53 protein-coding genes and 1 tRNA gene (2 of these 54 cut by a window edge) are annotated in these 57671 nt (G+C 41.1%); 9 read left to right on the forward strand and 45 right to left on the reverse strand.

The features are described from left to right. The 12 genes from CLV48_RS14485 to CLV48_RS14540 form a co-directional block, all read right to left on the reverse strand. A protein-coding gene (locus CLV48_RS14485) for a hypothetical protein (protein ID WP_106568011.1) crosses the window boundary here: on the reverse strand, positions 1 to 110 show its 5' portion. Its footprint begins 181 nt before the window's first position; 110 of the gene's 291 nt are visible here — the first part of the coding sequence; its start codon is at positions 108 to 110; its stop codon lies off the left edge, out of view. After that, entirely contained in the window at positions 103 to 1440 is a 1338-nt protein-coding gene (locus CLV48_RS14490; protein ID WP_106568012.1) for a hypothetical protein, read from the reverse strand. The genes CLV48_RS14485 and CLV48_RS14490 overlap by 8 nt, the downstream gene beginning before the upstream one ends. A gap of 289 nt (positions 1441 to 1729) precedes the next feature. Then, complete coding sequence (locus CLV48_RS14495; protein ID WP_106568093.1) at positions 1730 to 2800, reverse strand: DUF3810 domain-containing protein; 1071 nt, start codon at positions 2798 to 2800, stop codon at positions 1730 to 1732. 85 nt (positions 2801 to 2885) lie between these two features. Continuing rightward, entirely contained in the window at positions 2886 to 3467 is a 582-nt protein-coding gene (locus CLV48_RS14500) for a NifU family protein (protein WP_106568013.1), read from the reverse strand. A gap of 54 nt (positions 3468 to 3521) precedes the next feature. After that, positions 3522 to 4184: an outer membrane beta-barrel protein gene (locus CLV48_RS14505; RefSeq protein WP_425430713.1), complete on the reverse strand. Its 663-nt coding sequence runs from the start codon at positions 4182 to 4184 to the stop codon at positions 3522 to 3524. 38 nt (positions 4185 to 4222) lie between these two features. Next, the gene (locus CLV48_RS14510; RefSeq protein WP_106568015.1) at positions 4223 to 6991 is read right to left on the reverse strand and encodes a TonB-dependent receptor; all 2769 of its coding nucleotides are present in this window, start codon (positions 6989 to 6991) and stop codon (positions 4223 to 4225) included. A gap of 113 nt (positions 6992 to 7104) precedes the next feature. Continuing rightward, positions 7105 to 7314 (reverse strand): hypothetical protein, encoded by a 210-nt coding sequence (locus tag CLV48_RS14515; protein WP_106568016.1) that lies wholly within the window; start codon positions 7312 to 7314, stop codon positions 7105 to 7107. Positions 7315 to 7333: 19 nt separating this feature from the next. Further along, the gene (gltX, locus tag CLV48_RS14520; RefSeq protein ID WP_106568094.1) at positions 7334 to 8872 is read right to left on the reverse strand and encodes a glutamate--tRNA ligase; all 1539 of its coding nucleotides are present in this window, start codon (positions 8870 to 8872) and stop codon (positions 7334 to 7336) included. A gap of 311 nt (positions 8873 to 9183) precedes the next feature. After that, the gene (gene rplS / locus CLV48_RS14525; protein ID WP_106568017.1) at positions 9184 to 9549 is read right to left on the reverse strand and encodes a 50S ribosomal protein L19; all 366 of its coding nucleotides are present in this window, start codon (positions 9547 to 9549) and stop codon (positions 9184 to 9186) included. Between the two features lie 87 nt (positions 9550 to 9636). After that, complete coding sequence (gene trmD, locus CLV48_RS14530; RefSeq protein WP_106568018.1) at positions 9637 to 10323, reverse strand: tRNA (guanosine(37)-N1)-methyltransferase TrmD; 687 nt, start codon at positions 10321 to 10323, stop codon at positions 9637 to 9639. Further along, positions 10323 to 10853 carry a ribosome maturation factor RimM gene (gene rimM, locus CLV48_RS14535; protein WP_106568019.1) on the reverse strand — a complete coding sequence of 177 codons (531 nt, stop codon included), beginning with the start codon at positions 10851 to 10853 and terminating at the stop codon, positions 10323 to 10325. Before rimM ends, trmD begins: the two co-directional genes overlap by 1 nt. A gap of 14 nt (positions 10854 to 10867) precedes the next feature. Beyond that, complete coding sequence (locus tag CLV48_RS14540) at positions 10868 to 11419, reverse strand: 30S ribosomal protein S16 (protein ID WP_106568095.1); 552 nt, start codon at positions 11417 to 11419, stop codon at positions 10868 to 10870. Between the two features lie 627 nt (positions 11420 to 12046). On the opposite strand from CLV48_RS14540, the gene CLV48_RS14545 reads away from it, so the two are divergent. Continuing rightward, positions 12047 to 12118, forward strand: a tRNA-Arg gene (locus tag CLV48_RS14545). Between the two features lie 173 nt (positions 12119 to 12291). On the opposite strand, the gene CLV48_RS14550 is transcribed toward CLV48_RS14545, so the two are convergent. From CLV48_RS14550 to CLV48_RS14615, 15 genes are all read right to left on the reverse strand, one after another. Then, positions 12292 to 12561: a hypothetical protein gene (locus CLV48_RS14550; protein WP_106568020.1), complete on the reverse strand. Its 270-nt coding sequence runs from the start codon at positions 12559 to 12561 to the stop codon at positions 12292 to 12294. Then, positions 12558 to 12803, reverse strand: coding sequence for a hypothetical protein (locus tag CLV48_RS14555; protein ID WP_106568021.1), 246 nt, complete (start codon positions 12801 to 12803; stop codon positions 12558 to 12560). Before CLV48_RS14555 ends, CLV48_RS14550 begins: the two co-directional genes overlap by 4 nt. Further along, positions 12781 to 13023 (reverse strand): hypothetical protein, encoded by a 243-nt coding sequence (locus CLV48_RS14560; protein WP_106568022.1) that lies wholly within the window; start codon positions 13021 to 13023, stop codon positions 12781 to 12783. Before CLV48_RS14560 ends, CLV48_RS14555 begins: the two co-directional genes overlap by 23 nt. Continuing rightward, positions 12992 to 13225, reverse strand: a complete 234-nt coding sequence (locus CLV48_RS14565) for a hypothetical protein (protein ID WP_106568023.1) — start codon at positions 13223 to 13225, stop codon at positions 12992 to 12994. The genes CLV48_RS14560 and CLV48_RS14565 overlap by 32 nt, the downstream gene beginning before the upstream one ends. Then, entirely contained in the window at positions 13218 to 13502 is a 285-nt protein-coding gene (locus CLV48_RS14570) for a hypothetical protein (RefSeq protein ID WP_106568024.1), read from the reverse strand. Before CLV48_RS14570 ends, CLV48_RS14565 begins: the two co-directional genes overlap by 8 nt. Positions 13503 to 13545: 43 nt before the next feature. Beyond that, on the reverse strand, positions 13546 to 14949 hold the full coding sequence (locus tag CLV48_RS14575) for a BT4734/BF3469 family protein (protein ID WP_106568025.1): 1404 nt from the start codon (positions 14947 to 14949) through the stop codon (positions 13546 to 13548). Between the two features lie 73 nt (positions 14950 to 15022). Continuing rightward, complete coding sequence (locus CLV48_RS14580; RefSeq protein WP_106568026.1) at positions 15023 to 15475, reverse strand: hypothetical protein; 453 nt, start codon at positions 15473 to 15475, stop codon at positions 15023 to 15025. Between the two features lie 83 nt (positions 15476 to 15558). After that, positions 15559 to 16710 carry an AAA family ATPase gene (locus CLV48_RS14585; RefSeq protein WP_106568027.1) on the reverse strand — a complete coding sequence of 384 codons (1152 nt, stop codon included), beginning with the start codon at positions 16708 to 16710 and terminating at the stop codon, positions 15559 to 15561. Beyond that, positions 16701 to 16952: a hypothetical protein gene (locus tag CLV48_RS14590; RefSeq protein WP_106568028.1), complete on the reverse strand. Its 252-nt coding sequence runs from the start codon at positions 16950 to 16952 to the stop codon at positions 16701 to 16703. The genes CLV48_RS14585 and CLV48_RS14590 overlap by 10 nt, the downstream gene beginning before the upstream one ends. Continuing rightward, entirely contained in the window at positions 16949 to 17119 is a 171-nt protein-coding gene (locus CLV48_RS20575; RefSeq protein WP_165389794.1) for a hypothetical protein, read from the reverse strand. Before CLV48_RS20575 ends, CLV48_RS14590 begins: the two co-directional genes overlap by 4 nt. Before the next feature lie 3 nt (positions 17120 to 17122). After that, positions 17123 to 17410: a helix-turn-helix transcriptional regulator gene (locus tag CLV48_RS14595; RefSeq protein WP_106568029.1), complete on the reverse strand. Its 288-nt coding sequence runs from the start codon at positions 17408 to 17410 to the stop codon at positions 17123 to 17125. A 55-nt stretch (positions 17411 to 17465) separates the two neighbouring features. After that, positions 17466 to 18062: a hypothetical protein gene (locus CLV48_RS14600; RefSeq protein WP_130274474.1), complete on the reverse strand. Its 597-nt coding sequence runs from the start codon at positions 18060 to 18062 to the stop codon at positions 17466 to 17468. Between the two features lies 1 nt (position 18063). Further along, entirely contained in the window at positions 18064 to 19395 is a 1332-nt protein-coding gene (locus CLV48_RS14605; protein ID WP_106568031.1) for a site-specific integrase, read from the reverse strand. Positions 19396 to 19690: 295 nt separating this feature from the next. Next, positions 19691 to 20089, reverse strand: coding sequence for a DUF4395 family protein (locus tag CLV48_RS14610; RefSeq protein ID WP_281261111.1), 399 nt, complete (start codon positions 20087 to 20089; stop codon positions 19691 to 19693). A gap of 1278 nt (positions 20090 to 21367) precedes the next feature. Further along, the gene (locus tag CLV48_RS14615; protein ID WP_106568033.1) at positions 21368 to 22813 is read right to left on the reverse strand and encodes a protein adenylyltransferase SelO; all 1446 of its coding nucleotides are present in this window, start codon (positions 22811 to 22813) and stop codon (positions 21368 to 21370) included. A gap of 895 nt (positions 22814 to 23708) precedes the next feature. Here CLV48_RS14615 and CLV48_RS14620 point away from each other — a divergent pair. Beyond that, the gene (locus tag CLV48_RS14620) at positions 23709 to 23948 is read left to right on the forward strand and encodes a hypothetical protein (RefSeq protein WP_106568034.1); all 240 of its coding nucleotides are present in this window, start codon (positions 23709 to 23711) and stop codon (positions 23946 to 23948) included. Positions 23949 to 24098: 150 nt separating this feature from the next. Here the strand turns inward: CLV48_RS14620 and CLV48_RS14625 are convergent, their stop codons facing one another. From CLV48_RS14625 to CLV48_RS14655, 7 genes are all read right to left on the reverse strand, one after another. Next, positions 24099 to 24566, reverse strand: a complete 468-nt coding sequence (locus tag CLV48_RS14625) for a hypothetical protein (RefSeq protein WP_106568035.1) — start codon at positions 24564 to 24566, stop codon at positions 24099 to 24101. A 553-nt stretch (positions 24567 to 25119) separates the two neighbouring features. Further along, positions 25120 to 25989, reverse strand: a complete 870-nt coding sequence (locus tag CLV48_RS14630; RefSeq protein ID WP_170069035.1) for an SMP-30/gluconolactonase/LRE family protein — start codon at positions 25987 to 25989, stop codon at positions 25120 to 25122. An 11-nt stretch (positions 25990 to 26000) separates the two neighbouring features. Beyond that, positions 26001 to 26888 carry a sugar phosphate isomerase/epimerase family protein gene (locus tag CLV48_RS14635; RefSeq protein ID WP_106568037.1) on the reverse strand — a complete coding sequence of 296 codons (888 nt, stop codon included), beginning with the start codon at positions 26886 to 26888 and terminating at the stop codon, positions 26001 to 26003. Between the two features lie 15 nt (positions 26889 to 26903). After that, positions 26904 to 27704, reverse strand: a complete 801-nt coding sequence (locus CLV48_RS14640) for an SDR family NAD(P)-dependent oxidoreductase (RefSeq protein WP_106568038.1) — start codon at positions 27702 to 27704, stop codon at positions 26904 to 26906. A gap of 1 nt (position 27705) precedes the next feature. Next, positions 27706 to 28740 (reverse strand): zinc-binding dehydrogenase, encoded by a 1035-nt coding sequence (locus CLV48_RS14645; RefSeq protein WP_106568039.1) that lies wholly within the window; start codon positions 28738 to 28740, stop codon positions 27706 to 27708. 26 nt (positions 28741 to 28766) lie between these two features. Continuing rightward, a complete protein-coding gene (locus tag CLV48_RS14650) occupies positions 28767 to 29450 on the reverse strand; it encodes an orotidine 5'-phosphate decarboxylase / HUMPS family protein (RefSeq protein WP_106568040.1) in 684 nt (227 codons plus the stop codon). Positions 29451 to 29491: 41 nt separating this feature from the next. Continuing rightward, a complete protein-coding gene (locus tag CLV48_RS14655; RefSeq protein WP_106568041.1) occupies positions 29492 to 30196 on the reverse strand; it encodes a 6-phosphogluconolactonase in 705 nt (234 codons plus the stop codon). Positions 30197 to 31057: 861 nt separating this feature from the next. On the opposite strand from CLV48_RS14655, the gene CLV48_RS14665 reads away from it, so the two are divergent. Continuing rightward, positions 31058 to 32389 carry a GntP family permease gene (locus tag CLV48_RS14665; protein ID WP_106568043.1) on the forward strand — a complete coding sequence of 444 codons (1332 nt, stop codon included), beginning with the start codon at positions 31058 to 31060 and terminating at the stop codon, positions 32387 to 32389. Here CLV48_RS14665 and CLV48_RS14670 read toward each other — a convergent pair whose 3' ends face one another. From CLV48_RS14670 to CLV48_RS20850, 4 genes are read right to left on the reverse strand one after another with little or no spacing between them, the layout of a single operon-like run. Beyond that, positions 32390 to 33169 (reverse strand): SDR family NAD(P)-dependent oxidoreductase, encoded by a 780-nt coding sequence (locus CLV48_RS14670; RefSeq protein WP_106568044.1) that lies wholly within the window; start codon positions 33167 to 33169, stop codon positions 32390 to 32392. It lies immediately after the preceding gene. Between the two features lie 33 nt (positions 33170 to 33202). Continuing rightward, positions 33203 to 34300: a sugar phosphate isomerase/epimerase family protein gene (locus CLV48_RS14675; RefSeq protein WP_106568045.1), complete on the reverse strand. Its 1098-nt coding sequence runs from the start codon at positions 34298 to 34300 to the stop codon at positions 33203 to 33205. Between the two features lie 2 nt (positions 34301 to 34302). After that, positions 34303 to 36858, reverse strand: coding sequence for a DUF7133 domain-containing protein (locus tag CLV48_RS14680; RefSeq protein ID WP_106568046.1), 2556 nt, complete (start codon positions 36856 to 36858; stop codon positions 34303 to 34305). A gap of 12 nt (positions 36859 to 36870) precedes the next feature. Next, positions 36871 to 36996: a hypothetical protein gene (locus CLV48_RS20850; RefSeq protein ID WP_281261112.1), complete on the reverse strand. Its 126-nt coding sequence runs from the start codon at positions 36994 to 36996 to the stop codon at positions 36871 to 36873. Positions 36997 to 37305: 309 nt separating this feature from the next. Here CLV48_RS20850 and CLV48_RS14685 point away from each other — a divergent pair, with 309 nt between their 5' ends. Next, entirely contained in the window at positions 37306 to 38976 is a 1671-nt protein-coding gene (locus tag CLV48_RS14685) for a carboxylesterase/lipase family protein (protein WP_106568047.1), read from the forward strand. Here CLV48_RS14685 and CLV48_RS14690 read toward each other — a convergent pair. From CLV48_RS14690 to CLV48_RS14705, 4 genes are all read right to left on the reverse strand, one after another. Beyond that, the gene (locus CLV48_RS14690) at positions 38959 to 40044 is read right to left on the reverse strand and encodes a dipeptidase (protein WP_106568048.1); all 1086 of its coding nucleotides are present in this window, start codon (positions 40042 to 40044) and stop codon (positions 38959 to 38961) included. The two genes, CLV48_RS14685 and CLV48_RS14690, sit on opposite strands and share 18 nt — an antisense overlap. Positions 40045 to 40241: 197 nt before the next feature. Then, on the reverse strand, positions 40242 to 40706 hold the full coding sequence (locus CLV48_RS14695; RefSeq protein ID WP_106568049.1) for a RidA family protein: 465 nt from the start codon (positions 40704 to 40706) through the stop codon (positions 40242 to 40244). Between the two features lie 160 nt (positions 40707 to 40866). Next, positions 40867 to 42180 (reverse strand): gluconate:H+ symporter, encoded by a 1314-nt coding sequence (locus CLV48_RS14700; protein WP_106568050.1) that lies wholly within the window; start codon positions 42178 to 42180, stop codon positions 40867 to 40869. A 90-nt stretch (positions 42181 to 42270) separates the two neighbouring features. Further along, complete coding sequence (locus CLV48_RS14705; RefSeq protein ID WP_106568051.1) at positions 42271 to 44577, reverse strand: hypothetical protein; 2307 nt, start codon at positions 44575 to 44577, stop codon at positions 42271 to 42273. 62 nt (positions 44578 to 44639) lie between these two features. Here CLV48_RS14705 and CLV48_RS14710 point away from each other — a divergent pair, with 62 nt between their 5' ends. The 3 genes from CLV48_RS14710 to CLV48_RS14720 are packed head-to-tail and all read left to right on the forward strand — an operon-like array spanning position 44640 to position 48625. Continuing rightward, positions 44640 to 45836 carry a lipoprotein N-acyltransferase Lnb domain-containing protein gene (locus CLV48_RS14710; protein ID WP_106568052.1) on the forward strand — a complete coding sequence of 399 codons (1197 nt, stop codon included), beginning with the start codon at positions 44640 to 44642 and terminating at the stop codon, positions 45834 to 45836. Positions 45837 to 45893: 57 nt separating this feature from the next. Beyond that, positions 45894 to 47939, forward strand: a complete 2046-nt coding sequence (uvrB, locus tag CLV48_RS14715) for an excinuclease ABC subunit UvrB (RefSeq protein ID WP_106568053.1) — start codon at positions 45894 to 45896, stop codon at positions 47937 to 47939. A 47-nt stretch (positions 47940 to 47986) separates the two neighbouring features. Continuing rightward, positions 47987 to 48625, forward strand: coding sequence for an AlbA family DNA-binding domain-containing protein (locus CLV48_RS14720; protein WP_106568054.1), 639 nt, complete (start codon positions 47987 to 47989; stop codon positions 48623 to 48625). On the opposite strand, the gene CLV48_RS14725 is transcribed toward CLV48_RS14720, so the two are convergent. After that, entirely contained in the window at positions 48620 to 49534 is a 915-nt protein-coding gene (locus tag CLV48_RS14725; RefSeq protein WP_106568055.1) for a 1-aminocyclopropane-1-carboxylate deaminase/D-cysteine desulfhydrase, read from the reverse strand. The genes CLV48_RS14720 and CLV48_RS14725 overlap by 6 nt on opposite strands. Before the next feature lie 60 nt (positions 49535 to 49594). On the opposite strand from CLV48_RS14725, the gene CLV48_RS14730 reads away from it, so the two are divergent. Both CLV48_RS14730 and CLV48_RS14735 read left to right on the forward strand, forming a co-directional pair. Beyond that, entirely contained in the window at positions 49595 to 50638 is a 1044-nt protein-coding gene (locus CLV48_RS14730; protein ID WP_106568056.1) for an RluA family pseudouridine synthase, read from the forward strand. Between the two features lie 1036 nt (positions 50639 to 51674). Further along, entirely contained in the window at positions 51675 to 56015 is a 4341-nt protein-coding gene (locus CLV48_RS14735) for a hypothetical protein (RefSeq protein WP_106568057.1), read from the forward strand. Position 56016: 1 nt separating this feature from the next. Here CLV48_RS14735 and CLV48_RS14740 read toward each other — a convergent pair whose 3' ends face one another. Together CLV48_RS14740 and dusB are read right to left on the reverse strand one after the other, a co-directional pair. Further along, complete coding sequence (locus CLV48_RS14740; protein WP_106568058.1) at positions 56017 to 56916, reverse strand: DMT family transporter; 900 nt, start codon at positions 56914 to 56916, stop codon at positions 56017 to 56019. Positions 56917 to 57042: 126 nt separating this feature from the next. Next, positions 57043 to 57671, reverse strand: the 3' portion of a protein-coding gene (gene dusB / locus CLV48_RS14745) for a tRNA dihydrouridine synthase DusB (protein ID WP_106568096.1). It continues 361 nt past the right edge of the window; the window shows 629 of its 990 coding nt (coding positions 362–990); the start codon falls outside the window, past its right edge — the gene reads right to left on this strand; the stop codon is at positions 57043 to 57045.

Genomic DNA, 57671 nt, shown 5'->3' on the forward strand with positions numbered 1-57671 from the left:
TTAAGTTTGGAGAAATTATTCTCATTTTTCAAGCCAATAATTTGTTTATTGGTGAATATCAAAATGAAACCCATAACTATTATAAAAATAATTAATTTTAACTTACCCATTGTTTGTTAAATTACATCTGTTTGGACTAGAAATCGAGTTGCGGTACTTTTCGTGGTAAAGAAAGTTTTCAAGCAATTCTACAAAGTTTGTCGGATTCCTTTGTACCAAATTTGAATAATTTGCCCAAAAACTGTATCCTAATTCATTGGAATAGTAATCTTGATCATCATATGCTGATTGGCTTCCACTTACCCATTGAATTACTTCAACAGAATTGCCAATAATTGGGCCTAACCTTCCAATGATTAACAAATGTCTGAGGTCTATAATAATATTTGGGTTTAGTGGATCTCTAATATATCTAATATTTGGCCCCCCTTTTTGGGAACCCAAAAAAGACCAACTCTTATCTTCTCTTTGATTTATAATATTTTCATAAGTTTTTCCTATGTTTTGAAGTTTAAATGAGTGGATATCATGGAATTCTTCGCCATGTGTATTCATTAAATCAGAACATTTCATTTTTTTTAGAATCAATGGTTCACTAATAGAAGGCGGTGTATAATTGATTTCTCCGGATACTCCACCCCATCCTCCCCCATAAGGATCGTAATCATAGCGCGGGATTGGGGTGCCGTTGGTGTCTAAATCATTATAAAGTGTCCCTCCGCTGCATACCATATGGACCTCGGTTTCATCATGGTAAGAGATTTCCGAGCCATTTCCGGCTGTTACGATTGTCACAACGGTATAAATACTGACCACGTGCCTACAGGTAGTATCTAAATTTTCCCCCTGTAGTGTGGATTTTCTTTTTCTTGAATCAGGCTGATATCCTTCAGGATGTTTGGTGGCGATGAGCTGGCCGTCCTCGATGATAAATCCTACAAAATAACGCTCATCATAAGTCCAGATATCTACGGTTCCTGACCAGCCCGCTCCGATATTATTGTAAGAAATCTCCTCAAACCTGGAAACGGAGTACTCATCAGCCGGGTAATATCTGGCTATAACAGGATCAAACCTGCCGTTTTGTTTGTTCTCTACAAATAAAATGTTTTGGATAACGGTTTTGGAAGGGTCGGCATCCGGCAGATTATCAGTAAACTGGCTATTGAGAACAATTTCTTTGTTGGACAGATTGACCTCAAACACCTGTCTTCCGTCTGGCCATTGATAGATGTGGAATTTGCTCCAGTCGGGCTCCTTCTCAAAAAAAGGAAGAATCAACTCTTTGCTGTCCTGCCTCTGGTTTAGGCCTGAATCTTTGATTCTCAGATCCTGTTTATTTGCTTCAAACCAATTTCTGATATGGACCAGTTGGTCATTTCTGCGGGCAGTGTTATCCTGAAGCTGATCTGACTCTTCCAGGCAGGAAAATAAAAGCATTGAAAAAAGTCCGATGATTGAAAAGCGACTAATGTTGTTAATTACCTTTAATGAATCTAATGAAAATTGGGGGGGGGGGTAAATTTAGGGTGTTGCATATTAAAATAGTTTATTGATGAAAGAATTAGGTTCAATATAAATAACTTAGGTGAAAAACAAAACTATTTTGTTGTTTTTTGTAAAAGCTTTACACATTAATAATGGAACTTAAAACCATATTTTTCTTATTTGAAACAGAAGATATTGAGTATGATTGGCTATTCTTTTTAAATTTAAATCTACTGGAAAATCACTCATTCAAACTATTCCTCCAAGCATAGGCCAGCATCGGCAACTGTTGGTAGCTGTTGATGCCTGCTTTTACGCCTTGTGTGCGTAGGAAGAGGTCATTGGACTTGCGGCTGATTTCGAGGTTGATGGGCTTGATCTGCTCGTTGATTTTTTGGATGGAGATGAGGTCATTTCGAATACCCTTAGGGATGGTTTTGTAAAATTCCCCATAAAGCTCCTTGGACATCCGATAGAGGTCATTGAGCTGATAGCGCATCAAGCGTAACTGGCCCGAATACTGTAGAAGTGGATCATCAGAATTGGAACAGATCACCCAAGCAATGAAATTGGCCTCTCCCTCATCAGTTACCCCATAACTATGGGCCATTTCATGGGCGATCGTAAAAGGTTTTTCCAATGGGTGCAAAGTGGGATCAATATAACTTTCCCCCGTAAATGGAAAATAAATACCCAAAATCCCCATCCTCCTCATAAATCCGGCAGGATAAAATTGCTTGGTTCTGGGTTCTCCCGTAAAATTCAGCCCTAAGAGATAGAGGTGCTCCCGCATATTGGCCCTGACCAATTTTTCCAGCTCGGGATAAGGCATGATTTCCTCAATGGCAATGGTGTCTTCTTCAATATTGAAACGGAGTTGATTCAGAATGTTCCTGGTCAGTTCCAGCTCATTTTGGAGTTGGTCCTGATTAAGAGGTACCGGCTTCATACCTATCTGCTGAAAAATCGGGATCCTTTGGTAATTGAATCCCCACAGTACCAAAAACAGGAAGACCAAAGCTCCCGCTCCATTAAAAAAGGAACGAATAGTGAATCCGAGTTTTTGTTTCCATCCTTCTTTTTGGACTAGAAAATAAAAGTAGGAAAACAATACCAAGACAAGCGTGAATACAAAAATATAGACTGTGGCGAAAGGTAATTTGGAAATGCTCAGGTCTATCAAATTCCTTACGGCAGGGAAAAAAGTCCTGGAGTAAAGTTGCTCAGTTTTCTCGGGATGTTGGACAGCAAAGTACCTGACCAATATACTGGTCAGACCTAACATACTCCATGTCCAATTTCCTTTTAGCACTTTGATCTGGATAAACTGATACAAAAAGGAAAGTGTCTTTAGAACACTTTCCCCATTCAAAATATATGTAAAATTTTCTGGAATCCTATACGCCTTCTGCCTGAACTTCCTTGACTTCAGGAAGCATTCGGGTAAGCAGATTTTGGATACCAGCTTTTAAGGTGATGGTACTGGAGGGGCAGCCTGAACAGCTACCTTGAAGTAAAACTTTTACGACACCATCGTGGAAGCTGTGGAATACGATCGCGCCACCATCCTGCTCGACTGCAGGGCGGATGTATTCATCCAAGATCCCTTTGATTTTTTTGACAGTTTCAGAATCATTTTCATCAAATAGAGGATCCTTGTTGAAAACCGCATTCACAGCCGCTTTTCCTGCTTCCAGGTATTTTTTGATATGATCTCTTACAAAATCTTGGATTTCAGGCCATTCTATGTCTTCTTTTTTGGTGACAGTCACAAAATTGGAAGCGATGAATACACGCTCCACTGCTGCAAAATTGAAGAGCTCCTTGGCCAATGGAGAATTTTCTGTACTCTCCTGATCCGGATAATCAAAGCTGATGCCTTCATCTGCCAACATGAAATTCACCACAAACTTCAGGGAGTTGGGGTTAGGGTTGGCCTCCATATAAATATGTACGGGTCTCTTTTGTGCTTGAAGCATAATGATCGGGATTGTATTTTTCTATTATACCACGAAAGGCCGAGAATAGTTCCTTTATTTCTGCCATTTTCCTTTTCTTATCTGGAAAAGATAAGTCAAAGTAATTTCCAATGTGGTGCTGTTGATGTCATAAATCCGGTCCTGGGATTCCGGTCCTCCAAATTCATAGGCAAAGCGGACATCGCCTGCCAGTGTACTTTTTCCAAATAATTTGGATAATCCTGCACCTAAGTTCAGCCCGTACATGAAAGGGTTAGGATCATCTCCCGCTTGTCCATAAGTCGGGAGAGAGGTTTCATTCCCTTCAAACTCCCTTTTAACATCTCTGGCATCTAGCAGATAACCAAAATGGGGACCTACTTTGATATGGAAACGCCCTTTATTTCCGAAATAAAAATTAGACAATAGGGGCATTTTCAAGTAATCCCATTCACTCTGGTTGATGGCTTCAGCTTCATCAGTCTGGGTATAGCCTAAGGTGATTTTTTGAAATTCCACCTGCAAACCGGCATTTTTTTGACCAAAATGCTCTAAAACAACAGCAAAGGTAGTGCCCTGAATGCCTGATGTAAGTACAGGAGGGCGGCCAAGTCTATAGCGGTAACTTACCTGCGAACTGCTCACCCCTCCCCGAAACCCAATGCTTGTCTGGGCCAATAATTCTGGTATGGAACAAAAGAATCCCAAGAATAAGGTAAAAACCAAACGGACTGCCATTTTATGCATGGAGCAAAATTAAGTATACTTTTTGGGAATTAATGACGTATTGGGATAGAATAAGTGGCTTGAATAGGTTTGCCATCAATACTTAAACCTATCACTTCAATGATTTTTTCCCCAGGACTGTCATTGGTAAAGAACTCAAAGCTGAATGTTCCGGTTTCATTGTCCGTTACCACATATGGATCCCAAAATAAGGTGACTCTTTGATCAATTTCGGGTTTTTCTTCCGCTTGCTCATAGTTGAAAGGAATAAAGCTTGGAGGGAATCCAAATCCATCAATGATCAAATTGTTCAATCCAGGTGTGTTGCTTCCTAATAGAGGAGCTTGGGAAGGTCCTTGTTTCAGGTAAACTGCGATGACGCCATTTCTTCCTAAGTCTCCCATCATGGAGCTCATCCTACTTACCACTTCAATTCTATCGATATCATTGGGGTTTACCGTAGCAATATTGTCAGCAGCCCTGATTCCAGCAGCAGAAGGCATCACTGCCCCATTGATCATTACCAAAGGTTCCATGGACAGGTTGGATGAAGTAGCACCTCCTCTGATCCTGATTTCTAATGTGGTGGTGACATTCATGCCCGGTACTTGTGATTTGAGGCTCATCAACAGGTCAGTGATAGTGCCATTCCGGTTTAGATTTTCCCCCTTGATCACATAGTCTGCTCTTCCATAAATCGCCCTGTTACCACTGTCCTCTTTTTGACTTTCCACCGTCACTTGCTCCAATGGAATGGCTTCATCGCTAGTCGGCAATTTTTCAAAAATGGATTCATTGACTTTTGAAATTTTGGGAAACCTGAGGGATGCGGGCACAAAGAAGGGTGGATGCAGTCTTTCAACCAGTTCAAAGGAACCAAATGTTTTTCCTTTTTTATCCAAAGCCATGAAGGTAAACTCTAAGGGGCCATAATAGTCCATAGCTTCCAAGGTGAATAGACCATCCTTATCGCTCTCCAAATCAAGCATGCCCTCGAAATTGTTGAAATAAACAGTGAATGGAGTAGCTGCTGGCCTTCCTTTTTCATTCAGAAATTTTCCTGAAACATTCCAATCTTTTTCAAGTGGGTATGTGAACTTCTCTGTAGTAATATTGGAAGGCACATCCTTGATTTGAAGTGTCTGGGCAATGGAATGACGCTCTATAAGTTCAGGAGCAAATTTCCCATCTCTTACGGCAACCGAAAGACTAGTAGCCACCGGTCTTCCCTCTTTGTCCTTGATGGTCAGGCTGACTTTGACTTTTTCCCTTTTGCCATAGCTGTTTTCCGGAGTACTGAATCCAACAATAATATCCTCGGATTTCGCTTGGCTGATTTCTGATGCAGTGATACGCTCATAAGGACTCAAAACCGGTAAAGCCTGGACAAAATAGGTGTCCGGCCCGTAATTTCTGTTCCAGTTGGTATAGGCCCTGAGGTAATACGTTCTTTGGCTCAGGGTATCGGGAAGGAAAAGCTCCCCAAAAGCTTGTCCGTTTTCGATCTTGAACTTTTTCTGCAAGATCATGTCCCTTTCACCCGAGATCAGCTCTACATATAGGATTTTGCTCAGCTCCCTTTTCAAATCCATAGTGGCATAGTTGAAATAAGCTTTGAAAAGTATCGGGTCACCTTGGTAATAAAACGCCCTGTCGGTATGCAAGAAAACCTTCTCCTGCATGCCATTGGCATCTCTGGCCACTTGGGTGTTGACACGCTCAGCTAAGTTGGGCTGATAATCCAAAGGGAGAAGGGTGGCTATTTTCCTTTTGTCCATGTCTCCCGAAAAAATCACATCTTTTTGGTTCAGAATCATCCCATTGGAATTGACCTGAACATAATTACCGTTCACTTCTACCCAAGAAATGGGATAGGGGGCATCTTTATAAGTATTGACTGTACTGTAGCCTTTTTCATAATGGATTTCAATCCTTCCTTTCATGTAAATGCGGTACTCTCCCGGTCTTCTTCCTGCCTGGACCAGATTATCCGGTTTATAAGGGACTACTGACTTGCCCAGTTCATTGGCGAAAACATCGGAGCGTAGGTTCCTGCTTTCTGATCCTCCGGCCTTGTCTCCATAGAGGTAAAAACCTTCCTGATTGTGCTGGTTGACAATCATAGCCCGGAACATATTGGCGGGGGATTTCAGATAGGTGTCCAGTCTTTTTCTTTCCCATTCCGCCCTGGTCTTTGCATCCGGTGCCTCCAAATCTGTAAACCTAGTAGCGCCGGAAATTATGTAATAATTGGGGGTGAATTGAAATGCTTTTAGGTCAAAAGTCAGTTTATAGCCTAAAGCCTTGTTCTCAATTTCAATAGGCTGTATGGCTTCTGCTCTGAAATTGTTGTTGCTGTTGTCAGTGGGAAAATCTATTACCCAGGGGTTAAGGATTTCGCATTGGGCAGCCATGTCGTCATTGCCCAAGAAATAATTTTTGAACCTTCTGAGTTCCCGTTCCCAATTCCTGTCCCTTGAGGCTTTGACTTCCACATCAGAAAGTTCCTGTTCCAGCGATACCAGGCTAATATTGAAGGTGAGTTGACTTCCAGGCCTGATGCTTGCAGGCTTCTGGACAGCCTGATAGCCAATAAAAGAATAGCCAAGTTCAAACTCTCCTTCAGGTACATTGTCCAAAATGTAATTGCCATCAAGGTCTGTGGTAGTGGCAATCGTGGTATTATTGATAAAAACATTACAAAAAGGAAGCGGCTCACCTGTCTGACTGTCTGTAACTTTTCCCCTGATGGTAGCAGTCTGAGAAAATACAGGTACGCAAAATAAAAATAGAAGTCCAAAAACGAAGAGGTTCCTCATATTATTACTAATTTTTAAGTCGAATATAAAGAATTTGGCAATTCCCTTTTAGGATTGTACCATTTTTTATCAGAAAAAAATAAAAAAACCGATCCAAATGGACCGGCTATAAACTATTTTTTCTTCTCTTTACCTTCTTTGATATCATCAATGTCCTCTCTGTCTTTCAGTTTTTTGTCATCCACATTCTTGTTGAGGAATTCATTGATTTTGTCAATAGGGAAGGTACTGGAGATTTCCCCAAAAGAATCAATATTCATTTTGAATCCTTCCAGGTCCTTGTGGACTTTAGGGGTTTCTTCTTTTTTCGGTTTTTTGGCCATCTCCTTAGATTTTAATGTTTTATCCTTGAACAGGTAATTTCGCAAGTGCCAAGGAAATCCTGCTGACCAGTTCATCTTTGCCGATAATACTGAATACAGCCATCAGATCGGGACCTGCACCTACACCGGTAGCCGCTAAGCGGACGGCCTGCATTACCTTTCCTAATTTAATGCCATTTGCTTCAGCAGCCTCTTCAAGGATGCTTTTGGCAACTTCCGGAGTAAACTCACCGGAGAATGCAGATAACTTTTCCTTGTAGGCGCTCAATACAATTACTGCTTCCTGATTCCACTTTTTGGACGCTACACTTTCATCGAATTCCATTGGAGCGATCAACATGAACTTACCTTCTTTCCAAAGATCGGCAGGAAAAGTGGCCCTTTCTTTCATGATATGGGCAATCTTTGCGGCTTTGTCAGCATCAATCTGAATGCCTTCCGTCTCAAGATCAGCTATCAAATAAGCAGCCAAATCCTCATCAGTTTTTGCTCTAAGGTACTGTTCATTGTACCATTTGGCCTTATTGATGTCAAATTTTGTCCCTGACTTACCGATTCTTTCGATAGAGAAAGCTTCCACAAGTTCGTCCAAGGTAAACATCTCCCTGTGGTCGCCAGGGTTCCAGCCCAAGAAGGCGAGGAAGTTGATCAAAGCTTCTTTTAGGTAGCCCTGTTCCTTGAAGCCCATTGCTTTTTCTCCTGAATTCGGATCAGTCCAATCCATAGGGAATACCGGGAAACCGTGCTTGTCTGCGTCCCTTTTTGACAGTTTTCCGTTGCCATCAGGCTTTAAAAGCAAAGGCAGGTGGGCAAACTGCGGCATGGTGTCTTCCCAACCAAAGTACTTGTATAACAAGACATGCAAGGGGGCGGATGGCAACCATTCTTCACCACGGATAACATGGGTGATGCCCATCAGGTGGTCATCTACTATATTAGCCAGGTGATAAGTAGGCATACCGTCTGATTTCATCAAGACCTTATCATCCAAAGTGGAGGAGTGTACCATTACCCATCCACGGATAAGGTCATTCAATCTTACTTCTTCTTTTCTTGGGATTTTGATACGGATCACATAAGGTTCACCGGAAGCCAGTCTCGCCTTTACCTCATCTTCAGGAAGGGTAAGGGAGTTTTTCATCTGTGTTCTCGTGATGGAATTATATTGAGGAGAAACTACCCTTGCTGCTGTTAGTCTTTCTCTCATGGCTTCAAGTTCCTCCGCAGTATCAAAAGCATAATAAGCATGGCCTTTTTCTACCAGGTCCATTGCATACTGCATGTACATTGGTTTGCGCTCTGACTGTCGGTAAGGGCCGCAATCACCCGGATTCCAGGGGCTTTCGTCGGGAGTTATTCCCAACCAGTCCAGGGCTTCTTTGATATATTCTTCCGCACCCGGCACAAAGCGGGTCTGGTCGGTATCTTCTATTCTCAATAAGAATTTGCCATTGGTTTTTCTGGCAAAAAGGTAATTGTACAGGGCTGTTCTTACCCCTCCTATATGCAGTGCCCCGGTAGGTGAGGGGGCAAAACGTACACGTACTTCTCTGTTCATGTTGGTTTTTTCTTCTGTAATCCAACCCTTTTTGATATACAATGGTTGGAAGTGTTACTGAAAATCAGGGTGCAAAGATAATAAATTTTAACCTGGATTCTAAGCTATTAGAAAAGTAAGGTAGCTAAGATATCTTGAAATTATGGGTAAGAAAAGAGCCAAGCCAAATGTTAAAATAAAAAAGGGAGATTTCGGCTGTCGGAAGTGGTTAATTGTAGGTTTTTAAACCGTTTAGTTGCATTAGGACAAATAACCAAAACCAAAAAAGGGAACCCCAACGGATTCCCTTTTTGCATAAGATGCGGTTGATCTTATTTGTTGTGTCTGATTCTTTCCTTGATCCTCGCAGACTTTCCTTGACGGCCTCTCAAGTAGAACAATCTAGCTCTTCTCACTTTACCTTCTCTCAACAATTCGATTTTTTCGATCGCAGGAGAAAGGATAGGGAAAATTCTTTCCACGCCCACACCATTGGATACTTTTCTTACTGTGAAGGTTTCACCGTTGGTATTGGGGTTTTTTCTTTGGATTACAGTTCCTTGGAATTGCTGGATACGCTCTTTGTTACCTTCTACGATTCTTACGTGAACGTTGATGGTATCTCCAGCTTTGAAAGAAGGGAATTTGGCTCTCACCTCATTGTATTCCGCTTCTACAAATTTAAGTAGTTCGCTCATAGCTTTATCTTTTATTTGCTTGTAGCAACCGCGCCTCGACGCAGTTTATGTTAGACTCTATTGAATGTTAGCTTTCTTATTATCGCCTTAGAAATCTTTGCCTTCCAGTAGGTCGGGCCTTTTTTCTTTGGTACGGCGAACCGATGCGTCAAATCTCCAGGTTTCTATTTTTGCCTGATGTCCGGACAGTAACACGTCAGGAACTTTCATTCCTTCATATTCAGCAGGCCTGGTATATACCGGCGGTGCCAATAGTCCGTCTTGGAAGGAGTCTGTCAGGGCTGAGGTCTCATCATTCAGTACCCCTGGGATCAACCGGATTACTGCATCTGCCACAACGGCTGCTGCCAGTTCCCCACCGGACAACACGAAGTCGCCGACACTGATTTCCCTGGTGATGAATTTTTCTCTGACACGTTCATCCACACCTTTATAATGTCCGCAAAGAATGATGAGGTTGCCTTTAAGAGAGAGTTCATTGGCCATTTTCTGGTTGAAGGTCTCTCCATCGGGGGTCATATAAATGACCTCATCATATTCCCTTTCACTTTTGAGTGCATCAATGCACTTGGCAATAGGTTCTATCATCATGACCATACCTGCTCCGCCTCCAAAAGCATAATCATCGACCTGCTTTTGTTTGCCGCTGGCATAATCCCTTAAGTTGTGTACCCTGACCATGGCCAGTCCTTTGTCCTCTGCTCTTTTCAGAATAGAATGGGAAAAGGGCCCTTCCAATAATCCTGGTACTACCGTGATGATATCAATGCGCATCAGTCTTCCAAGTATATGTCAAGCAATCCATCGGGCAGGTGGCAGTAAACTTTTTTAGCTGCCTTGTCGACATTAAGGACAATCTGGTCCTGAATAGGGATCAGTACCTCTTTTCCTTTGTGGTCAACGCCCAATAAATCCTGGGTTTCTAAGTCATAAATGACCTTGACTTCCCCGATCTTTCCGAGTTTTTCATCCATAACCTCGAAACCGATCAATTCATGGTAATAGTATTGGTCTTCATTTAACTTTGCCAGCTGGCTGAGCGGAAGATACAAGGCCGATCCGACCAGTTTTTCAGCATCTTCTACTGAGTCACAGTCCTCAAACTTGGCCAGCACTTTATTGCTATGGGAGACAACAAAATGCTCTAGGAAGTAAGGAACTAATCTGGATTTTTGCTCAAGGAAAACACTCTTTAGGTCTTCGTACTCTTCTGGATAATCCACATCCAGTACTATGCCCACTTCACCATGAAGTCCATGAACTTTGGCTATATAGCCCAATTGGAAACAATTGTCCTTGTTCATGGGATGGGGGAATATTAAGCTTGGGTTTCTTCTCCTTCAGCGGAAGCTTCAGGGGCTTCGCCCTCAGTGGTAGCTTCAGCAGATTCCGCAGCAGCGGTAGCTTTAGCTTCTTCTTCTTTTGCTTTGATAGCATCAAGACGGGCTTGGTTTTTAGCTGCTTCAGCTTCCAATGCCTTCTTACGGGCTTCTTCTTTAGCTTTAGTCAGTCTGTCCACTTTACCGCCAATAGTTGCTTCTTTGGAAGCTTTCCAAGCTTCAAATTTCTCTTCAGCCTGTTCTTGGGTGATGGCACCTTTCAATACACCGATCTGAAGGTGTTTTTTCAACAATACACCTCTGTAAGAAAGCATAGCCTTAACTGTATCAGTTGGCTGTGCACCGTTCAACAACCATTTAAGAGCACGCTCATTGTTGATGTTGATAGATGCTGGGTCAGTGTTTGGGTTATAAGTACCCAATTTCTCGATAAAGCGTCCATCACGTGGAGCTCTAGCATCAGCGACTACTACGTCATAGATGGCCATTTTCTTTCTGCCTCTACGCGCTAATCTGATTTTAACTGCCATATAATTTTGATATTTAGTGAATTGATGGATCCCGTCCATCATAATTTTTGGACTGCAAAGATAGCGTTTAATTATCGAAATGAACAAATGCCTTTAAATTTATTTGCTTGAATAGGGAAGAATGCTTTAAATTGCGGCACGAATTAGAAGCGAGAAACAAGAGACAAGACTCGAAACCAGTCTAACCTCTCGCTTCTCGCTTCTAAAAGTCTTTAGTAATAGAGACAAGAACCAAGAAACAAGAGACAAGACTCGAAACCAGTCTAACCTCTCGCTTCTCGCTTCTAAAAGTCTTTAGTAATAGAGACAAGAAACAAGAAACAAGAGACAAGACTCAAAACCAGTCTAACCTCTCGCTTCTCGCTTCTAAAAGTCTTTGTAATAGAGACAAGAAACAAGAAACAAGAGACAAGACTCGAAACCAGTCTAACCTCTCGCTTCTCGCTTCTAAAAGTCTTTAGTAATAGAGACAAGAACCAAGAAACAAGAGACAAGACTCGAAACCAGTCTAACCTCTCGCTTCTCGCTTCTAAAAGTCTTTAGTAATAGAGACAAGAACCAAGAAACAAGAGACAAGACTCAAAACCAGTCTAACCTCTCGTCTCTTGCTTCTAAAAGTCTCAAAATGGCCTCGTAGTTCAATGGATAGAATGGAAGTTTCCTAAACTTTAGATACAGGTTCGATTCCTGTCGAGGCTACAAAAAACCCCTTATACAGGCTGTATTTGGGGTTTTTCATTTTTGGGGGACAGTTTGGGGGACAGTTTGCAGGGAATAGGTCTGTTTTTTTGCAGTTTTTTATCATGTCGAAAAATGCAGACTTAACTTAGTTAGTTAGATATGTGCATAGGGGTTTAACCAAGTAACTAAGTTCAAGACTGCTTAACTTCTAAAAAATCCTTTCCAGTTCCATCCAAAATAATCCCCCCGAAATATCCCATCTTTTCAAGCCCTGATTTTAAAAGTAGGTCTGCATCTGTCAGGTCATCTTCAAACAGAAATATTCCTTTGTCTTTCTGTCCATCCCTGATAAGTACCTTTGCTTCATCTTTGGTTATGGTTCCGGAATGCAGGGATTTTAAAACCATCTTTCTAAACTCTGATGGCTTCAATTCAAATAGTAGTTTTTCCGTTCTTTTCATTGTTCAATATGCTTTGATTTCACCCATACAATTTTTGGGAATGTACGTCCCAAGACAATTTCCACCAAGTCCCTTTTTCTTTGGTGTCTTTTTTCGTCTGCCTCAGTTTTAAATTTCCATTGAATGGGTGGGACTGATATTCCAACTTCAAACAGAAATTTCATGTCATCCTTTGTGATGGCTTTTTTCAGATAGGCTTCCAATATCTTTTTTTTATCGTTAACAGATATTTCCATTTTCATCAACAAATATTAGCGGTGTAATGATCCCAAGTCTTTCCAGTAATTTTTTTGTTTTGGAATAGATTTCATCTTCATCATGTTCAGTTAAAAACATGTAGTTACTTGGGTCATCTGCATCCAGTACCATTTTTGCTTCATTTTTGGATATTATCCCTTTTTTCAATGCTTTTAGGACTGTCAGTTTGATATTAAATTTGCTCCATCTGTGGGTTTTCTCCATGTCCCAAGTCAATAATTCTAATAAAATACTGTTTCAAATCAGGCATCCTGTCAATGATGGGACAAACAGGATCAGGCATCCCATGGGTGGATAAATCCAGTTTAATGATCCCTTTAGAATTTATCAAAGTCTTTGCCTCCACCTTTGACAGTAGGCCGTTTTTTAAGGCTATCAGGATGCTTATTTTCAGTCCCTTATTCATTTGTGATCCGTTCTATCAATTTGTCCAAATCTTCTTCACTCATGCCATCCAAATCAATTTCTGTGGTGTGGGTGGTGCTTTGTAGTTTGGGCAACAAATAAGGCAACAAGTCAGAAAGAAATTTTAATCTGTCCTTAGGTTCCAATGCCTCCAAATCTTCTTGAATGGTGTCAAAATTGTCATCAAACAGCTTTTGGATCAGTTCCCGTAACTCAGTATTGACTTTGTTTTTCGCTCCCTTGGGTCTGCCCGGATTTCCTTTTTCAAACTTTCCCATATTATCCGTTTTTCATCCGTAATTTACGGAATATTGAATAAATCTATGTAGTATAATATTTCAATCGAAATAATCTATCTTTTCCCTGTGGTTCTTTAATGCATCCGGGTTCAATCCATTCCCATTTAACAAGCGTTGCAACCTGTATAAACAGACTTTCCATTCCCTGTGATTCCTGTTTGATTCTTTCAATATCGCTTCTAAGTCTTTGGTTTCTTTTCTCAGTTTCTCTAATTTCTGCCTCAGTGCTGTCAAACTCGGTTTGGTAGTCATCATGGATTAAAGTTTTTTTTTCAATGATCTGATGGATGGGGTCTGCATCAAAAGGAAATTCTTTCCATGCTGTGGACTGATAGGCGGGCGGTTTCCTGTCATCTTTTTTTCTTTCCTTTTTCAGATAATATTCCAATACATAAAAGCCAAAATCCAGTATTTCAAAGACTGTGGATTTGGGGATATAAAATTTGTCATCCCCCTGCCATATCTTGAATGCCTTATCTGAATAGTCTTTTATATCGGTGAATGCCACAAACAAACATCTGATGGGTGGAGGCGTGGCAGGTGCTTTTATTCCCTCAGCTATCCCATATTTGACGGCCTCTATTTCCCTGTCTTGGATTTCTTTGGTGTCTTCGTTCCCATATTGTGACAGATAACTGTCAATAATGCTTTGTTCCACTGATGCGGGCAAATATCCCCCTGCTATCAGTCCCCCTGCCAGTCTTGAATATTTCAGGCGGGCATTATGCCTGTCCCCGGGCATGGCTTCCGATATCTTGGATAAGATCCAATTTTCTATCCATTGATACTTTCCATCTGTGACAGGTGCAGGATTGATTTTAGGGGGTATTTTAGCCACTGTGACAGGCTTTTTTAAGACTGTGAATGTCTTTGCCTCATGATTAAAATAAGCGTCCAAATCGTATGAATAACCCCTAAGTGATGTAATATTTTTAGGCAATCCATCCAGTTCAATCCCCCATTGATGCAAGAAAATTCCATGTAGGGTGTCAAAATATCCACTGTGATTATCAGGATCAGGGGGGATGGGGATCAGTCCCCAATATCCTTTCCCTGATGCAGACAGTCCGAAATATGCTATCTGTGGCAGTTTGGATATTTCGTCTTTTAAATCATTCCAGTTTGATATTTCAATATTTCCCTTTGCCAAATCAATGTCTATTTGAATAAATCCAGTATGTTTTATTAGTTTTTCATTCAATGGGATTTCTGATATCCTATTTTTTAAAATTGCACTTGGGGTGATGGCAGGCAGTTTGGATTTTAATAACCCCCTTTCTTTCTTGTCATCCAGTGACCTGATAAGATCCACTTTGTCTTTGTACTTGGTGGACGTTAACCATGCTAACAAATTGACTGTCTTGGGGTGATTCACTTCATTGTAATAAGCAAAACAGCTTACTTCTATATCCAGTATTGATTTCATGTCTTTTATGGTGGTTTTAACTTGATTAAACTTGGTTAAACAAGTAGTCTAACCAAGTAACCAAGTCAGGTTTTCAGATTAATTCTATGCTTTTTATATTTATCCAATCCCGCAAAGGCATGATTTCTATTTTAGGATCTTTGCCCTCCACCTTGCAGACAGTTTGACTGATTTTTATATCAGTCCCATCTAAATCAATTCTTTCTTTGATTCCTTTTTCTTTGGTTTTAAGCCATTCAATCAGCTTGGTTTTATCCTTAAGAAGTTCTATTGGGTAATCTGTCCCATAAGCATAAATGAAAGATCCCCCATCAATAATAATTTGGGGTTTAAATAACTGCCTCAACTCTATGCTAATGGATTCCTCTAAAGTCATTTCACAATTGTAGTACCCAAACAGCTGTTGAATTAAGTCTATTAATTCATCCCTCTTAAAATTTCGCTGTGAATTATAAAAGGCATCAAATAGGTCATTGTCTATTTTAAAGCCTGTATTTAGTATGTATAGATTTTTTATTTCAGTCATCTTATTTCTGTTTTTAGTAGGTTTTGAACTTAGTTAGTTAGATAAAACCCTATATGGCTAACCAAGTAACTAAGTAAGTCAAGTCAAATATTTATGGTGTAGAATGCTTTTGGACTGTTTTGGTGACCATTCAGAATTATCCAGTTTTTTCTCTTATAATAAGTCCTGAATTGAATGGCTTTTGTCTCCCCAAAATCAAAAACTGTTTTTATACAGTCTTTTAATTCACCACCTTTAACCTGATCCCCAAGGTCTTTGAATATCCCTTTTAACTTTTCTTTGTGATAGTCATCTGATATGGCATCCGGGGACACTGCTTTTTTCGTGGTGGCCTCCACTTTCTCCCATCCATCCACCAAGACAGGCAGTCCATTTTCATCCACTGTGAATGCAAAAATTTCGGGTTCCCTGTCCCTGCAAAATTCAGGTTCCACCACTGATATTTTTCTGTCCTGTGGATCTATTGAAACGGACAAAACGGTTTCTGCTTTATTGACTAATTCAGTCCCCAAATGTCCCCGGGCGTTTTCATCCCTTTTATTCTGATGCAGGACTGTGACAATATGGATGGACTTGGTTTCTGTCCACTTCAATAAATGGGATGCAGTCTTTGTGGCTTCGTCTTCATCATTGATTGAGTTGACCAAATCCCTGATTCCATCAATGGCCACAAAACCTATGTCAGGATCTGAATTGATATAAAAGTCAATGATTTCCAGTCTTTCTATGGGTGTAAATTGTCTCAGGCAGTATGCTTCAAAGTTGACAGGGGTTTCAATCCCAAGAAGTCTGCAAACTCTGTGATAAAACTTTTGGACGTGGTATCTTGATTGCTCCGTATCAAAGAAAACCACCTTTGTTTTATTCTCAGGCAGACTGCCTTTGAACTTTCCAAATACTGTTTGATTTGCTACTAAGGCAGACAGGAACAAAGAAAGACTGAATGTCTTTTTTGACTTAGCTTTTCCGATTATCAAAGAAAAATTCCCCAAGGTTCCTATTATCCCCTCATGATCCCCATCAATGATGGACAGGCAGACAGGCGGTCTTTCTATCTTCTCGTTTGGATCAATTTTAGCCATTTTAAGCCATTCTTTGACCTGGGACTTATTGTCTATCGGTTTGGGTTCTTCGGGTTCCTGTGGTGCTGTATTTGGGGTGTTTTGGATTGCCTCTGCAAGTTGGTTCAAATCTGTGGAGGGGTCTATTTTCACCTCCCTTTTATTCAGTTCCATTTGCCTGCCTCCTTTCTGAATGCCTTGAATTCCTCAGACTTGAAATATTCATCTATCAAAATATCTGTGGCCTCAAATATTCCCATTTCACCAACTTCACAAAGGATGAATCCAATCAGGTTCTTTCCATGCCAGTAGTCAAATTTTACCACCTTAGGCAGGACTAAATTCGCCACTGCTTCTATATTGACAATCGTTCCACATGGGGACAGTCTTTGAATTGGTATCTTAAAAGTTTTCATCCGGTGCAGGCCTCCACCCCTGTAAAAAATAAGATTTCAATGTTTTGACTAAATAGGTGTCCGAAATAATAGGTATATTTGAATACTGCTTTTGATTCGATACCTAAGGCGGTGCGGGCATTGTTCGGATCTGATCCGGGCAGTGCCTTTTTTGTGATGGCTCCCATGGATCAGTATTTTACAGTTTGGGTTTTATACAGTGATGCTTCTATTTCGCTGTCCTTATACAGGACACGTCCACCAATAAGATAAGACTGTATTAGTCCCCTTTTAGTCCAGTCATTCAGGGTGACAAGACTGATTTTAAGTTTGTCTGCTGTTTCTTTTCGGGTTAACAGTTTTTCACTTGGTGGGGTGGAGGCTTGAATTTTGATATTTTTGACTGCCTCAGTCACTGCATTGTTAATGATCCCTGTAAGTTGCTCAGGGGTGTAGGTAGTTAAAATTAGATTGTCCATATCCTTTGAATTTGTTTTGTTTATTCAAAGGTGACAGGGGGATAAGGCAGGGGGATTAAAGAATATCCCCCTTTTTTATCTTATTTATTAATTCCTTTGCCCTGCTTTTATGGCCATCTGAAAAATACTTGGGTTCACCGTTTTTTATGCCTTTTGCAGTCCTTGGGATGGTGCCTAATATGTATGCTAAAATTTGCTCTTTCTGCTTTTCAGATAGGTTTTTGAATTGATCTGATTCATTAAAAAATTCATTCAGGATGGAATATCTAACTGCTATTGGTTCCCCTCTTTCGGTTTTCTCCACTTCTATTTTTTCGGGGATTAATTCTTTGGTATAACTTTCTGCCCATTCAAAAATGATGCTTTCATCTTTCATTTTTTCTGTCAGGTCATCCCAAGTCAGTTCATTAATTTCATCCCTATATTTTTCTACATACCATTCATAAAAGACTTTCTGCCAGTCCCTTGGTAATACCAATTTTCTGCTTTTCAGGATATGTTTGACTGTCTTAAATGTCTTTTTGAATTCCTTTTGGTTTTTATCATTGTAGGCAGTCATCCTGTCTCTTAATTTTTGGAATGATTCCTTTAATTCAGGGGTAATTTGATTTTTAAACTTTTCCCTGATTTCCTGTATTTCTTTGTCTTCCATATTATCCAACTTTTAAGGCTGTTTTTCTCCAGTGATCCAATAACTGCTTTGCGTTTTCCTCAGGGGTGACTTTGATGTATAGCAAAAAGGCTTTTTCTGTCCTGTGGCCTGTGATCTTCATCAAACTGATGGCAGGGAATCCACTTTTATAAACGTTGGTGGCAAAGGATCTGCGGGCGGTGTGTGTGGTGACAAGTTCCCATTTTTCCTGTCTTGTGATGGCTTTCAGGCCTCCTTTGATGCGTTCCACCTCCACCGGGGTTTTAAGGCAGTCCACCTGTTTTGCAATGTCTTTCAGATAGGCATTCATTTTTTGGTTGGATATGGCAGGGGGCAGACTGTTTGGATATACCCCATCATATTTGGCCATGATTTTCCTAACCATGGAATGAATGGGGATAATGACTTTTTCCCCTGTCTTGAATGTTTTTATTTCCAAATATTCATCTTTGATATTCTCAGGTCTGATGGCTGTAAAATCTGAAAACCTTAATCCAGTCCAACATCCTACTATAAACAAGTCCCGGACACGTTCCAAATGCGGGGTGGATCTTAAATCCAGTTCCATGATCTGATTAATTTCATCCTCATTCAGATAAATGGAAAATCCGGGTGTATTGTGTGCTTTGAATTTCTGAAAAGCCATATTTCTGTTATATCCATTCTCTGTGGCATAGGCTAAAAAAGTCTTAATAACTTGGATATACTTTCCTATGGTGTTGACTGTGTAACTTGGTTTGATAATTACCTTTTTACCATTGACAGTCTTGGAAATTTCTTTATTCAAGTAGGTGACAAACTTGGTATAAAAGTTTTTGTCAATGGTGTCAAATGTCAGGTGATAGGATTTCCCGAACTTTTCCAAGGTGTCATAAACAGTATTGTATTTTTGGATAGATCTTTTATCAAATCTTTTTCCTGATGCTGTCAGGCGGGTTCCCTCTTTGGCCTCTTGGATATATCTGTCAAACAGTTCCATGAAAGTTGGCATCCTGTCAGGATCTTCTTTTTCTGCCTCAGGGATTTCTTTTAAAACTTCATCCAGTTTGGTTTTTAATTCAATGGTGGAGGGGATGCGGTTTAAATCTGCCTCCATTCCCATCAAAGTTTTTTCTGCTTCACCTTTGATGAATTTCAATCTGTCATTGAATTTTTTAGCGTTGGGGAATTCCTTGACAAGTCTTGCAAGTTGGCTGTCTTCATTCCAAAACTTGGGATGGATGCTTTTCCCGGTGGAGTATTTCAGGCGGTGGCCATGATAACTGATAAACAATAAAACAGGGGTGTCCCCATCTTTGGATTTCTCCCTAAGGTAGTAATTAAAGTTTGCCATGATTTCTGTCTTTTGATTCGATACCTAAATATACGAAAAATAAAATCGGGGGACACTTTGGGGGACACTTTTCATTAATCTGATTTACTTTTTTCTAACCTTATTTAATTAGGTGAAAATGTAAATACTTGAAAATCAATGCACATAGATTAAATGCTATTTAATTAAAAAAGGGGGTATGTAGCCCTGTCGAGGCTACAAAATTGATTTTCAAATATTTAAGGGATGAAGATCACACCTTTTTGTAAAAATCTTTAATTGTTAGGTTGTCGTATATTACCTGTTCGTGGCTATGTCAGTTTTGGTCAACATTTCTGCTTTTGAATAAGGTGTTATAAATCATAGAGGGTATACAATAATCAATCGTACTCACTAGTAGGGCTACAAAAAATAAAACACCCCCTAATACATACCCCAAAATCATTTGATTGTTGGAGAAAAGAAAAATAATGACACCAAGCCAAATCGCAGCAGTACCACAGGCAAATTTCGCTTGAGCAGTCCGTTTTGGAAGTTTAGGGCGTTTAAGCAAATGACGTATTCCGTAATTGTACAAATAGTCAAAAGGATGGTAGGGCAAAACTACAGTTAAGAATGCAATCAGTGAAGCAGCGGTCAATATGAAAATATTAGTCAATAAAAGTCCGGTTAGAAATAGTATTGTGCACATTTGATAAGCAAACCTATTACCCACTGCGTGTTGGGAATTTCTTCATTGTTGAAGCCTTTATCATATCCTTGAGCCTTAATTCGACATATTCGTGCTGATGAAAGTATTTTCATGTTTCAATTGTTTATTGTTGTTCTGCCCTTTCAACTGATTTTCATTTATGCTTCGTTTTTAGTTCTCTTCCAGCATGGTCTGCCAATCTTTTAATTTGTCAACGTGTATGTATGTTTGCACATTCAATGTTGTTTTCCGCTGTTTTTTAGCATTGTCTGTAACGTCCGACTGTGAAAAAAATCTGTTGTTTTTCTTAGTTCCTCTTTCGGCAATCTCCTGAATTTAGTAAATTTAATTGAAGATATTTTTAAAATCTCCCAATTATTTCAATGAAACATTTACAGGGAATTGGGTCTGTTTCAATAGGCATTTTCGACCTTGGATGATCAAATAGTTAAGGAAAATTCCGTCAGATTCATCAACACATTTATCAAAAAACTGGACCTGAGAAATCCTCAAATGGAAGCTCAAGCAGATTACCGAGAAGACCAAATCTAACAGTTTCGAGGAAAGGCTTAAAAGCAAGCAGAGGTATGGTGGGGTTTGGTAAATAACGTTTTGGCGCTTGGCGTAGTGGCGGATTTTTAGCACAAAAGTTCAATCGAACAGAGTTTTGAAATGCTGGTGGACCGATTGATCAAAAACAATAAGCAGCTTGACATGATGTCCTATCCTATGGGGGCCCATAGCATCAATGAAAGGAAAATACATCCTTGCATCTCCGGAAAATCATGGAGCGCTTTTGGCTGAATAATTTACCTCCGGGAGGGAAGTAAGCTTGGGAAAAACAATCAAAATAAGCCTTTTGCCTGTGGGTTCCTTCGGTCGGCTTTTTTGACGTATTTTGCGTTAGGTAACTTACCTAACGCAAAATACAAAAGCTCCAAGTAATTCTTTGATCAAGGTGGTTATAACAACTCTAAACCCAAATTCCAAGACTTTTTAAGGAATTTTTAAGTAACAAATTTGAGGCAAGTGATTAAAAGTTGGAAATAAAAGTCGTAATAAATTACAAACGTGATCGTCGAAGAAGGGCGGGGAGGATTGAATTTCGTCCGGGCCGGCGTAGGCCTTGAGTGGAGAAGGATTCGAAATTCTTGATTTTTTTGGTTACTTTTTTTATCAAGAAAAAAAGTAACAAAGAGAAAATGTTAAAAATCTACCCAGCCAGATTGAATTGAATTTTATGTTTTGATCACATCTATGATTAAGTTTAATGCAATTTGCATTTCAATTATTTGAGCAGTCTTAAGTCCCACAAAAAGTCTGATAACCTTTATCCACCTCCACAGGCACTTCCTGGAATTTTTTAAAACCCGGCTTATCGTTGTAAGGCTCCTGCAGTACAGCCAAAAGTTCCTGAAATGGCTGCATATTGCCATCATTACTTGCTGCCTCCAGGGCTTCTTCTACCAAATGATTGCGGGGGATAAAGGCAGGATTGTTCTGATCCATCAATTCCTGGGCTTTTGAGCGCTTGTCAGCAATCCTTTCCTCCCACAATTGAAGCCAAGCTTTGAAATCCGCCTCCTGGTAAATGCTGTCCTGAGGAAAGGCATTTCTTCTGAGGTAAAGGAAAGTATTGGTAAAATCCGCTTTATGCTTTTTCATCCAGTGCAAAAGGTCGTCCACCAAAGCCTTGTCCGAAGCTTTCACTTTGGCTATGCCCAATTTATGGCCCATCATTTCCAGCCATTGTGCCTCATAGGCTTTTGGAAATTCATTGATCGATGATTGGGCCAGTTTCACAGCTTCTTCTGTATTGGGTGCGATTTCAGGCAACAATGCCGAACCTAAGCAGCCCAAATTCCAGTGCGCTATGAAAGGTTGGTTGCCATAGGCGTAACGGCCCTGGGTATCGATGGAACTGAAAACTGTCATCGGGTCGTAAGCATTCATGAAAGCACAGGGGCCATAGTCAATGGTTTCGCCCGGAACGCTCATATTGTCTGTATTCATCACTCCATGGATAAAGCCTACCCGCATCCAGTTCACAATCAATTCCAATTGTTTGGCCATTACCGCCTCAAAGAAGGCCAGGGCAGGGTTTTCTGCCTCATCCAGTTCCGGATAATGCCTGGCAATACTGTATTGGAGCAGGTCCTTCAGGTATTTGCCTTCATGAAAATTTCTTGCATACTCGAAAGTTCCCACACGGATATGACTTGAAGCCACCCGGGTAAGAATAGCGCCGTTTCTGACTTTTTCCCTGTAAACAGGTTCACCGGTGATCACTACTGCCAAAGACCTTGAAGTAGGGATGCCCAAAAAATGCATGGCCTCGGAAATCAGGTATTCCCGCAACATGGCGCTGAAATGTGCTCTTCCGTCTCCACCCCTGGAATAGGGTGTCCTACCGGACCCTTTCAGCTGGATGTCGTATCTTTCTCCTTTTGGGGTAATCTGTTCTCCCAATAAGATGGCCCGGCCATCTCCCAACATGGTGAATTGGCCAAATTGATGGCCGGCGTAAGCCTGGGCCAAGGGTCGCGCATCCTGTGGGATTTGGTTACCTGAAAATATAGCACTCAAGGTGGCTACATCGTATTGTTCCAAAGCTATCCCTAGTTCATCTGCCAGGCTATGGTTTAACAGGACCAATTGAGGTGACTTTACGGGAATGGGGTGAATGGTGCTAAAAAGTGCCTCGGGCAACTGTTGGTAGGTATGTTCCAAGTTCCAGTTAATTTCCATGCTTCAAATATGCGTTGTTGTTGGCTTAACAAAAGAGATTGGTTTTTGATTCCTGTTGTGAATGATTAAAAATCAGGGAAATCAAATTTATGTGAAATATAATAGGGTCGATAAAACTTAATGTTTTTTAAAAAGTTGGGAAAGAGGCAAATGAAAAGCCTGAAAGGCTGATATGTGTCAACCCAGACTGAAGCTTGCGGAAGTCTGGGGTCAAAAGAATGTGTAGCCCAGAGGCCTGTAGGGGCGATCTATTCCATCAAAATGGTTCTCTTTGTGGATTTGAACTAGATTATTGAAATTAAATCCAAAAAACGATAATGAATGTTGATATTTTGTGTATAAATCGATAATTGCGGTGGAAAAATTGTGTGTAAATAATTCGTTAAAATATTGGTTTTCAGTATTTTGTTATCGAAATTTGATAACATCAAGTAAGAGATAAAAGAGTGAAGGTAAGACTTCAGGTTACTTTGACAAACTGGATTAGATCAGGAAGTAGGGAGGTTGAAAAATCAAACTATAACGGGTAATGCTGAAATTCCGGAATCTGTAAAAGCATGAAAAATGCAATGCGGCCATCTGATGGACCGCCATACCAGAAAAAAGTAATTTCAAATCGGGCAACTGAAATGACTCATAATAACTGTAACTTGACATAGTTTGGCAAACCACGGTTTACCAGGTTATGAAACGGGAAGTATTCGAAAGAAAACTTCCCGTTTTTGTTTTTATAAGCAATAAGATATTTTTTATTATGATTGCCCGCTTTCATGCCAGTAGAATAAACCTAAGATTTCAAACCAATATCAATGAATAACTTGTTCGCCGAGGCGGATCCAATATCTATTAATATCAGGTTGATTTAAGACCCAATTTAAATTGGTTACTGGTCTATTTGCAGATATACTTATTTTTTATCCATCAGGAATTCCTTAGTGGGGTGTACCCAAAAAAAATTGATGCCACAGTCAACCTTGTTGATCACAGGCATCTTTTGTTAAAAGAAATTATTTTGGCCAATCTAGATTTCATTGCTGTTGGAGAATCCCAACTGGATGAAAAAATATGCAGGGTTTTATTTTTGATGGCACCCTTCTCGGGAAGATTAAAAGCTGCTTTGTTCCAGATTAAATAGTTTCGATATATCAGACCTTCATTAGGAAATCAGTAATTCAATTTGTGAAAGGAATACTCATTTGTGTAAGTATTTTTCAATTTTTGGTGATAAAAAAACAACCCGTCAAAACTGATTTGAAGGGTTGTTTACATATTAATTCCACATATTTCAAAACGGGATGTGTATATTTAAATTGGCGCTTCCCCTTCTAGGAGGGTAATTGCGGAAGTAGTCGTCATAATAAATTTCAGGTCTTGCATTTAATGGGATGTCGCTCATAACCTGTATTCTGGCATTGCCTAGGTCAATATTGGCGATAAAAGCAGGCATGGAAGCAGAGAAAGCCCAGTTACCATTGTTCCAATAAACATATCCGCTTCTCCTGGCATCATAGAAAACATGGTAATCAGGGAAATAAACATGTTGCTTAGCTCTGTATCCGTGAGCGGGAGCCCAAGGTGGTGGACCTTGTTGTCTGTAAGCCTGTTGCTGTTTGCCTTTATATTTGCCCTGATGGTGTTTGTATTCTTTCTGATGTCCATTTTTCCCATTACCCCGGCCTTGTCCGTAGCCATCCATGACAAAGATCAGGCTGATAAGTAAGGACAGACCAATGATTTTTCTCAATGTTTTCATAGTAACCTCCTTTTGTAATGCTAATGAGAACACCAAGACCGTGCCATAAATGGCTCTTAAGGTTCAGTATGTGACTGATAAAAAAGCAAACATTCAGTCTTTAAGGAATTTAAATTTTAATTTGAGGACAAATTTCCCTGTGAAATCAAATAAACTATGAGCGTTTATTCGGTAGAAAATTAGGTTTTTCTCCTTCTTTTTTTCGATATGACTGTTTTTTTGTCAATCAATGGTTTCGCTATTGTTGGTTTTGAATAGTTGATAAGCTTGCCAATTCTGGTATTTTAAGACTTTGTTAGTTATGAAGTTGATAAAACATTGTAAGATTGTCCGCTTTCATGCCAGTAGAATAATCACAATAGAATAAACCTAAGATTTCAAACCAATATCAATGAATAACTTGTCCGCCGAGGCGGATTCAATATCTATTAATATCAGGTTGATTTAAGACCCAATTTAAATTGGTTACTGGTCTAATTGCGGATATACATAAAACATTGTTTTTTACCGCTGTCCTGCCCTTTAACCATTGCCGTAATTTTAGTTCTATCAATCAAAAACCTGCAGGATTAGGTAGGAATCCTTTGGTCTTGGTTTGGATTAAAAATACGTCCCCACTCAAAGGAAATTCCCTCAATTGAGTTTCATTTAAGTTTTCTCTGGCGGTTGTCACCAATAAACTTTCCAAGTTTTCACCGCCAAAAGCACAGGATGTGACATGCGGAGCAGTCAAGGGAACTTTCTCTATCAATTTTCCGGTGAGCGGATCCCATCTATAGACCCCAGAACCTCCATAATGTGCAATCCACAGTTTTCCTTCTTCGTCCATGCACATGCCGTCAGGTGTTCCTAAGGAAATGGGGATATCAATGGCGATTCGGTCAAATTGAATGGCGCCGCTATCTAAATCAAAATGATAGGCATTGACCTTCTGTGTGGGACTGTCAATATAGTAGAGCATATTGTTGTCATGGGTCCAGGCCATTCCGTTAGAGATGGTAATCTGGTCTAAATGCTTTTGTTTTTTCAGATCTGCATCCAGGCTATAGAATGCTCCCGCACCCTTGTCGAATTTTTTGCTCATTGAACCCACCCATAATCTTCCTTTGGCATCACATTTTCCGTCGTTCAGGCGGTTGCCTGGGATGTCCTCTATCGAAGCGATCCATTCCAGCTTTTCGGTTTTGAGGTTAAATCGTGCGATTTTTTGGTCCAATGCCAAAATCAGGTGATCGGCTTTTCCTTCCACTACCAAAGTGATACGCTGCTCAAATTTCCAGGTGTTAACTTTTCCACTGTCCATGGGATATTCAAATAGCTTTCCATTTTCAATATCTACCCAGAAAAAGCTTTTTCTTCCCGCATGCCAATAAGGCCCTTCTCCCAGAAAACATTGCGATGCGTACAAATGAACTGCTTCCATAATCATCAATTTTAATCAGGCCAATATTGGGCTATTTTCTTTCTTAAAAATGCCACACTTCTTTCCAGTTGGTCCATGCCTTCCACGCCATCTTCAATGCTGATCCAACTGTCAAAACTTACCCGTTTCAGTTCAGAAAAAATGGCATCATAGTCATTCAAGCCTTTTCCGATTTCTCCATGGCTCAACCTTTTGGCATAGCCAAGTGCTCCGTCCTCCTCATTTCTCAAATCTTCAACGGTACCGTATTTCAAATACCTGTCACTGGCGTGCATGGTGACTACCCGATGGGAAACTTTTTTGAGCAATTCCAAAGGGTCTTCTCCTGCCAAAAAAGCATTGCTGGGATCATAATTTACACCAAAATTGGGATGGTTGATGCTGTTCACCAATTGGGTGAATACGTCCATTTTTTGGGCAAATTCAGGATATTCCCAAAAGTCATCCTTGTAGTGGTTTTCCAAAATCAGAGTTATGTTACGCTCCTCGGCATAGGGAAGGCAGCTTTGGATAGAATCTGCCGCCAATTTTACACCTTCCTGGATGGTCAATTCTGGACGTCTTTGACCGGATAACACCCGGCAATAGGAACCTCCCAATGCAAAGGTCATGTCTATCCAGTACTTTTGTTTATCGATTTCTTTTTGCCTGAAAGTTTTGCTGGGATGGGTGAAATCAGGAGAGCAGCACATCATGGGAATGACTTTCCCTTTGTCTTCCACCATTTTTCTAAAAAGCTTCCAATTAAGGGTATCCTGCATTTCCAAAAAACCAGCATACCATTCAAGTCCCTCAATATCCAAATTGGAGGCAAGTTCAATCCAGGTAGCCAATTTCATGCTGCCATCTTTGCATAGGGCATGCATAAAAGCTTTAGGGAAGGCAGCTAATTTGGGCATAAGTTCTCCATTATTTTAAAATTTGCCATGAATGGTGGAAGAATCCTTTGGGGCATTTCTGCCCATCAAAGGATGTTGTTCAAGATCTACCACTTGCCCGCTGATGGGCCCGCTTTCGTCTGCAAGCCAGTAAACAGCAGCAGCAGCTATTTCTGCCGGCCAAAGTATTCTTCCCGAAGGGGCATACATGGCTGGGATTTCTTCATACCAGTTTTCCGAGAGGCCATGCTGTTGTTTACGGATCATTTCTCTTTCGGTCAATACCCATCCCGGGTTGATCTGATTGACCCTTACTCCATGGGTTCTTGGCAAAACATCTCCCAGGTTCCTTGTCATTGTCATCAATGCTCCTTTGGAAATACTATAGGCCAAAAGGTTGGGTTCACCGCTCCATGCATTGACCGAACCAATATTCAAAACCACTCCTCTTGAGGTTGATAAATAGGGAAGGGCTGATTTGATCAAAAGAAATGGGGCAATACTGTTGACCTCCAGAACCTTGCTTAAAAACCTGTTGTCAGTATTTTCAATATTAGAACTTACCACCAAAGCAGCATTATTGACAATTGCATCAAGTTTCCCCCAGGTTTTGATGGCTAGGCCCACCAGGCGGTCTGGACAACCTTCTGATGTGATATCTTCTACATGCAGGAGGGTATTTTCACAACCTAATTCTTCTAAGGTCAATTTTCCCAAATCTTCTTCCAGGCCATGAAGTAGGACTTTGGCGCCTTCAGATAGGGAAGCTTTGGCAATGGCTTTTCCTATCCCCGTAGTGCTTCCCGTGATTATGATTACTTTATCCTTTAAGCGCATCTTAAACGGGTTTTAATACACTTTTCACTACTTTCCCTTCATGCATCAGTTCAAAAGCTTTTTTCCACTCTGTGATTGACCATACTCCACCTATTATAGGTTTGACATCCAATTTCCCGCTGGCCATCAGGCTGATGACCTTTTCCCAAATCGGCCAATTATGACTGAAACTCCCCTGTAGGCGTACATTTTTCTGGACCAAGGGATCTAAAGAAAAATTATAGGGCTGGGGACCCCAACCTACTTTGGTTACCTGACCATTTGGCCTTACCAAATCAATAGCCATTTTTAATGTAGCGGAAACTCCTGCCGCATCTACAATTAGGTCTGCGCCCAAACCATCGGCTTTCTTCGCCCAATCTTTTGCAGCTTCCCCAATCAAGGCATCACATCCATATTTTTTTGCTATTTCAAGCCTTTCCTTGTCTGCTTCCAAACCAACAATCCCCACTTCTGCACCGCATAATTTGGCGACTGCTGCACAAAGTATACCAATAGTTCCAGGTCCGATGACAAGAACCCTATCGCCGGGCCTTATCCTCGAATTTCCAACCACAGCATTGTAGGCTACAGCGCAAGGTTCCGTAAGACAGGCCTCCTCAAAAGCTAGATGATCGGGGACATGGTGGAGGCACCTGGCGGGAACCTTTACAAATCTGGTCATGGCCCCGTTTACCCCATATCCGAATCCTTTTCTAGTTGGGTCAAGGTTATAGAGCCCTGTCCTACTCATGGGGTTTTGGGCATCAATCACAGCTGCTGTTTCACTTACCACCCTGTCACCTACTGACCAGCCTTTTACCCGGCTTCCAAGAGCAGCGATTTTTCCACCAAATTCATGCCCTAATACTACAGGGTAATTTACCGGCCAGCTATGGTCAGAGGTCCATTGATGGAGGTCGCTGCCACAGACGCCTACATTTGCTACTTCCAATAAAATATCATCTTCCCCGATTTCAGGAATGGGGATTTCTCGGATTTCCACAGAGCCTTTGGCCTCTGCGTAATTGACTACTGCTGCTGATTTGCTGGACATAGTTTTTTCGGTGTGAATTTGAATGATTACTGGGCATGAATGGCTGCGCATATTTTTCTTAAAGATGCTTCCAAATCCCCGTCTGCGGTTTTGAAGGCATCTGCATCTATAGTAAGTGGAGCACCCAATACAACAAGAGGAGCACCCAATTTAGGGCATTGGATAGCCTGTTCCAAGCTCAGCCCGCCCACGGCTTGTACGGGAATTTTTACAGCAGATACTACCTCTTTCAATTGGTCCAATGGGCTTGGCATTGGCTTGCCTGCAGCTGAAATTCCTCTTCTTTCGTCGTAACCTATGTGATGGATTACATAATCACAGCCCAGGTCTTCAAGAAATTTGGCTCCTGCGACCATGTCTGGGCAACCCAGATTGTCTCCCATTACCCCAATGCCATAATCTTTACCCGCTCTTACCACGCATTTGATAGTTTCTTCATGGGCCCTAGCCATGACGACTACATGGGTTGCACCTGCTTTGGCCATCATTTCAGCCTCTAGGTATCCGCCGTCCATAGTTTTAAGATCTGCTACAATAGGGGTTTTGGGAAAGGCTTCTCTTAATTTCCTGACCCCATGAAGGCCTTCAGCTAAAATCAAAGGAGTCCCGGCTTCCAGCCAATCAACCCCAGCACGAAGGGCCATGGCTGCAGTTTCAAGGGCTTCATCAATATTGGTCAGATCCAAAGAAATTTGTACAATAGGCTTCATAAGTTCTTTGGCTTTGGTTAAATAGTGGATTTTACATGTTATTATGCGCTTAAGCTACTCATGTCAATCAGACACTCCACATTGGGATGCAGCCATAGGAAAGAAGCCGGGCAATAAGTGGAAATCCTTCTTTCCAGAATTTGTTGGATAGCATCCTGCTTTCCTTTTCCTGTAATCAAGAAAATAATTTTTTTGGCCATCATGATTCCCTGCATGCCTACGCAGAGTCCGTATGCAGGCTCTGAGCCTTTGGAAAGATTGGGGTCATGCTGTATTGTGGAGGGGGCAAGGAGGTTTTTGTGGAACCTTGTCTCCAGGTATTCTCCGGGTTCATTGAAAGCAATGTGGCCGTTTTTCCCAAGTCCCAGGATAATCACATCAAAAGGGCCATTTTCCTGAATGTAATTTTCCATCCTCTCACATTCCTGTTCCACCTTTTCAGATGCAGAATCATAGGTGATATATTTTTCTTTTGGAATATGCAAAGGTTCCAAAATGTGCCTTTGAATATAGGATTCGCAGGAATCAGGATGATCCAGGGGAATGATGCCCCACTCATCCATTTTTACAATGGTCATATTGCCAAAAATACTGGGCTTCTTGGCCATATGGGCATACATGCCTGTTGGGGAGTTGCCTGTAGCGGCACAAAAAAGCAAATCACTTTTTTTGCTGACTTCTTGTTCGACGATGCCTGCAGCCTGTTTACTCAAGATTTCATAATTGTCAACATAGTGGATGTTCATGGTCTTCTGGGCTATGGTTAATTCTCCTTGGAAGTTACAAATTACATTCAGAAAAAAATATCTAAATTGTTTTTAGGTACTTAAAACGCATAGGGTGTTTTCGGAAAATATGTCCTGTATTCTTTGGGTGGAAAAACCTTTCTGATCAGCAACTCAGCCTTATTGGTTTTATTTACACCCAATTTAGTGTTTTGGAGAATTAAAAAGGATAAAATTCTGATGAATGGATACAGTCTTGTTGATAAGTTTGTTGATAAGCATCCCAGGCATGTTGATAATTTGTTCAAAAAATTATATACAAAATTTTGTTTTTCGGAAATAAATTATCGTATTTTGATAACATCAAGTAAGGGATAAAATATCGGAAGTAGCATTCCGGACTTTAACTCAAAACGCCAGGTTAATTTGTGAAGGGGCTTTGCCGAAAGGTGGAAGTTTGAGACGGGAAACCGCAGAAGCATTTGAATCTGGACTGTATGTTGAAAAATAAACAGGAAGTTTGAGGTCAAAGTTTTTGAATTTGGGTAACTGAATTTAAAGTATCAATAACAGTAGCTTGACATGGGCAGATGGCTACGGTCATAAGTTCATGAAGCGGGAAGTAAATCTGAAAAGATTGCTTCCCGCTTTTGTTTTTTATCAGTGGTTAATTTTTAAACATTGTATAGAAATTCATTAAAATTCCTGTTTTTGAAACATTCATGAGTCAGAATGCTCCACTTATTAGGTTGAATTGGTTGTTTGTGTAAAAATTCAAAATTTGATTCCGTAAAAAAACCTTACTTGTTTCAACACTGCAAAAAGTTTGGGTATATTGAAAGTTTGAGTCTGACAATTGAACCTATTTTAACCACAACAACCATGATACTTGTATTGACCATCTTGCTTGCTTTGGCCATTATCCTGATTGCCATCGTGAAGTTTGATATCCATCCCTTTTTGGCCCTTTTTGTAACTGCTATTTTGTATGGTCTTTTGTCGGGAATGTCTGGTGATATGATTATTAAATCTATATCAGAAGGATTTGGAGGAGTATTGGGGAGTATAGGCCTTCTCATCTTATTAGGTGTGTTTTTAGGCACCTTTTTGGAAAAGACAGGAGGAGCACTGGTCATTGCTGAAAAAATACTGGATTGGATCGGTCAAAAGGCGGTTACCAAAGCCATGTTACTCTGTGGCTATATCCTATCCATACCTGTATTTGGAGACAGTACATTTATCATGATGAATCCCATCAGCAAATCCCTTTCCTTAAAGAGTAAAGTTCCTTATGCTGCCACTACTATTGCCGTAGCTTTAGGTGCAACTGCTTCCCATTCTTTGGTTCCACCTACACCTGGACCCATTGCTACAGCTGGGATTTTAGAGGCTGATCTGGGGATGGTAATCTTTTGGGGGTTGATTATCAGTCTGATTACTTTGATTCCTTCCTATTACTTTATCAAAAAAGTAGCCTATAAAATTCCCCTAGAGCCACAGCTGGCAAAGATTGACACGGAGAAAATTGAAAGGAAATATCCTTCTGCTTTTAAATCTTTTATGCCGGTGATTTTGCCTTTGGTCCTGATTATACTTGCATCAATTGCCAAATATCCCTCACAGCCTTTTGGTAGCGGTGTTTTTACAGTTACCATCACATTTTTGGGTAGCCCGGTTATCGCTTTGCTTTTGGGCGTCTTGCTCTCCTTTTCTCTGCCCAGTAAATTTGATCGGAAATTGTTGTCTTCTTCTGGCTGGATTGGGGAGGCCATTCTCATCGCGGCACCTGTTATCCTGATTACTGGGGCAGGAGGGGTTTTTGGGAAAATGCTTCAAAATTCAGGTATCGGTGATTTGGTAGGAGATAGTTTGGCACATGCCAGTTGGGGGATATTTCTCCCTTTCCTGATTGCGTTTTCCTTAAAGACCGCACAGGGATCTTCCACAGTCGCCATGATTACGACCGCATCTATCATTGCTCCATTGTTGGGAAATTTGGGAATGGAGTCTGAATCTATGCGGGTTTTTGCTGTTTTGGCAACCGGGGCAGGGGCGATTGCCATTTCTCATGCCAATGACAGTTTCTTCTGGGCCGTAACCCAATTGTCTGGATTAAAAATTTCTCAGGGCAACAAAACCCATAGCTTGGGGACCATCATCATGTCCTTTACGGCTATAGGTCTTATTTTCCTGATTACCAAAATCTTCTATTGATCAGCGGGCTGTCCAACCTCCATCCACAGCCAGGATTGAACCTACCAAATAGCTGGCTGCATCACTGGCAAGGAAAAGGGCCGCTCCCTGTATTTCTTTCATTTCACCCCATCGACCCAAAGCTGTGGCACCAACCACAAATTTCTTGCCCTCCTCTGTATCTGCAATCGGGAGGTTCATCTCAGTAAGGAAAGGTCCCGGGCATATGGCATTGACATTGATATTGAAAGGAGCAAGTTCCAAAGCCAGAGCCCTGGTCATTTGTACCACTGCACCTTTACTTGAAGTATATGGTGTCCTGTTTGCCAAGCCCACCAAGCCCAAGGTGCTGGCAAGGTTGATAATCTTTCCTTTATTGGCGGCCTTCATATATGGAGTCACTGCCCGGCAGCAGAGCCAGGTTCCGGTAACATTGATATCCATTACCTTCTGGAAATCCTCCAAACTCACCTCATTGATTGCTCCCCGGATGTTTATTCCTGCACTGTTGATCAATATATCTATTCGGCCAAATTCTTCCATAGCCTTTTTGGCCATGGCTTCAGTTTGTAGTTGATCGGATACATCTGCACTGAAATAGCGTATTTTTACGGGGAATTGCTCAGAAAGCTCCTTTGCCGCTGCTTCGCCCTCGGTATGGTTTCTGCTTACCAATAATAGATCCGCACCTGAAGAAGCCAATCCAGCAGCCATGGCCAAGCCTAGGCCTTTTGAGCCTCCGGTTACAATGGCAGCTTTACCACTTAAATCAAAAAGTTTTATTCCTGGTAGATTTTCCATAGTATTCAATTTATGAGTCTTTATGTAGAGATTTTAACGTTTCATTTTTAGCTGACTTTTGCTGTACTCAAGACAGGCTAGGATATTTTCTTCCTCCTTGGATAGTTGTTCTTCTGGATTCAGATTACTGATTATGGGTAGCTTTCCATTAAATCCTTTATCTCTGACCAATCTGAGTGTTTTTGCCAGTTCATTTGCGGGCAGATTTTCAAATGTTTTCCAATAACCTTCCTCAAGACAGGGGATTTTTAGGGGATCCCTGGTAATCATTTCCAAATTGAATTTAATTTCCTGATTGTGTTGAAGGCATAGTGAAACGGCTTTTTCAAGGTTTACCACACCTTGCCCGAGAGGGATTTCGGAAAGTAAGAATCCGTTTTCATAAGTGAGTAAGCCCATGTCCTTGATATGTGTTGAAAAGGCAAAAGGAGCTAATATTTCAATCACTTCATCCGGATCTTCCAATAGGGAAATATTATTTCCGAAATCCAAGGTCACTCCTGCCCACTTATTGTCAAGCCAATGAATAATTTCTACAAGTTCTTTGGCCCTCCAATCCTTATGGTTTTCAATGGCCAATTTGACCTGATGTTTTTCGGCTATTTTGCTAGCACGTTTCAATCCTTTTAAGGATTCTTCTTTGAAGCTTTCAAATTCAGTTTTGTTTGTGAAGGTCTCATACCTCCTTCCTCCCAGGCAAACCGTCCGGAAAATATTCACTCCTGCCGATTTTGCAACTTCAATTTGATTTTCAAACCCTACGGCTTCTTTTTCCGATCTGGGAAGACCTATGCTTCCTTCAATATACATGTTGAGTTCCTGACTCCTTTTTTTGAGCAGTGTAGCAAATTCATTGGTCCAATTCTGTACTCCTACCTGTATGCCTCCTGAGCCAATCATATGGCAGTGTTCTAAGAGTTGAAGGGCATTTTGAAACCCCGGAAATTCTGGACTCTGTACCGAAGCATTCCACCGTAGTCCATAAGAATGTACTACTATGCCCATTTTTTCTCTTGTAAGAAATTTACCCAGAACAGTCCCAGGCATGGCCATGGCTAAAGTCAAGACTCCTGCATTTAGGAGAAATTTTCTACGGTCCGGGTCAAAGGTTAAGTGTGGGTCATGTTTCATGGTCAGGGTTTTTGGGTAATAGTGTTTTCCAGTCTTTTGATATGCTCATTAAGCTCCTTTGCGGTCCATGGATATACCCTCCCTTGGTTTAAATGACGGGTAGTTGCCACCAGTCTACCACTGACAGCACTGGCCTGATTTCCCCACTCATTGCGTATATAGGTGAGAATAGCTGCAATGCTCACATCATCCATGGTAGAATGGGAGGGCATTACGGGGAGAATTTCGGGGGCATCATAGATCTTTCCTCCAATCTCCAAAGGGCCTTCCATCCCATGTAATAGGATCAAGGCCAACCGGGTTTCATTTTCCGTAACCCATTCTGAACCTGCCAGTGGAGGACCCATACGGGTTACACCTTTTCCATCGGTACCATGGCAACCACTGCAGCTGGCAAGGTATCTTTGCCTTCCTAAGGCAAATTGCTTCAGATCAGATTCACTTAGACTTGAGGAAGAGACAATAAGATTTTTTGGGGCATGGCCGGGCCATTCAAACATCCTTTTTAGGATGTCGGCTTTGTTGGATGGGAGCTGTCTTTCTCCTATATCAATGATCAATGGTTGTTTCCCGTATTTTAACAATCCCAGGTTATGAACTTCAGCTGCTTGAATGGCCAAACTGTTCAGGGCAATATTTATCTTCCAGTCCTTTTTTGTCTCATGCTTTTCAATCCATTGAACTATTTCTTTGATTTCATGGCTGTCTTTTTTATTGATGATGGAAGAGATGAGCATTTCCAAAAATATTTCCCGTTCTGGATTGCTTTTTGACCAGCTCTCTGAATTCCAAAAAGCTCGGGCAAGTTCAAACTCCCTGTCCTTAAGGCTGCTCATTAAGGCATCACGGATCACGGGTTCTTCCCCATATTTTTCAAATAAAATCTTACTTAATTCAATCTGACTTTTTTCTGGAAGAATCGCTGCACTCAAGGCCAATTGGAGAGCCCTTCTTCTGGAAGCTTTTGGAGCTTCCGCCATGAGGTATTCCTGGATTTTGTGTATCAGTTCAGGTTCTTGTTTGATTTTCACTTCCAAAAGCCTCAATGAATGATTGGATAAAATGACTGATGGATCTGAAAGTAGCCTAATCAGAAGATCGGTGGATAATTTCTCCAGCCCTTCCAAAGCCCATAAGGCATGCATCCTTCCCAATTCATTAGTCCCTTCTTTAACCAGTGTTTCCAATAAGGGGACTACAGTATGGTCATTACTTTCTACCAATAGCCTTTGGGCCATATCCCGATGCCAACCTATTTCATGGTTTAGCCTTTGTACCAGGCCTTCATTACTTTCTTTTGACAATTGGGGGAAATTGGATGGTTTCCATTTTTTAGGCACTATTCTCCATATTCTACCCATGTGAATCGGCAATACGAGGTCTTTTTTCAGTGTTTGCTCCCTTAAATATGGGGTAACATAGCTGCCATGTTGGATCAGACCACGGTACATATCTGCTAAATAAAGGGCCCCATCAGGCCCTACTGCCAAATGTACCGGACGGAAACGTTCATCCGTGGAGGCTAAAAATTCTTTGCCTGGATGGGGGTCATTTGCTTCTAAAATTAATCCGGATTCTCTGACCACATTTCTTTTGACCAAATTGCCGGCAGGCTCGCAGACAAATACATTTCCGTAATAATTTTCAGAAAACAATGGGCTTCTAAAAACCACTGGGGAACAGGCCGCCGTAAATTCTAGCAAATGCCCATTTTCATCCAATGTTCCCGGAATATAGCCTCTATTTACTGCCAGGTTGGGCCGGATAGGATAAATTCTCCTGTCTATGGTCAGACCATGGTCTATTCCGGTAGAAGGTATGTGGTGGGGGTTACGGCCCAGGTAATTAGGAGGAACCAGGTCTCCATGAAGCTGAGACCAATTGTAATTGTAAATCAGCCTCCCTTGATCGTCATGGCTGATGCCATATTGACCTCTCGCTTCGGTACTGTCCCTTACCCATTCACCATTGACTTGTCGGTAGCGCAATTTGGATTTGGCATTGTAATACCAATTATCAATATTCCTAAGGAGGCCATTATCAGAATGCTCCGGAATGCCATTGGCAGCATAAGTTGGGTCAAATAGTTCTTTCCGGTCTGCTTTCAAGTCCCCATTATCATCAAAAGTGATCCATAAGGCATTGTTTTCGGCGACAAGTGCACCTCCTTTGATCAATCCAAGTGCCCTGGGCATGATAAGGCTGTCCAGGTAAATGGTACTTTTGTCCATTTGACCATCTCCATTACTGTCTTCCAAAACGTTGATCCTTCCTAGAGGCAGGGATTCTCCTTCTCCGTCTATATCAGGCATGAAACTCCTCATCTCCACTACCCAAAGACGGCCATCTTCATCAAAAGTGATAAAAATGGGATCTTGGACCAATGGTTCAGAGGCTACCAATTGGATTTCAAATCCAGGTTCAATCTGAAAGCTTTTAAGGGCTTCTTTGGGACTCTTTGGAGGAGAGGGAGCTTCTCCATTTATGGGTTCATGCTTCGAACAGGCAAATAGACAACTAAGTAAGCTGACTGTAAATAGAAACCGGATGGTTGGCATCTTACGGTTGGGTTAATAGGTTACTGAGGGTTTGAGCAGGTAATAAATTTTAGCATACAAGAGCTTGCCATAAGTTGGCATTATTTCCTCAAATCCGCAATAAGGATTTACAGCAGTGGCTAAATAATTGATTTTCATAAAACTTTGAAAGGTTTCTGCACGGGTTTAGGGATTTCCAAAGGTTTTTCTAACTCTCATTATGTTAAATTTACATTAAGAATCTGCCTTCTATGTAATCCTACATCGAAAGCTGTTTTGAGGAAGTCTTTTTGATTAGTTTGTATTCCAGTTTGTCCGGGAAATTAAAATTTTGGATGTACCTATCGGGCCCAGGATTGAATGATTACTTCTTATCCTATTGAGTTAGAATGCCTGCCATGATAAATCCTGAATGTAAACCTGGCAAAACAGAACCCCTATTTTCCTGAAAAACCTAAAACGATAACCATGACAACAAACAGAAGAGAATTTTTGCAAAAAGTAGGGCTTGGAGGTGCAGGCCTTGGAATGGCAGCAACGCTTCCTTTCAAAGCATTGGGGAATTCCAATACAGACCCTTCAAGTCTGCATAATGATGATCAGTTTCTCAAAATTGGAGATGATATAGCCAACGCCAATACGCAATATGGGAAAATCAGAGGCTACCAGCTCAATGGTATCTTCACATTTTTGGGGGTACCTTATGGTGCTGATACATCAGGTAAAAACAGGTTTATGCCACCCCAAAAGCCTGAGCCTTGGTCTCAGGTAAAACATACCATATGGTGGGGGAACTCCGCTCCACAGATCATGGATAAACGTTATGCCAATGAACATTATTCTTTCGCAGACCATTGGAATTATGATGATGTAAGTGAAGACTGTCTGAAGCTCAATATCTGGACTCCGGGAATTGCTGATGGGAAAAGGAGAGCTGTTTTAGTATGGCTTCATGGTGGAGGATTTACCAATGGAAATGCGATAGAGCAGGATGGTTATCATGGAGAAAACTTAAGTAAAAAAGGTGAAATTGTATTTGTCTCCATCAATCACCGATTGGGGCCCATGGGTTTTACTGACTTTTCTGGAGTAGGAGGAGAAAAGTATAAATCCTCTGGCAATGTTGGCATGTTGGACATCATTGCTGCTTTGGATTGGGTAAAAGAAAACATTGTTAATTTTGGAGGAGATCCAAACAATGTTACCGTCATAGGTCAATCAGGAGGTGGGGCAAAAGTTACTGCTACCATGGCAATGCCTGCGGCAAAAGGCAAGGTACACAAAGGAGTAGCACTGAGCGGTTCCATGTTGAAAGCTTTAGACCAGACTTATTCCCAAAAATTGGGAGAATATGTAATGAAAGAGGCAGGTCTTAATTCATCAAATTTGGATAGAATTCAAGAATTGCCATGGAGGGATTACCTGGATATAGCCTATAGGGCTCAGGAAAAAATGAGAAATGAAAATTCAAGAAGTTCTAGGGTAGGATTTGCACCGGTGGCTGATGGTGTCCACCTTCCTTCAGGAGAATTCTTCACAGGCCCAGAAAGCAACGGATCTGATATTCCTTTGTTGATTTGTACTACTTTTCATGAATGGAATCCTACCAGGACAAATCCTGAGTTGGAGGCCATAGATTTTAAAGGTGTCATTGCACAGATTACGCCAAGATTTGGGGATCAATCAGAGAAAATTGTGAGGGCTTACCAAGCCAATTTTCCAGGTAAAAAACCTTCGGAAATCTGGTCTTTGATTTTATCCAATCGATTGTCAGCTGTAAATACGGCAACTGCCAAATCAAAGCAAAAAGCCCCGGTTTACATGGCGTGGTTTGGTTGGGAGCCAAATCTTTATAACGGTAGGATGAGGGCCTTTCATTGCATAGATATCTGTTTTTGGTTTGATAATACAGACCGAATGTATACACATACAGGAGGAGGTGGTAGACCTAGAAAATTATCCGAAAAGATGTCCGATGCCCTGCTATCTTTTATGAAAACAGGAAATCCCAATACACCCCAGCTTCCAGATTGGCCGGTCTTCACGGTTGAAAAGGGTGAAACTATGGTACTGAACGATGCCAGTTTGGTACAGAATGATCCTGACCGCTCAGCCCGTCAATCACTCCCTGCTGTCTGATTTCCAGGCCTTGCGGAGGAAACGCAACCAATTGCCGAACATGACCTTTTCTATGTCCCTGGAAGAATATCCGCGTTTAGACAGAAGTGAGGGGATTTTTTGTAGATCTGCGATGGTGTCCAGGTCAAAGGGACATTGTTCCTTGCCAAAGGCACCATCCAGGTCTGAACCAATACCTATATGGTCTGCATTTCCGGAAAGCTGACAGATATGGTCTAGATGGTCTATCAATTTTTCCAGATTGCATTCCATTTCTTTGGGATTGGATTTGCCTCTTTCCCAATTGGGAACCATCATCCAGGCATCCATGGCCCCTCCGATGACCGCGTCTCTTTCGATCAAATGTCTCAGCTGATCATCGGAAAATTGGCGGTTATGGTTGACCAAAGTCCTGCAATTATTATGGCTGGCCCAAACAGATCCATGAAAATGGTCCATGGCCTGCCAGAAAGCATCATCGCAGAGATGGGTGGCATCTAAAATGATGTTCAGCCTCTCCATTTCCCTAAGCAGTTCCAAACCTTTTGGCCCCATTTTTCCGGTGGAATCGGTTCCATTGGCGTATCTTCCAGGGCCATAATGGGCAGGACCCAATGCCCTCAAACCGTAATCATAGGCCTTTTCCAAATAAGATAAGTTGACCAATGAATCTGCCCCTTCCAAGGATAGTATATAACCAATGGGTTTGGGGCCAAAAGGCAATTCATTCAACCATAAATGAAGATGTTTTTCCAAACTCTCCAGGTCTTTTATCTGTACCATTTCTCCCTCTTCTTCCATGGCCTTGTACCAGGCCAGTTGCCCCTGGGTCTGTGCCCATGCCTGCTCTGGGGAATGCCAGCCCGGAAGGGGATTATCTTTGTCCACAAAACGGGCAATTTGTGTAGCCACCACCAACCCTATATTTCCCTTTCTGAGTTCGGGCAAAGAAACAGTGGCCTTACCCCTGTCGGGTTTATCATCCATATCCTTTTCCCTGAGATTTATCTCAGCTACTGGTTTTCTTAGGTCCCTGTTCCATTCCAGGGCATTCATACTCAGGTCTAAATGGGCGTCTATGGTGAACATTTTCTTTTTCTTAAAATTAATGATAATTTTTAATCAGGGCTTTTGAAAGGTCAAACCACTTTGTAATTATCACCAGCGTATTCATATAATTCCAAATTCTCCATTCATCATTTTACATTTTTTCCGAGATCCTCTTTCCGACATCCGAATTACCTAACAACCTCTTGGTACATTGTACATGGTACTTGGTGCAACATTCACTCCAATTCAAACATCGCCTCAATCTCCACGGGAATATTATCCGGCAGAGACCCCATACCAACGGCACTTCGCACTCCAATACCATTTTCCTCTCCCCAAACAGCAGCAAAAAGTTCGCTGCATCCATTGATTACATAAGGATGCCTTTCGAAATCCGGGGTTGCGTTGACCATACCCAAAACCTTGATGACCCTTTTAACTTTATTGAGGGAACCAATGTTGGCTTTGATAGTGGCAAGCATGGCCAAGCCAACCTGCCTTGCCGCCAATTTTCCTTCTTCCATATCCATGTCTACACCAATCCGTCCAATGATCAAGGTACCATCTTCTTTTACAGTTCCATGACCGGAAAGGTAAAGGTATTTTCCATCTACCAAACAGGGTTTGTATACCCCAAGAGGTTTTGGGGCAGGGGGAAGTACAAGTCCTAAAGCTGCGAAGTTTTCTTCTGCTGTTTTCATGTCATTTTTATGAAAAGTTTATAATAATTCTATTTCGTAGCAAAATATTTAATCTAATCGATAATTGCTGTGATCAAATATCATTGAATATCCAATATCAATAAATATCTTTTCCATGAATCAGGACAAGCCAAATTGTGGCAGCAAACTTGATATCCTTTCAAATAAATATATCCAAGACCAGGACACCCAATAAGCCCACTACTGCAACAATAGTTTCCATCAGGGACCAGGATCTGATGGTGTCTTTGACAGAAAGGTTGAAATACTCTTTGTACAACCAGAAACCACCATCATTGAAATGGGAAAACATCAAACTTCCAGCTCCAATGGACAAAACCAAAAGATTAGGGTCTACATTTCCGGTACTTACCATTGGGGCGATGATGCCCGCTGTGGTTAATCCTGCCACAGTAGCGGAACCGACCGCAACCCGTATCAATGCTGTAATCGTCCATGCCAAAATCAAAGGGTGAACATCCCAGCCTTGCAGTGCATCCGCAATAGTCTGACTAACTCCAGAATCCATCAACACCTGTTTCAAGGCCCCGGCACCAGCGATAATCAAAAGGATCATGGCAATATCCTTGGTAGCTACCACATAGGTCTCCATTAATTGCTCAATTTTGAACCTCATCCGGATGCCTAAGGTATATGAAGCAATAAGCAGTGAGATCAACATCACCATTCCGGGGTCTCCGATGAATTTGATATAGGGTGCTAGCACATGCTCCGGGGCGAACTGGAATCCCAAAATTGTGGTCCCTATCAATAAAAAAACAGGGAATAAAGCGGAGAAAAAGCTATTAAAGGTACCCGGAAGTTCACTTTCTTCCTTGGGCTTTGCCTGAAATGTCTCCAATGGTCTTGCGTCAATTTTTTTGAGTAATTTGGCAAAGAATGGACCAGCTATGATAATGGTGGGCACAGCGATTAATAATCCATAGACTAATGTCAGCCCCATGTTTGCACCGAATTGGGCAACCAGGGCAGCAGGAGAAGGATGAGGAGGCAGGAAACCATGAGTGACCGATAAAGCGGCCAATAAGGGAATACCAACAAATACAGCAGGAAGCCTGTATTGATAAGAAACAGTAAAGACCAAGGGTACCAAAAGGACGAACCCCACATTATAAAACAATGGAATGCCCACCACCAATCCGGTGAGCATCATGGCCCAGGTAACATTTTTAACGCCAAAAATCCCCATCAGCACATCGGAAATCCTCTGGGCGGCTCCACTTTCAGCTACAAGTTTACCTAACATGGCACCCATGACGATAATAATGACCAAATCCCCTAAAAGAGAACCAATCCCTTTTTGAATAGAACCTGCAAGAAGTTCCAGTGGGACATCCAAAAGAATACCTGCTAAGATTGAAGAAATTAGGAATGCAATAAATGGATTGAATTTCAGCCAGGTGATCAGAAGTATCAGAACTGCAATGCTGATCAAAAGAAATACAAAGGTCATAGGTCTGGTAAGGGTTGAAGCTACAATTTAGAAAATATATCGGGAAGCTAAATATGGCACCTATTTTCTATTTGATGAGTGGCCGTTTTTTTATTTGCCTTTTATCCATCTGAGCTGTGCTACATTCACCCCATCATTCAAACGCAGGAGGTAAAGACCTTCTGGTAATTTTCCCATCAGCTCGGGCAATAAATTGGGATTGAATTTACCTTCATATTTGAATTTTCCCTTGGTATCCAATATTTCTAAAAATAAATTTTCCATATGCCAAGCTGAGCCTAATTTTAAGAAAACAGGTCCTTCCCTGTAAGGATTTGGCCAAAGATTCAAGGAGTAATCCTTGGGTAATTTCCAACCTTCCAAACGGAAAACCCTGCTCAATGTACTTTGCCCATCCAAGTCAACCTGCTCTATTTGGAAAAAGACCCTTTCATCCGGAATACTTTCCTTGTACTCAAAATTATATTCTTGCTTGCCTTCTTTATCTCCTTGAGAAGGAAGCTCTGCAATAGGTTCAAATGACTCTGTATGGCCAAAAGAGCGGTAAATGATAAATTTTTCATTTTTCCTCTCAAATCCGGTACTCCAGGAAATCCTGATTCTTCCTTTTTCCCAGACTGCTTTTTGATCCAGCCATGAAACAGGTAAGATGGATAGCTGCCTGAAACTCCCAACAGTAAAACTTTGACCGTTCAAATCAGCAAATTCAAGACTTCTTCTGGCCCAAAGTAAATTTGGATCTAAACCAGGAATATGGCTTCCAGGGGCAGCTTTTCCATTGCTGACCAAGCGCAGGTCATCTACATCATCCACGATCAGGTTTTGAGCAGAAATCCTCATTTCAAGGTTAGAGGAAGATTGATGGCTCGTGGAAAATTCAAAAAAGCTGTTCAACTGATACAAAATTGGAGTTCCATCGTTGTCATTGAAATTTGGTTCCCAGTTGGCTCCGGGAATTTCCACAAACCTGATCACAATATCCCCACCCGGGGCTTCACCCAGTAATTGAATTTTACGAATTCCTCCTTGATAGGCATCTTCAAAGGGAAAAGTAGCATTCTTCTCTCCCAAGTCAAATGGTAAATTGAAGTAATGGAAGCGGTGCAGGTTGAACCATGATCCACCTTCATAATCCAATCCGCCGGTTCCGGATTGATTTAGTAAAAAATCAAAGCCATTGAAATCTATTTGACCATTCCGCATTTGGAAGGTTCCAAGAATCCTTAGGTCATCATTCAGAATAATCCTGCCCGAAGGCTTGTCCACTGTCCATGAAGCAAAACCCATTTCCCAACCCGATATTTCCTGATCTATTTGGCCTAAAAATTGAAAAATTGTATTTTCTTTTAGGATGTTACCGCTGGCTTCATTGATCAGGTTTCCGGTAAGTGAGATGCTCTCTTTTAGAACTTTAACAGAATTTCCCCTGAAAATCAAATCATGATAAATTTGAGGTTCTTCGGATGAATCGAAAGTTTTTTGGAGCATTTTTTGGGTTCCTGAATTGGAATTATAAATGACGCTGCCTTCTAATAGAAGATGGGCAGCCTCCAGTCGGGGCAGGTTGCCATTCAATATCAGAGTAGCTCCCGGTTTGAGGTGGAAAAGGCTGGCAGGGGCAGAAGCAGAACGTCTGAGCAACTGCTCTAATGGAGCGCTGCAATCAGATATCAAAGTACCTCCCGCTTCAATGATGAGATCCCCATAAGGTCCGCCTCCATTGAAAATAGTCTGAGTATTGAACGAAAAAGTGGAACAGGCAGGTATTCCGATGGTATTGACAGTTTGGTGAACAGTTCCCGAAAGGATAATGAATGCACTGGCTTTGAAAGCTGAATTGACTACTAAGGTAGCCCCTTGGTCCGGATCGAATACCACAGTATACCTGCTGTTTTGATTATTTGCACTCCAAGAAGCCCTGTCCACCACGGTTCTGGAACTCCCTTTAAAGACAATTTTTCCGGTTTCGGGATATATCCAATCCGTCAATAGGCTGCTAACTGAATTCATGAAAAACTCATTTCCTTCTTTTCTAAGCCCTCTAAGTGCGCCATAGAGATGTAGTTCAAAATTTTGAAGGTTAAGCTTTCTGCCTGGATCTGCAGCACTGAACAGGTAAAGGTCTTTGGCACTTTCATTTTCTCTCAACCGGACTTCGTGGCTTTGGTCAATAAAAAGGTTATTGTTGAGATTGGGTTTTTGGTTGGCTGGTACCCATTGGCCCCCATTCCAGGTTTCCCAAATGGCCGGATTATCAAAATCTCCGGAAGCAATGCTTCGGTAATCTCCTGGTTCAAGAGGGATCTGTGCGTAGCAAAGGATGTAGAATATCCCTGGAATCCAACAAAAAAATGTTAGAATAAAGTAAATTCGTGCCGAATGAAATAGAGTTTCCATCGCTTTACCGATATAAAAAGTGTTTGTCCGAAAAAGTCCCTTTGCTCAACAAAATTAGTTTTATGCGCTCCTTTTTGAAAAAATTCCTCCTAATTTATCCGTTTATTTATCCGTTTATTTTTGCTGCCAATGCGCAAAATTATCAGATCAGCCTTTTGACCTGTGATCCGGGTGATGAACTATATTCCGCTTTTGGACATAGTGCCATTAGGGTATTGGACATGGAGTCCAATCAGGATATTGTATTCAATTATGGAACTTTCGATTTCAATACCCCATTTTTTTATGTCAAATTCACCCAACGGACTTTGGATTATATGCTCAGTGTTTCGACTTATGAGCGTTTCCTTTATGAATACAATTACTTCCAGCGAAATGTAAGGGAGCAAATCCTGGATCTTAATCCTGAGCAGTCCAAGCAATTGGTACAATTTCTTCAGGTAAATTACCAGCCTTCAAACCGGTTTTACCGGTATGATTTCTTTTATGACAACTGTGCTACCCGTATTCGGGATGCTTTTGAGGAAGTTTTAGGGAAACAATTGGACTGGAATGAAAAGACAGAACCTGAAAAGAAAACTTTTAGGAATTTGATCGATGAGTACGTTTATCCACTTCCCTGGGCGGATTTTGGTATTGATCTGGCACTCGGAGCGGTGATCGATGTAGATGCGAAAGAAAGAGAAAAGCAGTTTTTACCGGATTATATGGAGGAGGCATTTGCGAGGGCTATGATCGTGGGTGACGGACCAACACGCCCTTTGGTAAAATCCAGCCATGTAGTCCTGCAATTTGATGAGAGGGATTTTAAAATGGGGCTTTTTAATCCCTATTTCACTTGGTGGTTTTTGGCTATACTGGTCATGGTTTTGACCTATATGGGCCACAAAAAGAAGAAGTTGTTCAAAGGTTTTGACATCCTGTTCTTCACTGTTTTGGGAATGCTCGGAATCCTGATTGTATTGCTTTGGTTTTTTACTTTCCACTCCCAGACCAAGTACAATTGGAATATTCTATGGGCTTTCCCAGGCCATCTTGCTTTGGCATTCGGATTATGGAGGGGTAGTTTGAAACCTTGGTTGAAGAAATACTTGCTTTTTGCCTTGATACTAGCCAATCTCTGCTTGGTTTTCTGGGTGTTTGGAGTACAGTCTTTTCATCCCAGCATTGTTCCACTTTTACTTGTGGTGATATTGAGGACCAATTTTCTTTATTACAATTGGGAAAAACTTCAGGAGGGAAAAAGGATTAATGTTTAGAATGTCAAAACTTTTTCCCACCTGATTCTTGTTATACTTTGCTAAGACCGCAGCGCAATGGATTTTAAACTTGTATCAGAATATCAACCTACGGGGGATCAGCCACATGCTATTGCCCAACTTACAGAAGGAATAAAAAGTGGAGACACTGCGCAGGTGCTTTTGGGTGTTACCGGATCCGGAAAGACCTTTACTATAGCCAATGTGATCCAGGAAGTCCAGAAACCTACTTTGGTCCTTAGCCATAACAAAACACTGGCTGCTCAGTTGTACGGTGAATTCAAGCAGTTCTTTCCGGAAAATGCAGTGGAGTACTTTATCTCCTATTACGATTATTATCAGCCGGAAGCCTTTATACCCACATCCGGTACGTATATTGAAAAAGACCTGTCCATCAATGATGAGATAGAAAAGCTTCGGTTAAGCGCAACTTCTGCTTTGCTATCGGGAAGAAGGGATGTGATTGTAGTGGCCTCTGTTTCCTGTATCTATGGAATCGGAAATCCCGATGAATTTGGGAAAAATGTGATCCGCCTTCAGGAAGGGGACAGGATACCCAGAAATCAGCTACTTTTCAAGTTGGTAGATATCCTTTACAGTAGAACCAACAATGATCTCAGTCATGGTACTTTTAGAGTCAAGGGGGATACCGTGGATATTTTTGTGGCGTATGCGGATTTTGCTTATAGGATTTATTTCTGGGGGGATGAAATAGAAGCTATCCAAAGAATTGATCCTGCTTCAGGGAAGAAAATTTCTGATGAAAGGATTATATCCATTTTCCCTGCCAACCTTTTCGTGACGGGAAGGGATGTGATCGAAACAGCCATTCACGAAATTCAGGATGACCTAATGTCACAGGTTGCTTTTTTTGAAAGGGACATGAAGCTGATTGAGGCAAAAAGGCTGAGAGAGCGTACGGAATTTGATCTTGAGATGATCAGGGAATTGGGTTATTGCTCGGGAGTAGAGAATTATTCAAGGTATTTTGATAGGAGAAAGCCCGGTACCAGACCTTTCTGTTTGTTGGATTATTTTCCGGATGATTACCTGATGGTCATTGACGAAAGCCATGTGACCCTTCCCCAGATCAGGGGCATGTGGGGAGGTGACAGGGCCAGAAAGGTCAACTTGGTGGATTATGGATTCCGATTGCCTTCGGCCTTGGACAATAGACCTTTGAATTTTGATGAATTTGAAAGTTTGGTCAATCAGATCATTTATGTCAGTGCCACTCCTGCAGATTATGAACTGAACAAGGCTGAGGGAGTGGTAGTTGAGCAGATTATTAGACCGACGGGGCTGCTTGACCCCATCATTGATGTCAGACCCAGTGCCAATCAGATTGATGACTTGCTGGAAGAAATCGATGAGCGGGTCAAATCAGGAGACAGGGTTTTGGTCACTACCCTAACCAAAAGAATGGCGGAAGAACTCCAAAAATTTCTGGAGAGGGCAGGGGTAAAGAGCCGGTATATCCATTCTGAGGTCAAGCCTTTGGACAGGGTGGAGATTCTTAGAGAGCTTCGCTTAGGGATTTTTGATGTGCTCGTTGGGGTCAATCTGTTGAGAGAAGGCCTTGACCTGCCTGAAGTATCTTTGGTGGCCATATTGGATGCAGATAAGGAGGGCTTTTTGAGAAATGAGAGGAGCCTTGTACAGACCATCGGTAGGGCCGCCAGGAATGAAAACGGGAAAGTGATCATGTATGCCGATACAGTTACCGACTCCATGAAGATGGCCATTGATGAAACCCAAAGGAGAAGAGGAATTCAGATGGCATATAATGAGAAGCATGGGATTGTACCTCAAACCGTGCGTAAATCCAAAGAAAAAATCCTTGGACAGACGACAGTGGCAGATTCGAAAAAGAATGCCAAGGTATATGAAGAAAGGGTGGATGCTGAGGCCTTAGTGGCTGCAGATCCAGTTGTCCAATATCTTAGCAAGGATAAGTTGGAAAAACTCATTGCGCAGACCCAAAAGCAAATGGAAAAGGCTGCCAAAGAGCTTAACTTCATGGAGGCGGCAAGGCTTAGGGATGAATGGCAGGGATTGAAAAACAGACTAGAGGAGCTGAACAGAGGGATTGGATCGCTCTAATGGCTATTTTATTAAACCGTTTACCACTTGCCTCAATGTATTAGGAAATGACATTACATGAGATCATTAAACTCGCTCAGCAGGGAGAGGGCCTAAAAGTGGAATTCAAAAAGAAGGCAGCTTTCCCTGATAAAATCGTAAGAGAGATCATTGCTTTGGCCAATACCGAAGGTGGGGTATTATTGATAGGGGTGGATGATGACGGTACGGTCAGTGGTCAGCGTTTTATTGAGGAGGAGATATTTGTCATGGAAAAAGCAATCCGCGAATTGGTCAGGCCTGAACTGGAATATAAAGTAGAGCTAGTCAAGCTGAATGCGAAAAAGGGGGTTGCGGTATTTCAAATCCCAAAATCAGAGAACCGGCCACATTACCTCCTTGACCAAAATAGGAAAAGGGCATATGTAAGAGTCGCTGACCGGAGCATTCAGGCAAGTAAAGAAATGTGGGAAATACTCAAAAGGGACAAAATGCAACAGAACATGGTATTTACCTATGGGGATAAAGAAACTGTTCTCATGAAAGCTTTGGCAGAAAAAGGTAAAGTTACCCTGAAGGATTTTCAGAACTTTGCCAAACTACCAAGGTTTCTGGCATCAAAAACTTTGGTGAGGTTGGTTTTGGCCAATGTCATACAGATTGTTCCACAGGAAAAAGAGGATTTTTATATCCCCAAAGAATCATAAAGGAAGGGAAAGGCCAAATCGTTGGTTGAACCCCGCAATTCCTTGTATTCCACCGGTATGCAGTACCAGAATTTTTGACCCTATGGGTATTAGGTTGTTTTTTATCTGGTCCAATAGACCATAAACCATCTTTCCCGTGTAAACAGGGTCCAATGGAATTTGAAATTCCTGATAGAACCAACGGATAAACTCCAATAGACCTTCATTGTGTTTGCCATAGCCACCAAAATGGTATTGGTCTAGAATCTGTATTTTCCCTTTAGTTTGGATCTCAAATTGGGAAAAGAGTGACCTGATTTCTTCATGAATGAAATCACCTTTTAAAGAAGAAAATCCGATCAAGACCTGGTCAGGTTCGATGCTCTTGGCCAATCCGGAGAAAGTTCCTCCCGTACCTATGGAAGTGCAGATATGACTAAACTTCGAGTCCTTTTCTGTTAGGATTTCTGCTGTACCCTGAATAGCCAGTGCGTTGGTGCCTCCTTCCGGAACCAAATAAAAATCCCCATATTGCTTTTTGAGATTATCGATAAATGCTTCTTCCTTTTTGTTTCTATAGACTGACCTGCTCAGGTATTGGAGTTCCATTCCATGAGATTGTGCAGCCTTGAGGGTAGGGTTTAACGGTAAGGTTTCTTCACCCCGGATAATGCCTATTGATTTGAAACCTACATATTCAGCCGCAGCCGCGGTGGCAAAGATATGGTTGGAATAGGCTCCACCAAAGGTCAAAAGCGTAGATTTTCCTAGTTTTTGAGCTTGAATCAGGTTGTATTTGAGCTTAAAGAATTTGTTCCCCGAGGCCATTGAGTGAACCTGATCGAGTCTTTTGATAGACAGTTCAATACCTTTTTTTTCCCAAAGAGGATGATGGAGGATTTCGGTTTCAATGGAGTTTGGAATCAGCATGATTGAAGGTATTGTGCTACAAATATCAAAAACTTTGGCAAATGCGCTTATTTTTGTGGGATGGCAAAAGACTTTGAAAACGAAAATTTGGACGAAGAAGAAGAGTTAGAGCTCTTTGAGCATTTTAGTTTTGTTGTTGATAAGGGGCAGAGTTTAACCCGGATTGACAAATTTTTGACAGACAAAGTGGCCAATGCTACCCGTAATAAAGTTCAAAATGCCATTGATGCCGGAAATGTCCTTGTCAATGGAAAGCCTACCAAGTCCAATTATAAGGTCAAGCCTTTGGATGAAATCAAAGTGCTTTTGGAAAAACCGCCAAGGGATACCGAAGTATTGCCTGAGAAAATTCCTTTGGATATTGTCTTTGAAGATGAGCATTTACTGGTAGTAAATAAACCAGCTGGAATGGTAGTACACCCTGCCCATGGCAATTGGACCGGGACTTTGGTCAATGGCCTGGTCTATTATTTCAACCAACTCCCAACTCTTCCTGGAAATACCGGAAGACCTGGCCTGGTGCACCGGATTGATAAGGATACCTCAGGTTTATTGGTTATAGCCAAGTCAGAGGTAGCCATGACGGATCTTGCCAATCAGTTTTTTCATCACCATATTGACAGAACCTATTTGGCCTTGGTTTGGGGGGAACCTAAAGAAGATGAGGGAACCATCAGTGCCCATGTGGGGAGAAGTGCCAAAGACCGAAAAGTCATGGACGCATTTCCTGATGGCAGTCAAGGGAAACATGCAGTCACGCATTGGAAAGTCTTGAAAAGGTTAAGGTATGTGTCTTTGATCCAGTGTAATCTGGAAACCGGCCGAACCCATCAGATCAGGGCGCACATGAAATTTTTGGGAAATCCTCTTTTCAATGACGCAATGTACGGGGGAGATAAAATCAGAAAAGGGACCCAGTTTTCAAAGTACAAGACTTTTGTCCAGAATTGCTTTGAGCTTATGCCTCGACAGGCACTTCATGCCATGTCCTTGGGTTTTATTCATCCTGTTACCAAAAAGAAAATGTATTTCGAGGCAGCTTTGCCCAGAGATTTTGCCTCCGTACTTGAGAAATGGGAAAAATATGTCACATTTGAAAGTTGAATTCATGAAAAAACATTGTTTTTTACCCGAATAGGTAAAATTTGGCCCCTATAAAAATTGCATTTTTTTGATATTTTGGAGTGGAAACTCAAAATTTCTTATCAAGTTTTCAAAGTTAGAGCTTCCGCAATCGATTTACATTTAGGGATTTGCATTTATTGAGCTTAAAAATAAATATTCTGTAAATTTTCATTTCAAATTTTATGAAGTTTGCAAAAACTCAGTTTCGTAGTTAATTTTGTAACATCAATTCTGATAATTAGTATTGGGATTTCATGTAGGGTTAAAAACACTGGGGAGGCAAATGCTTCGGAGGTTCAAATCCTTCTCCTACATCAGGTTATTTTGGGTTTATTGTTAATTGACTAAAGCTGTGGAATCTTGTTTCACAGCTTTTTTTATTTTCAGGCGGTTCTTGGATTCCAATTCCATAGGTTTTGGAGATTTCCTTTGGAAATGTTTTGTCAGTATTACTTCATTTAATGAGCAAGTCTTTTTGGTATGCTTGGGTGGTCAATCATGATTAAGCGCATTTTTATAAATCCCAAGAAATTTATTTGGTATTAATTGGCAGAAAAATCGATTGCGGAATTTTTAATGAGGCTATTGAAATCCAAGGTTCGTTTATTGAAAATTCACTAAAAATTGTATTTTGATAAAAATAATGTAAAAATAAAGCTTTTCGGTTGAAAAAATTTTAAAAAAAGAATCGCTTGATTAATTTTGACCTGTCTTTAAAAGCAAAAGGCACATACTGTAGGATGTTGAAACTGGCAGACAAGCCCTCCTGTCTCGGGGGTGGGGATCCATGGATAAAGCACACCAAGAGCTCTAGTGTTGCCTAACTGCCCCGTGGAGGTTCGAATCCTTCTCCTACAGCACAAAATATTTAGGTTAAAGATGACCATTAAGGCAGTCTTGTCCGTTCAATAGAAATGGGTAAGGATTGCCTTTTTTGGTTTTAAAGAAAAATGATTTTCGAAGGCTGGATTTTTCATCGGCATTAATGTTAAATTTACATCGGAAGTTTTAGGTAATGGAAGAAAATAAAAAAGAGAAATCCCGAAGAAAATGGTGTCCAAGGAAGCTCTACCGTTTTCTGGGGATCTTAGCTTTTGTTCTTCTGTTTCTTCAGGTGGTATTTTATTTTGGTGCCAATTATTTTTTGAGAAATTATGTACAGGAAAAAGTAAGGATTGCTTCTGAGGACAAATATGAAATTGACTTTGACAGTTTTCATATTTTATTCCTTCAAAGAGGGGTTTCTTTCAAAGGTTTAAGTATTAATCCGGTTGATGAAAAAATCGAGCTACTGGAGAATATTGCCTATTACAAGCTTGAGTTCCCGACCGTCAGTCTTAAAGGTTTCAATTACCTCTTCAGGAAAAGAGAGCTGGTTATAGGCAATATAGAGCTGGAGTCTCCGGTAGTTGATTTCAGGTTGAAGATATCGGACTTGATAGAGGATAAGCCCCAGGATTCTCCTTTAGAGGTGCTCCAAAACGAAATCAAGAAGTCATTTCTTGAATCTGGCCTTCAGGAAATACGGATCAAAAATCTTAAGATCAATAATGCTGATTTGCTGATCCGCAATTTTATTGCTCAAAGAAGCATCAAAGCGGAGAATTCCAGTTTATTGGTTAAAAACATCCAACTTTTGCAGGACAGAGAGCCGGCCACACCTTTTAATGCAGAGGGTTTCTTATTTGAAATTGAAAATTTTGAACTGCTTTTGGCTGATAGTGTCCATAATATCCGCGCACAACAGCTAAAGGTCTCATCACTTGACCAATTTATACAGGCAAAAAACCTCTTCATAGAACCTGATTTTTCCAGGCCTTCTGAAAGTTATTTTAAAGCAAGTCTGGAAGATCTGATGCTGAGTGATGCAGATATCAATAAGGTTTTTTACACTTCTGAGGTAGAGATCGGTGAATTAAGGCTTCAGCGCCCAAAATTTGATCTATATGTAGAAAGCCGTAAGACAAGAGAACAGGAGGAGTCCGAAGTCAAGCCCTTTGAATTTTATGATCTTATTGATGGCATTTTGGTTTCCATTCAGATCCGCAAACTGGACATTGAGAATGGGGAATTTGCACAAAGAAGTATTAAGGACAGGGAGAAATTCAGGATAATGGCCAAAAGGATTGGCTTTAATATGGAGGATTTTTATGTGGGTCCCAATGAAGGCAATAAGCGGGATCAATTTTTTTATGCAGATCAGGCCAGGGTAGAACTTTCCGATGTGGATCTTGCCCTGGCTGATGGTGTTCATTGGATCAAAGGAGACTATGTTTTGCTATCTTCCCAAGAAGATAAAATCAAAATTGAAGGCTTCCACCTTTTTCCTTTGGAAGAGCAGGATTCAATTAAGGGGCAGACCCGCTTAGAGATTTTGGTTCCCCAGGTAAATATCACAAAGGCCAACCTCAAAAAAATTTATAATGCCGGCATAGTGGATGTCCAGGATATTACTGTTGAAGGCCCGGAGATCCTTTTAAAAGATGTAAAGGGAAAACAGTTGGATGGAAAAGGCTTTGATTTTTCTGATTTTTATTCAGAATACCTTGAGGGCATTTATGTCCGGAGATTTGAAATTAAAGAAGGTTCCCTGATTGTAGATAATAAATTGAGAATCAGACAGGATAGCTTGTCGTTTGGCAAAGTAAACCTGGTATTGGAAAATTTTGCTATTGATAAAGAAACAGAAAATGCGGATACAAGAAGCTTCTTTTGGGCCGAAAACCTTCAATTGGAACTTCGGGACTATGCGTTGAAGTTGGCTGATAACCTTCATGTCTTCAAAGCAGATAGGGTTTATCTCAATACCAAGACTTCTGAATTGGAAATTGATGGTTTTTCCCTGAAGCCATTTGATCCAGGTCAAATCCAGCCAACCTTGGATAGGTATGGCAGAACAACCAGCTTGGATATATTTGTGCCTCGATTCAGGGCAAGAGGTGTTGGGATTAGGGATGCCTATTTTGATGAAGTCCTAAAAGTGGACAGGATAACAGTGCCCGCTCCCAGGATAGGCATCACCAGGTACCGCTCGACTACTGCGGAGGAGGATGAGGAGAAAGCGGATCAAAAGGAGATTCTGGACCTTTTGACCAATTACTTCAAGGAGGTAAAAATCGGTAACTTAAGTCTTCAAAATGGAACCCTCAATTATGAAGGTTTTGGAAGGGACCGAATACAGACATTCTCTGAAGAAAATGTGTCTATAGCAGTGAGAAATTTTCATATTCATGAAAAAACAGATCCTGAAAATGTACGCTTTCTGTTTTCTGAAGAAATTGATTTGAGGCTTAATAATTACGTGTTCAATATCGCGGATGGCAAATACAACCTGATCGCCGAAAGGATCAATTTTAATACCGCGAGAGAAGAAATCACTGTTTCCAATGTAAGACTCAACCCTAATCTGAATATACAGGATAAAACCAGGGTTGCTGTAAATATTCCAGAGCTTTCATTCCGAGGCGTAGACCTTGAGGCATTTCTTTTTGACAATACCCTAAGTCTTGAAAAAGTAAGACTTTTGGACTCCAAGGTAAACCTCCTTATCAATAATGATTATCAGGAAACATCCGTCAGGACTTCTCAAAGGAGACTGCGGAAGGGGCCGGAACTTCCAAAAACTATTGATGTGGTCAGTATAGATACCATTCAAGCTGAAAAGGCACATTTTAACCTTGCCTTCCGCGAGAAAGGAAACCAAAGGGAATTGATTGATACCAGGATTGACCTCTCGATTTATGGGTTTTTGATGGATTCAGCCAAAATATCCAACGCTGATATTGCCGGATTTTTTAATGCCATGTCCCTTGGAATAGATGAGTTTTGGTTGACACTCAATGATAGCATTCACCGGATTACATTCTCTAAAGTGGAACTTGATACTCGGTACGAGGGGATACTGTTGAATAACTTCAGAATAATTCCTGAGCAGTTGTCAGGAAATCCGGGGAAACCGATTTTCTCAGGACATATCCCAAGAGCTTTGATCAAAACCAAATCACTCTCAGAAATACAGAAGAGCAAGGATGTTTGGATCACCGAACTGAGGCTGTTCAGGCCAGACCTTGAAATTTTTGTCGATCAGGTAAAGTCCTCTGGGAGAAAGGAAAAATTCAATGAAGAAAAAAAGGAGATTCTTGAGTCAATACAGGTCGATGATTTTGAGTTGGTCGAGGGAAAAATATCTATTCTTCAAAAAGATGGCTCCAAAGCACCTCAAGAATTGAAAGACCTTACCTTAGGAATTCAAGACCTTGTGTTTAACCTAACCGATTTTCAGGGGATTTCTAGGCAGGAGCTCTTGAAAAAGGATTTTAAGTTGGATTTTCCAAATTTCCAATTGCTTTTGAAAGACAGCTTAAACAGGGTATCTGCAGGAAGGGTTGCGGTCAATAATCAAGAAATTGTCCTTACTAATGTGCTGTTTGAGCCACGATTTGGTAAATACAGGTATGCGAGAAAAGTAGGGCACCAAACAGATGTAGCCAGGTTTGAGATTCCTGAAATCCGTATAAAAAAAGCGGATTTGAATAAACTCTTGGAAGAGGAAATCTTAGAGGCGGATTTGGTGGTTTTAGAAAGTGTTTCAGGTGAATTTTTCCGGGATAAGCGTTTTGAAAGGCCAAATTATGTATTCAAGCCTATGCCACAGGAGTTGATGAAAAACATTGGAATCTTAGCTAGGATTGATACACTGCTCCTCAAAGATGCAAAGATTGTCTATTTGGAATTTCCGGAAAAGGGGATGGTTCCTGGGGAAATATATTTTTCAGAACTGGATGCCTTGCTGGTGCCATTTCATCTGGGGGATGGTGATGCAAGTTATTATGTAAGGGAATCGCAATTATTGGCAAATGCAAAGATTAACGGTGAGGCCCCAATCAGTCTTCAGGGCCGGCTTTATTTTGAAGCGCCATACCGGATGAATATCAATGCGCAACTTGGGGAATTTGACCTGGATTTGATCAATTCAATCCTCAAATATAATGCATTTGTAAGGGTAAGGTCAGGAAAAATCAACAGTGCTGACTGGTCATTTACTGCCAATGAAAGGGAAGCATTTGGTAGAATGAAGATGTTGTACAGCGGACTTAACCTGGAACTACTTGAAAGAAGAACACTGGAAAAAGGAAAGGGCAGAGACCGTATTCTGACATTTGTCCTTAATACTTTTGCTGTAAGGTCCAATAATCCCAGAAAATTTATAGGGGGTACCATTTATTCCAATATCTATCACCCAAGAGACACTGACAGATTTATTTTTAATTATTGGTGGAGAACGACCGTATCCGGATTAAAAGGAAGTGTAGGGCTGGGTCAACCAAAAATTCCAAAGAGGAAGGAGGAAGAATAAATTATTTCCTGTTACCTACCCAAACTCCAAAGATTACTGCTGCTATTCCCAGGTAATGACCAGCCAAAAGCTGTTCGCCATCCAATAAACCCCACATGATAGCTACAATAGGGATCAGGTAGGTGACCGAACTGGCAAAAACCGGTGTGGCAACTTTGACCATGACATTGAAAAGAATTAGGGCAAGGGCAGTTCCCACCACTCCCAAGATAGCGATATATCCAGCTGCTATGACTGCCCCTTCTACATGAAGAAGTTTGAATGAAAATTGGGTATAAGAAAAGAGATAAATCAAAGCCAATGGCAATACCATTGTAAGAGAAATGGCTGTAATAGCGACTGGTTTTAATTCAACAAACCTGAACTTAATGATATTCAGGTTCAGTCCATAACAGGCACAGGCCAACAGTACAAAAAATGCATATGCGTTGATATCTGTAAAAGAACCAAAACCTACTCCTTCCTTTACTGTTAGGAGGATGACAACTCCTACAAATGCGATCAAAAGGCCCAATGCATTTCTTTTGGTTATTTTTGAATTGAAAAACAAAGCACCAATGATAACCACAAAAAGCGGGGTCATGGCATTGAACACTCCCGTAAGGGCTGAGCTAAGCTGGGTCTGTGCTTTGGCAAATAAAAAGGCAGGGATGAAACTACCTACCATGCCTACAGTAATCAAGTTTTTGATCTGTCTTTTATTGAGGTTTTTGAGCCTTGGCAAGGACAGGGGAAGGAGAAATAATCCAGCTGCTACAATCCTAAATGCACCTACTTCACCCGGGCTAAAGACTTCTAAGCCTCTTTTGATAAGGATGAATGAGCTCCCCCAAATCAGAGCCAAAACCAAGAGGAATCCCCAAGCTTTAAAGGTACTTTCAGATTGTATATCTCTTGACATTTGGTTTAACTATGAGGAGTAATCAATTTGAAGTAAAAATAGCAGCTGCATTCTGTTTATGAACAACAGGTTATCCGAACGGTTCAGATAAACTGATGAAATGCCATTAAAGATCTTTGGGATGATTTAAAACTGGTAATCCGCAAAAACTTCTCCTACTTCCTCCAAAATGGCAGATACTTCAGCATATGTTTCTGCTGTAACCATTCTCGTTCTGTAAGGTTTGAAGTTGGGCATGCCCCTGAAATAATTGGTATAATGCCTTCTCATTTCCAAAATCCCCTGCTTTTCCCCTTTCCACTTGACGGAAAAATCCAAATGTTTTTTGGTGACATTGATACGCTCTCCGAGGTCTGGTCCCTGTAATTTTTCTCCTTTCTCAAAATAATGCTTGATTTCGTCAAAAATCCAGGGATAACCAATTGAAGCTCGTCCTATCATCATTCCATCCACATTGTATTTTTGGCGGTATTCTAAAGCTTTTTCAGGGCTGTCTATATCCCCGTTTCCAAAAACAGGGATTTTTAAGCGCGGATTGTCTTTTACCTTATTGAGGTAAGACCAATCTGCTTCACCTTTGTACATTTGTTGACGGGTCCTGGCATGGATGCTAATCGCCTGAATGCCCACATCCTGCAATCTCTCGGCAACTTCCACGATCCTGATAGTGTCATGAGACCAACCCAGTCTTGTCTTTACTGTAACGGGAATATTAACTCTCTTTACAATCTCAGCAGTCATGGAAACCATTTTGT

Origin of the sequence: Cecembia rubra (genome assembly GCF_003014575.1) — a bacterium.
Lineage (GTDB): Bacteria > Bacteroidota > Bacteroidia > Cytophagales > Cyclobacteriaceae > Cecembia_A > Cecembia_A rubra.

Excerpts from the sequence above, each read along its gene's own strand:
- CLV48_RS14550 (WP_106568020.1), bottom strand. The coding sequence starts at position 12,561 with ATGAAAAGAACGGAAAAACTACTATTTGAATTGAAGCCATCAGAGTTT.
- CLV48_RS14700 (WP_106568050.1), bottom strand. The coding sequence starts at position 42,180 with ATGACCTTTGTATTTCTTTTGATCAGCATTGCAGTTCTGATACTTCTG.
- CLV48_RS14580 (WP_106568026.1), bottom strand. The coding sequence starts at position 15,475 with ATGACTGAAATAAAAAATCTATACATACTAAATACAGGCTTTAAAATA.
- CLV48_RS14600 (WP_130274474.1), bottom strand. The coding sequence starts at position 18,062 with ATGGAAGACAAAGAAATACAGGAAATCAGGGAAAAGTTTAAAAATCAA.
- trmD (WP_106568018.1), bottom strand. The coding sequence starts at position 10,323 with ATGCGCATTGATATCATCACGGTAGTACCAGGATTATTGGAAGGGCCC.
- CLV48_RS14645 (WP_106568039.1), bottom strand. The coding sequence starts at position 28,740 with ATGTCCAGCAAATCAGCAGCAGTAGTCAATTACGCAGAGGCCAAAGGC.
- CLV48_RS14625 (WP_106568035.1), bottom strand. The coding sequence starts at position 24,566 with ATGAAAACATTGAGAAAAATCATTGGTCTGTCCTTACTTATCAGCCTG.
- CLV48_RS14725 (WP_106568055.1), bottom strand. The coding sequence starts at position 49,534 with ATGCTGATTCCAAACTCCATTGAAACCGAAATCCTCCATCATCCTCTT.
- CLV48_RS14675 (WP_106568045.1), bottom strand. The coding sequence starts at position 34,300 with ATGAAACATGACCCACACTTAACCTTTGACCCGGACCGTAGAAAATTT.
- CLV48_RS14665 (WP_106568043.1), top strand. The coding sequence starts at position 31,058 with ATGATACTTGTATTGACCATCTTGCTTGCTTTGGCCATTATCCTGATT.
- CLV48_RS14680 (WP_106568046.1), bottom strand. The coding sequence starts at position 36,858 with ATGCCAACCATCCGGTTTCTATTTACAGTCAGCTTACTTAGTTGTCTA.
- CLV48_RS14730 (WP_106568056.1), top strand. The coding sequence starts at position 49,595 with ATGGCAAAAGACTTTGAAAACGAAAATTTGGACGAAGAAGAAGAGTTA.
- CLV48_RS14590 (WP_106568028.1), bottom strand. The coding sequence starts at position 16,952 with ATGAAAACTTTTAAGATACCAATTCAAAGACTGTCCCCATGTGGAACG.
- CLV48_RS14635 (WP_106568037.1), bottom strand. The coding sequence starts at position 26,888 with ATGCCCAAATTAGCTGCCTTCCCTAAAGCTTTTATGCATGCCCTATGC.
- rplS (WP_106568017.1), bottom strand. The coding sequence starts at position 9,549 with ATGAGCGAACTACTTAAATTTGTAGAAGCGGAATACAATGAGGTGAGA.
- CLV48_RS14505 (WP_425430713.1), bottom strand. The coding sequence starts at position 4,184 with ATGGCAGTCCGTTTGGTTTTTACCTTATTCTTGGGATTCTTTTGTTCC.
- gltX (WP_106568094.1), bottom strand. The coding sequence starts at position 8,872 with ATGAACAGAGAAGTACGTGTACGTTTTGCCCCCTCACCTACCGGGGCA.
- CLV48_RS14570 (WP_106568024.1), bottom strand. The coding sequence starts at position 13,502 with ATGGGAAAGTTTGAAAAAGGAAATCCGGGCAGACCCAAGGGAGCGAAA.
- CLV48_RS14695 (WP_106568049.1), bottom strand. The coding sequence starts at position 40,706 with ATGAAAACAGCAGAAGAAAACTTCGCAGCTTTAGGACTTGTACTTCCC.
- CLV48_RS14585 (WP_106568027.1), bottom strand. The coding sequence starts at position 16,710 with ATGGAACTGAATAAAAGGGAGGTGAAAATAGACCCCTCCACAGATTTG.
- CLV48_RS14595 (WP_106568029.1), bottom strand. The coding sequence starts at position 17,410 with ATGGACAATCTAATTTTAACTACCTACACCCCTGAGCAACTTACAGGG.
- CLV48_RS14670 (WP_106568044.1), bottom strand. The coding sequence starts at position 33,169 with ATGGAAAATCTACCAGGAATAAAACTTTTTGATTTAAGTGGTAAAGCT.
- CLV48_RS14630 (WP_170069035.1), bottom strand. The coding sequence starts at position 25,989 with ATGGAAGCAGTTCATTTGTACGCATCGCAATGTTTTCTGGGAGAAGGG.
- rimM (WP_106568019.1), bottom strand. The coding sequence starts at position 10,853 with ATGAACAAGGACAATTGTTTCCAATTGGGCTATATAGCCAAAGTTCAT.
- CLV48_RS14555 (WP_106568021.1), bottom strand. The coding sequence starts at position 12,803 with ATGAAAATGGAAATATCTGTTAACGATAAAAAAAAGATATTGGAAGCC.
- CLV48_RS14515 (WP_106568016.1), bottom strand. The coding sequence starts at position 7,314 with ATGGCCAAAAAACCGAAAAAAGAAGAAACCCCTAAAGTCCACAAGGAC.
- CLV48_RS14735 (WP_106568057.1), top strand. The coding sequence starts at position 51,675 with ATGGAAGAAAATAAAAAAGAGAAATCCCGAAGAAAATGGTGTCCAAGG.
- CLV48_RS14560 (WP_106568022.1), bottom strand. The coding sequence starts at position 13,023 with ATGGAGAAAACCCACAGATGGAGCAAATTTAATATCAAACTGACAGTC.
- CLV48_RS14710 (WP_106568052.1), top strand. The coding sequence starts at position 44,640 with ATGCGCTCCTTTTTGAAAAAATTCCTCCTAATTTATCCGTTTATTTAT.
- uvrB (WP_106568053.1), top strand. The coding sequence starts at position 45,894 with ATGGATTTTAAACTTGTATCAGAATATCAACCTACGGGGGATCAGCCA.
- CLV48_RS14605 (WP_106568031.1), bottom strand. The coding sequence starts at position 19,395 with ATGGCAAACTTTAATTACTACCTTAGGGAGAAATCCAAAGATGGGGAC.
- CLV48_RS14615 (WP_106568033.1), bottom strand. The coding sequence starts at position 22,813 with ATGGAAATTAACTGGAACTTGGAACATACCTACCAACAGTTGCCCGAG.
- CLV48_RS14575 (WP_106568025.1), bottom strand. The coding sequence starts at position 14,949 with ATGAAATCAATACTGGATATAGAAGTAAGCTGTTTTGCTTATTACAAT.
- CLV48_RS20850 (WP_281261112.1), bottom strand. The coding sequence starts at position 36,996 with ATGAAAATCAATTATTTAGCCACTGCTGTAAATCCTTATTGCGGATTT.
- CLV48_RS14705 (WP_106568051.1), bottom strand. The coding sequence starts at position 44,577 with ATGGAAACTCTATTTCATTCGGCACGAATTTACTTTATTCTAACATTT.
- CLV48_RS14740 (WP_106568058.1), bottom strand. The coding sequence starts at position 56,916 with ATGTCAAGAGATATACAATCTGAAAGTACCTTTAAAGCTTGGGGATTC.
- CLV48_RS14685 (WP_106568047.1), top strand. The coding sequence starts at position 37,306 with ATGACAACAAACAGAAGAGAATTTTTGCAAAAAGTAGGGCTTGGAGGT.
- CLV48_RS14690 (WP_106568048.1), bottom strand. The coding sequence starts at position 40,044 with ATGTTCACCATAGACGCCCATTTAGACCTGAGTATGAATGCCCTGGAA.
- CLV48_RS14650 (WP_106568040.1), bottom strand. The coding sequence starts at position 29,450 with ATGAAGCCTATTGTACAAATTTCTTTGGATCTGACCAATATTGATGAA.
- CLV48_RS14640 (WP_106568038.1), bottom strand. The coding sequence starts at position 27,704 with ATGCGCTTAAAGGATAAAGTAATCATAATCACGGGAAGCACTACGGGG.
- CLV48_RS14720 (WP_106568054.1), top strand. The coding sequence starts at position 47,987 with ATGACATTACATGAGATCATTAAACTCGCTCAGCAGGGAGAGGGCCTA.
- CLV48_RS20575 (WP_165389794.1), bottom strand. The coding sequence starts at position 17,119 with ATGGGAGCCATCACAAAAAAGGCACTGCCCGGATCAGATCCGAACAAT.
- CLV48_RS14565 (WP_106568023.1), bottom strand. The coding sequence starts at position 13,225 with ATGAATAAGGGACTGAAAATAAGCATCCTGATAGCCTTAAAAAACGGC.
- CLV48_RS14510 (WP_106568015.1), bottom strand. The coding sequence starts at position 6,991 with ATGAGGAACCTCTTCGTTTTTGGACTTCTATTTTTATTTTGCGTACCT.
- CLV48_RS14500 (WP_106568013.1), bottom strand. The coding sequence starts at position 3,467 with ATGCTTCAAGCACAAAAGAGACCCGTACATATTTATATGGAGGCCAAC.
- CLV48_RS14655 (WP_106568041.1), bottom strand. The coding sequence starts at position 30,196 with ATGAACATCCACTATGTTGACAATTATGAAATCTTGAGTAAACAGGCT.
- CLV48_RS14540 (WP_106568095.1), bottom strand. The coding sequence starts at position 11,419 with ATGGCAGTTAAAATCAGATTAGCGCGTAGAGGCAGAAAGAAAATGGCC.
- CLV48_RS14490 (WP_106568012.1), bottom strand. The coding sequence starts at position 1,440 with ATGCTTTTATTTTCCTGCCTGGAAGAGTCAGATCAGCTTCAGGATAAC.